Below are 57,671 nucleotides of genomic sequence, written 5' to 3' on the forward strand. Positions count from 1 at the left end.
GATTAACAAGGAAGTGACGGATAAATCCAAAAGGAAAAGAATAATGGGTATTTTACATCCACAGGAATGTTACTTTTTAGAAAAATTCATCTCAGCAGAACATTATGCCGAAACCCGTGATGCCATCATTGCCTATATCGATGCCCATGAAGAAGCCCTGGCAAGATATAAACGTGAACTGCCGCTTAATACCCGCAAGATCCCCCAATGGCAGCAGGCTGATATAGTATGGGAATCGCGCGTAATGCCTAATATCAGACCGATGAAAGAACGTTACATGAAAGCTTATATTCTACGAACACATAACGACATCAAAGCATTCGATATAGGTCATGCTATGAGCAATATTAGCAAAGGTATTGTTGAGTTTTGGAATGGATGGATGACTGAAGAAGAAATCCTAGTTATTTCCCAGTTAGAAACTATTGCATCAAAATCAGAAAGTAGACTTTCTGATTCGCTGAGAGGTGCATGGGATGAGGGGGATTTGACGTATATAAATACAATGTACGATAAATCTGAGTTGCCTAAAAAAACTCCTCGTTATGAATTAGATCAATCTGTACGTATTGAGTCCGGTGACGTTCCAACCCAAACAGGATTCTATTTGCCGGATATTAATTTTGCACCGGCAAGATTTATTCCTGAAGACTATGGTCAAACGGCCTCTGCAAGGCAAGGTACCAAACGCAGTAACTGGGTGGATTCAGAAACAGGTGAAAAGGAGTATTGCTGGCTCGAGTCTCAGTGGGCAAAAACCGGCTGGACCCTTATCCGCTGGGTTGAAGGCGAATTTATCGATGTGCCGCCGGAAGGTTTTTTCCCAAAAGGATTACCGGAAGAATTGTATAACTGGCCGGCGAAAGAGAAGTTATTACGCCAGGCGGAACCCACCCGAATCACCGCATACAGTGGCGAAACCAGCCCGCACTCCGGCCGTTGGGGCACCTTTATCGACGGCAGTTTGCGTTATGCTCATGTCAAACAAGGCCAAGCCCTGCCGGAATATGAAGATAAAGAAAGCAAGCTTCATCGTACGCTTTGGTCACTGCTGGAGCGGGATGATAAGGGCAGCGTTTTTATAAACAGCTGAATGACTTTTGGGCGAGTAACCGGTTTTTATTTAAACCGGTTACTGTTTTTCATTAGGAAGTGACGGATTAATTCAAAGGGAAAGAATAATGGGTATTTTACATCCGCAGGAATGTTACTTTTTAGAAAAATTTATCTCAGCAGATCATTATGCCGAAACCCGTGATGCCATCATTGCCTATATTGATGCCCACGAAGACGCACTGGCAAGATATAAACGCGAAATACCGCTTAATGTCAGAAAGCCTCCTCAATGGCAACAAGCCTATGTAGTATGGGAAACTCGTGTAATGCCAAATATTCGTGATTTAAGGGAGCACTTCACCAAACGGTATATCCAACGCAGTCATAATAACCCAGAGGCATTTAAAATGGGCAATGCAATGGGATATATTCAAAAAGGTATTGTGGACTTTTGGAATGGATGGATGGCCGAAGATGAAATAGAAAAAATTTCTGCTCTTGAATCTGTGGCTAAAAAACTTGACAGGCGATTATCAATGACGCTGAGAGGGGCATGGGATGACGGGGATTTGACCTATACAGGCTGCGGAATATTATATTCAAACATTGAACTCCCAGCAAAAATACCTTGTTATAAACTTGATCCTTCCGTAAGAATAGAAATAGGACAGAATCCCGAACAAACAGGCTTCTATCTTCCGGATATTAAATTTGCAGCAGCCCGGTTTATTTCCGAGGGCTTTGGGCAACCAGTCCCTGCATCTCAGGGCATCAGACGCAGTAACTGGTCAGACCCAGACACAGGTGAAAAAGATTACAACTGGGAAGATATTGAATGGACCGAAACCGGCTGGACCCTTATCCGCCGGGTTGAAGGCGAATTTATCGATGTGCCGCCGGAAGGTTTTTTCCCAAAAGGATTACCGGAAGAATTATACAACTGGCCGGAGAAAGAGACTTTATTCACCTAAAAGCTTTCATCGATTTACTTTCTACGTTGAAAAGAAACCACAGGTATGGACTATTGCTCATCCTAAAAAACAATAGCCATTGTTGAAATAGGAGTTTTTAACTCCGAAGTAGAGTTTGAAAAGGTTTCAATTTTTAATCCAGAAATTTGTATTTCCCAGCCACGCCACATTAAAAATGCCATAACGAAAAGGAATGTCCCATGGCCACATTACACACCCTGTTAGCGCTATGCCCACAGGAAAACCCGGATATATTGATGCAAAAGGCCAAAGTGCAAACGGCGCTGTGGGAAAAATGGCTAAACCCGGTTAGCAGCGATAACGCAACTGGTGAAGATCCCGGTTATGACGATGACTTTCAACGTATGCGTGAAGAAGTTAATAAGCTTTCAGGCGCAGATACAGATCTGGTGTGCCAACTGGCGGAGAAATTACTGACCACTGTATGCAAAGACGTAAGGGTAGCCACTTATTATCTCTGGGCACGATTGCATCGCGACGGCGAATCGGGTCTGGCCGAAGGGCTGGAACTGTTGAGCGGACTGGTCTCTCGCTATGGTAACCAGTTGTTGCCATCACGAAAAAATAGCCGGCGGGCTGCCATGGAGTGGCTGGCAGGCAGTAAAGTCCTCGACAGCCTTTCGCTGTATCCCGAAGTCGATAAGCCAAAGTTTGAACGCATTTTGGCTGCACTCACCCTGTTTGAAGACGTTATTACATCATGGGAGGACGCAAACCGACCACAGTTGGGCGGTCTTTATGATGCCCTTGAATCCCGACTGGCTCAGTCCGGTGGCTTCGATGCCGTTGTTCCGCAAAATAGCGGCGGTCAGGCAACGTCTGATTCACGCTCCATATCGCCGGACATGCCGTCCTTAAAGGTAATACAGTCTGGTCGTGAGTTACTTGATCAGGCTAAGGCGTTGGCTCAGTACCTGCGAGACCAGCCACAAGGCTGGCTATCAGGACACCGGTTGATGACTACAATACGCTGGGACACCGTCGACCAACTCCCTCCGTTGGACGCTAAAGGTTGTACTCGCCTGGTACCACCCCGTACTGACTACCGTGCCCAACTCAAACGCCTGTATCTGCAACAAAGCTGGAGCGAATTACTGGAAAATGCCGATAGGATGTTTACTGAAGGCGTGAACCATTTCTGGCTGGATATTCAATGGTACTTGCACCAGGCACTCAGCAAGTCGGGGGCGCCTTATGATAGCTGGGCAGAATTTATCGAGCAGGATCTGCGGTTATTGTTGCTTCGTTTACCGGGAATCGAAACGCTCGCCTACAGTGACGGTACACCCTTTGCCGACGAAGTGACCGCTGGCTGGATCGCTCGTGATATTCAGGACAATGACGGTCGATGGCAATCTGAACCCAATGCAGTCTCTGCAAGTGGCGATGAAGATATTCTTCAGCTTGAAACCGAAGCACTGGCGCAGGCAGACAGTGAAGGTATTGAAGCTGCACTCAACTGGTTGCAGATTCGCCCGGGGATCACTACACCCCGCCAGCGTTGGCTAATACGGCTGCTCATGGCTCGTGTTGCTGAACAATATGGAAAAAATGAAATGGCACTCCACTTACTTGGAGAACTGGACAGCACAGGAAATAGCCTCACGCTGAAGCAATGGGAGCCCGCCCTGCTGTTTGAAGTAAAAGCACGACGACTCAAACTGCTGAGAATGCAATTCCAGCGTGGTGATACTGATAAAGCAAAAATCATCCTCGAAATGGATACGCTACTCGCCGGATTGGTTTCAATTGATCCTGCGCGCGCAGCAGTGCTTTGTGCTTAAGAAAGGACTTTAACCGCGAATGAACTCAAAATCCCCCTCTCTTTATGAAATCCTCACTGGCAACTTTGCCGGCGGCCTCGACCTGCACAACGTCAGCGAAGAGAATCAGGTGATCCTCTCCGTGCTCGATAATATGCAGCGCATTCTTAACTGTCGCGCCGGCACCCTCAGCCATCTGCCGGATTACGGCCTGCCGGACATGAGTAAGATCCTGCAAGGGATGCCGGGTACGGCGCATTCCTTGCTGAACGTCCTGTCAGAGACGCTGCTTAAGTACGAGCCACGCATCAAAAAACTGCACGTTATTTTACTGCCGCAATCCACACCAGGACATCTGGAATACGCCATCGACGCCGAGCTGAAAGAGCTCGGCTTAGTGCGTTTCGGCACAGAATTTATGCCGGAAGGCCGGGTGCTTATGCGCCACATGAAACAGCAGAATTACGTCAGTTAAGGAAAACAACCATGTCTATTGAACGCCAGCTGCGCACCGGGGGCGACCCGCGTGCGCTGCCTGATTACGCCGTTTTACGCGAAGAGCTCAGCAAATTAACCCATCCGGCGCGCCCTGATGTGAACTGGAAGAGAGTCGAACAGCTCTGTCTGAACCTGTTCCAGCAAAACGGTATCGAGCTGCAAACCGCTTCATGGTATACGCAGGCCAGAACGCAGCTTGTCGGGCTGTCCGGGCTGAATGAAGGACTGGCGATCCTCGAGGCACTGATCTCCCGTCAGTGGCCCGGACTCTGGCCGCAGCCGGTTCACGCGCGTATGGAAATCCTCACCGGTCTGAGCCAGCGCCTGCAGCAGATTATGCGCAGCATGACGCTGGAATATGGCGATCTGCCGCAGATCTATCATGCAGAAAAACTGATCACTTCATTATGTGACGCCCTGCAACGCCTTGAACTGAAACATGCCAGCCAGCTTGCTTCGCTGATTACGATTATGCACGGCGCGGCGGTGCGGCTGGAGAACATGCATGCCACCACCGATGCACCGGTGGTCCTTCCTGCAACGGCGAGCCAGACACCTGATGACCAGTCCCACAAGGCATCCGAGCCCTGGGTGTATGTCGCGCAGGCTGAACCCGTTACGCCGCAGGTGGTGATCTCCCCGCCACCGGCACCTCAGCGCCCAATCCAATGGAAAGGATTTATCGCCGGCGTGGTGATCACCGTGCTGGCGGGCAGTGGCGTGAAGGCGGGCATCAACGCCTTTTATTCGCCTTCCACCAGCGAGCAACTGATGGCGACCTTAAAGGGGATGCCGAAACCGTTGAACGCGCCGTCACTCAATGCGCTTAAACACCGCGAGGCAGAGATGCTGCGCCGCGAAGCCCCGCAGATTATTGCCGCAACGCAGCAGCAAACCCGCCAACTGGCTGCACTGTCGCCGGTCTGGGCGCAGGATACCGGTGCGCAGCTGGTACATCAGACACAGGTGCTGTTGCCGGACAATCCGGCGGCAAAACGCCTGGCGCAGGAATGGACGGATAACCTTAACGCCCGTGCCATCCCGCTGGAAAATCTGACAGGCTGGCACGCGGCCAACACCCAGTTGCAGCAACTGGCAGACAAACTCAACGGCCTCGATGAACAACGCGGCAAATACATGACCGTCTCACAGCTTAAATCCTCCGTGTTTGCTATCCAGCAGGCGCTGAACAGCTCACCGCCAGTCGAAGAATCGCTGCGCAAACTTGCCGAGACAAAACAGCAAAACAAGGACGCGTCTGCGCAGTTGGTCATGCAACTGGATAACCAGTTCACGCAGTTGCTGAACCGCTATGCGTTGCTGACGCAAACCCCGCCAGCAGCCGATAAAAAGGATAACGGGGCTCACTGAAGCACGGGCGCTGTCGCAGTAGCAAAACATGTGATGACGATGGGCCATTTTAAATTACAGAGGATGTATGTCAGCAAAAGAGCGGTTTTTAAAAAAGTTGCAAGACAGTCAGCCGCGCAGCGGCTCATTTGCCAATAAAGGTCAGGCAGATATTGCCGAGTTCCGGCAACGGATGAACCTGCTTCAGGAAAACATGGAAGAGTGGCTGACGGGCACCGGCATCCGCGTTGAACGCACCGATGTCTCACTGGTAGAACTTCTGATGGGAGGCAAAACCTTCAGCGTTCCGGGGATCCGGCTGCAATACGAAGATAAACTGGTGAAATTCACGCCTGTCTTTTTGTACGGGCAAGGCGTGACAGGCTGTGTGGAAACCAGCCTCAGCGATCAGGGCCACATCTCTGTTTTATGCCGGTTGTTTATGCGGGCGGGCGAAGTCAGTCACTGGACCTGGCGCCCGGCAAACGCCTCCACCGGGCCGGGTGGTACATTCGATGAAGATGCCTTTTTCGAAATGATTGCGGGTTTACTACCATGACGCCTTCGGGCGTCATTTTTTTTAGCAGCACTCACTGAATCAGCCACACAAATGTAAAAAAATGCTACAACCGTTACCCCTTTTGATGCCAATATCATTAAAATCGATGACATAAATTTACATTGCATTAAAATCAGAATGCGCTGAGGCCCCTGCCGATTTAACTTTCTTGTTACCAATTTTGCACACAACAAGCCATTACAGGATGCAGGGAAATTACATTTGAAAAACATCAAAACTTTTTGATCCAGATCAATGCAACAACATGACCTCTTACTTTTTGTGGATAATTCCCCTGCTGCCCGTTTCCCTCTCATTTAGTTTTTCTGCCCCGGCGTTTTAACCGCCGCTAAAGTGTTTCAGCGACTACTTTCCCTGCGAAACCGTCCCTGTTAATGCTTTTGTTCATTGTGGTTAAATCGCTCTCTCGCAAAACCCCGTTGTACTTTTCTTTCATTCAAGACTTCACCTGCGAATGTCAGACATCGCCGGTTCCCGTGCCGGTGCCTGTGTTTGAAAGGAATACCTGACGCACAAAAAGAGGTTGTTATGTTTGGTCTTGATGCGCTTGAACTGGCCCGGATCCAGTTTGCCTTCACCGTCTCTTTTCACATCATTTTTCCCGCAATCACTATCGGGCTGGCCAGTTTTTTGGCGGTTCTCGAAGGGATGTGGCTAAAAACCAAAAAAGAGGCTTATCGCGATCTGTACCATTTCTGGTCGAAGATTTTTGCCGTTAACTTCGGTATGGGCGTGGTGTCCGGCCTGGTGATGGCCTACCAGTTTGGTACCAACTGGAGCATGTTCTCCTCGTTTGCCGGCAGCATTACCGGCCCGCTGCTGACCTACGAAGTGTTAACCGCGTTCTTCCTGGAAGCGGGTTTTCTCGGCGTGATGCTCTTCGGCTGGAACCGCGTCGGCCCCGGCCTGCACTTCTTCTCCACCTGCATGGTGGCGCTCGGCACGCTGATGTCGACGTTCTGGATCCTCGCCTCTAACAGCTGGATGCAGACCCCGCAGGGCTATGAGATTGTTAACAATCTGGTCGTTCCGGTCAGCTGGATGAAGATCATCTTCAACCCGTCGTTCCCGTTCCGCTTAATGCACATGACCACGGCGGCGTTCCTCGCTTCCGCCTTTTTCGTCGGTTCTGCGGCGGCCTGGCATTTACTGCGCGGTCGCGATACACCGGCAATCCGCACCATGTTGTCGATGGCGATGTGGATGGCGCTGATCGTCTCGCCCATTCAGGCATTTTTGGGCGACGCGCATGGCCTGAATACGCTGAAATATCAGCCGGCTAAAATCGCCGCCATTGAAGGCCACTGGGAAAATAAAGACAACAAACCGACGCCGCTGGTGCTGATTGGTTATCCGGACATGAACCGTGAAGAAACCCGCTACGCGGTTGAAATCCCGTATCTGGGCAGCCTGATCCTGACGCACAGTCTGACGCATCAGATCCCGGCGCTGAAATCTTTCCCGAAAGAAGACCGCCCGAACTCGTCCGTCATCTTCTACACCTTCCGCATCATGGCTGGCCTCGGCATGCTGATGATTTTGCTGGGTGTGCTGAGCCTTATCCTGCGTCGCGGCGGAAAAATGTATACCTCTAAAGCCTTCCTGCGCTTTGCTTTTCTGATGGGGCCTTCCGGTCTGCTGGCGTTACTGGCGGGGTGGATCACCACGGAAATGGGGCGTCAGCCGTGGGTGGTGTATGGCCTGCTGCGCACCAAAGACGCGGTATCCAACCATAACGTGCTGCAAATGAGCGTCAGCCTGATCCTGTTCATCGTTATTTACTGCTCGGTGTTTGGTGTCGGTTACGGCTACATGATGCGTCTGATCCGCAAAGGGCCACAGGCGCATGAAGGCGAAAGCGTTGACCACGGCGGTCCGGGACAGCACCGCACGCCTGCGCGTCCGCTGTCTGCCATCAAAGAATCACTGACCGACGACACTAAGGGAGCTTGATAATGGGTATCGACTTACCGCTGATCTGGTTTTTGATCATCATCTTCGGCGTGATGATGTATGTGGTGATGGACGGCTTCGACCTGGGTATCGGTCTGCTGTTCCCGCTGGTGAAAAAAGAGCACGACCGTGACGTGATGATGAACACCGTTGCACCGGTCTGGGACGGCAACGAAACCTGGCTGGTGCTCGGCGGCGCGGCGCTGTACGGCGCATTCCCGCTGGCCTACTCGGTGATTCTGGATGCGCTGACCATCCCGCTGACCCTGATGCTGTTCGGCCTGATCTTCCGTGGCGTGGCCTTTGAATTTCGCTTCAAAGCCAGCCCGGCCAAACGCCACGTGTGGGATAAATCCTTTATCGGCGGTTCCGTGCTGGCGACGTTCTGTCAGGGCGTGGTGCTGGGCGCGGTGATCAACGGTATCCCGGTGGTAAACCGCACTTATGCCGGTGGCGCGCTGGACTGGCTGACGCCGTTCACGCTGTTCTGTGGTGTTGCGCTGGTGGTGGCTTACGCCCTGCTTGGCTGCACCTGGCTGATTATGAAAACCGAAGGCGAATTGCAGGAAGCGATGCACAAGATCGCCAAACCGCTGCTGGTAGTATTCCTGCTGGTGACGGCGGCGGTCAGCCTGTGGACACCGCTCTCTCACGGCGACATCGCCACCCGCTGGTTCTCGCGTCCTAATCTTTACTGGTTCCTGCCGGTCCCGGTGCTGGTGGTGCTGGTTTCTGCGTGGATGTTCCGCGCCATCAGCAAAAATGCGCACCACGCGCCGTTCCTGCTGACGCTGGCACTGGTGTTCCTGGGCTATACCGGTCTGGGTATCAGCATCTGGCCGAACATCATTCCGCCGTCCATTTCCATCTGGGAAGCGGCTTCACCTCCGCAAAGTCAGGGCTTTATTCTGGTGGGCGCCCTGTTCATCATCCCTATTATTCTGGTGTACACCTTCTGGAGCTACTACGTGTTCCGCGGGAAAGTCACACCGGATCAGGGTTATCACTGAGGAGTAACCTGATGAATCTGATTCAAAAGATGGATGACAACGTCATCACCAAAGCTCCGTTCTGGAAACGCGTCGGCTGGATGGCCATCATCTGGGGCGGCAGCGTGCTGGCGCTATTTGTTGTGGCAACGGCGTTTCATCTGCTGATGTTTGCGGCGGGAATGAGAAGTCATTGAGTGAAAAGAGTCCGGCACTGTGCCGGACTCTTTTTTTTAGCATGGCGTTCTGCCGCCCGTTAAGACGCTGAACAATACCTAATCACCGGTTCACACAGTACCGGGAAGTTCAGCGAATTCGCGATAAAACACAGTTCATGTGCGCGGTGATGCAGTTCCTTCGCGAGCTGAATATCATCCCCGGCACGGATCGTAATGTCGGGTTTGAGTGTGATACTCGTGAAACACCCTTTCTCACCTTCTGTCATGACCCCTTCAGCCTTATCGGTATAAGAATCAACACTGATACCCGCCTCGGCGCATAAATGCAGATACCAGAGCTGATGGCAGGCTGAAGCCGAAGCCACCAGCAGGTCTTCAGGGTTCCAGCGCGTGGCATCACCCAGAAATGCCGGGTCTGATGAACCGGCAATGCTTTGTTTCTTCCCTTCTGAAATTTCATAATCGCGGCTGTAAGCCTTATAGGATTCGGTGCCGCGACCCTTGTTGCCTGTCCATTCAATGTTGACCTGATAATGATGCTCGCGATGTGCCATAGCGGGTGCTCCTGTCGTTTCTAAGTGGGGATACTAAGGGGTGGAGAGGGATAGTTCTCCCTTTGATGCCAAAAATGGTATACCATTATCCCATAATGTACAGGAGAAAATGATGACGCTGAAACCCCAGTCCACCGCCGGAATGCTTGCCGGATCACTCAGGAAGATGATTAACAATGGCTCGCTGCCTGATGGCTCGCGGCTGGTAGAAAGGGATCTGGCCAGCCAGTTTGCTGTCAGCCGTGTTCCGATGCGGGAAGCTATCCGGCTGCTGGAGCAGGAAGGCATGGTGGATATTTTCAGAAACCGCGGGGCGGTGGTCAGAGCACTGTCTGTTGAGGATATCGCTGAGATTTATGAACTGCGGGCTTTACTTGAGGGGGAAGCGATTTTTAACAGCGTGCAGAATATGGATGCCGAAACGCTGGCCAGAGCGGAACTCACGCACACACTGCTCGGCAATGCCGAAGACGCCGACAGGCAAGGAGAGCACAACCGTGAGTTTCACGGCCTGCTGTACCGCGGATGTCAAAATAAGCGCCTGCTGGCGATGATCGACGAGTTACGTAATCAGATAGAAAGGTATGAACATTTTCAGCGCAGACTGCTTTCAGACACTCAGGCATTTCAGCACGAACATGAATTGATTCTTAATGCGTGCCGGGAAGGCAATGCAGAGGCGGCACGGCAGGAAACCTTCCGGCATATTGAATCTGCCGGAAGAGTGCTGAAAGAGTTCATCAGGAAGGGGATTTCAGCTCAGAAATGAGTGACTGCCCGAAGCCGATGTTCCGGGCCACTACGCCAGAAGAAACAGCCTGGGAATGGGGTTATTTCTCCAGCACCAGCGCCACAAAATCCAGAATATCGTCCATCGCTTCCTGTCGGGCTTCGGCAGACGGCATGACGATCAGCTGATCGGAATAGCCATTCATGATCGCGGAAAGCTGGCGGGTGACCCGATCTGCGTTGGCCGACCGGAAAACCCCTGCCTCGATCCCCGCGCGGATAATTTCCGCCAGCAGTTCCAGCCATTTATGCACCATCAGCCGCGCCAGTTCGGCATAAGCCTCGTTATGCGCCGCCAGTTGCCACAGCGAGCCGTAAAGCTGCCAGATGTCACCCTGCGTATCCGGCAGATAATTACGCACCAGCGTATGCAGTTTTTCCTGCGGATGCAGCGTCGCAATTTCTGCGGTGAACTCTTTCAGTTCCGCCAGCATCACCACTGATAACGCTTCAATGCACAGCGTCTGCCAGTCACGAAAATAGTGATAAATATGGCTGCGCGAAATGCCGACGTACTCGGTCAGTTCGCGCGTCGTCACTTTCTCAATCCCCTTTTCGATAAAGAGACTGATGGCACCGTCAAGAATTTTAGCCCTTAACGCCTCCTGATTTTCTTTCATCATCAATCCTGTGCTGGCCCTGAGCAACCGCTCTTGCCCGCATTTTATCAGGAAGGCAGACGTGCGCCCAATGACTTACGTAATACGATTTTCACCACAATCACGGTGGCGATCACCAGCAGGGCAGCCGACACCAGCACGGCCATAAAGGCCTGGTCGAACGCAGCACGGGCGAGGCTGCTGATTAAGGACGCGTGTTCCGGGCTGAGATGGCTGGCCAGCGCCAACGCTTCGTCGAGGCTGTCATACGCGGCATCACCGCTCACCAGCCCTGCCGGCAGTTCCAGGCTGCGGCTGTAAACCGCGGTCATCAGGCCGCCCAGCAAGGTCACGCCCAGCACGCCGCCCATTTCCCACGACACATCTTCGATAGCGGCGACCATGCCGGCTTTGTCTTCCGGTGCGTTAAGCATGATGGACGTCGAGGCTGCCGTTACCGCACCGCCCAGACCAAAACCGAGAATGAACAGGCTGATGAGTTGCAGTAAGGTTCCGGCATCAAACACCAGCGCATGCATCACAATCCCCAGCGCCGACAGCGCAAAACCGCCAACCATTATCCTGCGCACACCTACTCGCGGGATCAGCATACCCGCCAGCGGTGAGGCCAGCGCAGAGGCCACCGGGATCGGCAGAATAAACATGGCGGCCATAAACGGCGACAGCCCGAGTACCAGCTGCAACCGCTGGCTGAGCACCAGTTCGATGCCGATCAGCGCAATCATTGACGTGATGGCAACCCCCACACCACAGGCAAATGCCCGGTTACGGAACAGCGAGAAGTCGATCATTGGCTGCAAGGCCCGCTGCTGCCTTCTGGCAAAGAAGCCGAGGAATATCACCCCTGCGGCCGCGGCGCAGACGATCACCAGCCATGAAGAGTTGATATGGCTCAGCTCTTTGAGCGCGTAAATCACCCCGACCAGCCCCGCCATTACCAGCGCGGAGCCGATAAAATCACAAGGCCGTTGTTTATTGCCTTTACCACGCGGGATCAGCGCCAGCGCGAACGGGAAAACAGCCAGCACAACCGGCACGTTTATCAGGAATACCGAACCCCACCAGTAATACTCCAACAATACGCCGCCGATCACCGGGCCGAGCGCAGCGGCACCGGAGGCAACGGCGGACCAGATGCCGATCGCCAGCGCCCTTTCGCGCTCATCGGTAAACACATGGCGCACGATCGCCAGCGTTGCAGGCATCATCATTGCCGCCCCCACCGCCAGGAAAACGCGCGAAGCGATCAGCATGTCAGCGGACGTGGAAAACGCCGCGCACAGCGACGCCACCGCAAACACCGGCAGCCCGCACATAAACAGATTTTTGTGGCCCAGCCGGTCGCTGAGCATTCCCGCGCCGGGTAACAGCCCCGCGACGACCAGCGGATAGGCATTCACTATCCATAATTTTTCCGAGGACGATGCACCCAAAGCCAGCGTGAGGCGCGGCAGTGCGGTGTATAAGACCGTCATATCAATGATGATCAGGAAAAGTGTACTGGTGACAATGGCAAGGATCAGCCAGCGGTTGTGGGAAAACATAAAAGCCTCTGAAGTTTTTGAGCACTTGCTCAAGCGCGAAAGGTACTTGAGCGCCCGCTCAAAAGCAAGCAGTGTCAGCCGGTCCGTTGATGAATGATTTACCCTGCGCAGGGTGCGCAAAGGCAGATACCTGACACGAAAAAGCCCACTCGAAAGTGGGCTAAGGGGGGTACAGACTGACTTTTTTAAGTGCTACTTATTTTCCCTGGTGTGGCGAAAATTACTCTTTCACCGTTTCCTCTAACGTGAAACGGCCTAACGGATTCTGATGGAAGTCTTTGATATTTTTACGGGTCACATTACGGTACGGGCTGTAATAGAGATCAATCCAGTTCACGTCGGCTTTCGCCATTTTCTGCAAATCGATATACATCTGTTCACGCTTCTTCGGATCCATTTCTACGCGCGCAGCCGCAACCAGCGCTTTCACTTTTTCGTTGTGGTAGTGCGTCATGTAGTTGTTGTTGGAATCATGCCCCAGCGTAAAGGTGGTTTTCTGATCCGGATCGAGAATGTCGTTGGTCCAGTACATCACCGAAATGTCGTAATCCCCCGCCACCAGCATGTCCCAGCTCTGGCTCGGATCCACCTTTTGCAGACTGGCGGTGATGCCCGCTTTTGCCAGCTGTTGTTGCAGCAGAACCGCGATCTGCTCGTCCACTTCATCACCGGCGTTGACCAGATATTTCAGGGTCAGATTTTTGACACCGGCCGCCGCCAGCAGCTGTCTGGCTTTTTCCGGGTCGTACGGGCGTTGCAGGTTAGCGGCGTAGTGATAGAGCGCGCCGTCAGGAATGTAGGAGTTAGCGATTTTGCCGTAGCCGAAGGTCACGGTATCGATGATGGATTTCTTATCGATGGCGAAATCCAGCGCCTGACGCACTTCCACTTTTGCCAGATCGCCGTGGGCATGGTTGATCAGCAGATGATCTTCGCGGGTTGAGGTATCCAGCTCCACGCTCAGTTTCGGGTCTTTTTGCAGCGAGGCGATGCGCGAGAACGGAATCGACAGTGCCGCATCCAGCTCTCCGGCCTGCACCTTGAGCATACGGGTATTATCATCCGGCAACGTCAGCCACTCGACGCCGTCCAGTTTTACCTTGGCGGCGTCCCAGTAATACGGGTTTTTCACCAGCTCGACTTTTTCGCCGCGTGTCCACTCTTTCACACTGAAAGCGCCGGAACCCACCGGATGCTCGGCAAAATCATCCGCGCCCTGTTTGGTGAAGGCCTGCTGAGAAATTACCGAGGCATTCGGCAGCGCCAGTTGCGATAAAAAGGCCGCCGACGGGGTTTTCAGGGTGATCACCAGCGTACGGGCGTCGGGCGCGCTGAGGCTTTCAATAATGCTGTAGGAATCTTTCCACATAGAACCGGCATCATCGCGGATACGCGTCAGGCTGAACACCGCATCGGAAGCGGTGACCGGCGTGCCGTCAGAGAACTTCGCGTCGCGCAATTTCAGCGTATAGGTTTTGCCGTCCGGCGAAATCGTCCAGCTCTCCGCCAGCCCCGGCAGCAGTTTGGTGCCGGTGTTATCGACCCGCACCAGCGGATCGAACACGTTGGAGAACACCCAGTTATCCGCGTTTTGCGCGGACTTGATCGGGTCAAATGTGGTGCTGTCTTCACGACGACCGATGGTTAAAACTCCCGCCGCCTGCGCCACTTCGCTGACCAGGCTCAACGCCAGCAGCACCCCGGCGGCCACAACGTTAAAATGCTTTTGCTTCATGTCACATTCCTTCAGTCATCGGATAGACGCCTTCGCGTTTGTGGCCGTCAAGCACACAGGCGAAAGCATGATCGGCAATATGCCGGGTTTCTGGTGCCGCGCCTTGCCTGCACGCGGCAAGCGCAAAGGCACAGCGAGGATGAAAAGCGCAGCCCGCAGGAAGAGAAACCGGGCCAGGCGGCTCCCCCTGTAACGGATGCTCCGGCAGCGGCCGGTCGGGGTCGATTTCAGGGATCGCCGCCACCAGCGCAGCGGTATAAGGATGGCGCGGCGCAGTAAACACCGTGTGCGTCGGCCCGCTTTCGACAATGCGCCCGAGGTACATCACCGCCACGCGGTCACACAGGCGGCGCACAATCGCCAGATCGTGCGCGATAAACAAGATAGCCAGCCCCATGCTTTCGCGCAGATCCATCAGTAAGTTGATGATTTGCGCCTGGATCGACACATCCAGCGCAGCCACGCATTCATCCGCCACGATCAGACGCGGTTCGATCGCCAGTGCGCGGGCAATACCGGCACGCTGACACTGTCCGCCACTCAGCGCCTGTGGCCGTTTCGCGGCGTGTTCCGGGCTGAGGCCCACGCGCATCAGCAGTTCACTCACCCGCCCCGCGATGTGCGCTTTAGCGACTTTCTGGTGCACCCGCAACACTTCGCTGATGCTTTCACCCAGCGTCTGGCGCGGGTTCAGCGAGGCGTAAGGATCCTGAAAAATCATCGCGGTTTGCTGGCGCAGACGGGCGATATCCGGCCTGACGCCGTCGGTGATCAGCTGCCCGCGAAAGCGCACCCGTCCGGCACTGGCCGTTTCCAGATGCAACATCGCCCGGCCCAGCGTGCTTTTGCCGCTGCCTGATTCGCCCACCAGCCCCAGCGTTTCACCCGCATGAATGTGCAAAGACACGCCGTTCACCGCCTGAACGTGACGCTTTTTCAGGCCAAATCCGGAAACCGGAAACGTCACGGACAGATCCTCAACTTCCAGCAGCGGATACGGCTGCGAACTCAGTTCAGATGGCAAATTCATTTTCCCTCCCGTGGGTCAGCGGATGGTGGCAGGCCGTCGCGTGACTGCCCGCAACCATGGCGGGCTGGGCGGCACGACACTGTGCGGATGCCCTTGCGCAGCGCGGATGAAACCGGCAGCCCGCGGGGAAACGAGCCGCCACCGGCGGCTGGCCGGGCAGCGTGATCATTCGTCCGCTGCCGCCGTCGCTGGCGGGCTGGCAATCAATCAGCCCGCGCGTGTACGGATGCTGCGCCTGTGCCAGCACCTGACGTTTTTCGCCGGTTTCACACAGGCGACCGCCATACATCACCGCAATGCGGTCACAGGTTTGTGCGACCACGCCGAGATCGTGGGTGATCAGAATAATGGCGATGCCCAGCCTGTCGCGCAGATCGCGCAGCAGCCGCAAAATCTGCATCTGCACAGTGACGTCCAGCGCGGTGGTCGGTTCGTCGGCAATCAGCATTTTGGGTTCGCAGGCCAGCGCCACGGCGATCATGGCGCGCTGGCGCATACCGCCGGAAAACTCATGCGGATAGTTATCTGCGCGGCGCTGCGGATCAGGAATACCGACCTGACGCAGCAGTTCCACCGCCTGCAAATGCGCGTCGCGGCGGCTGGCCCCGAAATGCAGCCGGCGGCTTTCGGCAATTTGCTGACCGATGCTCATCACCGGATTCAGATGGCTGGCCGGGTTCTGGAAAATCATGCCGATTTCACGCCCGCGAACGGCGGTCATGCGTTTGTCGCTCAACGTCAGCAGATCCGTGCCATTCAGGCGAATTTCTCCCGCGCGGATGTTCAGCCCTTCGCCAGGCAGCAACCGCATCATGGCGCGGCAGCTCAGGGTTTTTCCGGAGCCACTTTCGCCCACCAGCCCGAGAATGTCCCCCGCGTTCAGGGTCAGCGAGAGCCTGTCCACCAGCGCCACGCCCTGCCGGTCTTCAATGGTTAAACCGGACACCTGCAATAACGTCATGGCCGCTCTCCCAGTTTGTCACCCAGCCCGTCGGCCAGCAGGCTGAAACTCATCGCCAGCACCACAATGGCCAGACCGGGAAAGGTGGTTATCCACCACGCCGTGGTAATAAAACTCTGGCCTTCGGCAACCATTACGCCCCATTCGGCAACGGGCGGCTGAACGCCAAGGCCGAGATAACTCACCGACGCGCCGCTGAGTAACACCAGCACGCAGTCGGACATCGAGAACACCAGCGAACTGGTCAGTGCGTTGGGCAGCAGGTGTAAAAGTAAAATGCGCGGGTGGCTGTAACCGAGGCTGCGCGCCGCCAGGATGAAATCCCGGTGTTTCAGCGTCAGCACCTGCGACCGTACCAGACGGGCATACGACACCCAGCCGACCATTGCCATCGCGATATAAAAACTGCCCAGCCCCGGCCCGAGAATGGCGATGATCGACAGCATCAGCACCAGAAACGGAAACGCAAGCACCACGTCGATCACCCGCATAAAGATTGTGTCCACCGCGCCGCCGAGATACCCGGCAAACGCCCCCGCCAGCGTGCCGAAGGTGAACGGGAAAATGACGCCAATCAGACAAATTTGCAGATCCACCCGCGCGCCCCACATCACGCGGGAAAGGATGTCGCGGCCAAAGTTATCCGTGCCAAACGGATGGGCGAATGAAGGCGGTGACAACGTCACGGATGCATCCTGCGCAACCGGGTCAAATGGCGCGATCCACGGGCTGAGCAGCGCCACTAATATCCACACCAGCAACATCAGAATGCCCAGCCGCAGCGCCTGCTGGCGCGGCAGCCAGCGCAGAGGAAAGTACACCCGCCGCTGCGTGATTAACTTTTCTGTCATGCTCATAACGTCACCCTCGGATCCAGCGCCACGGTCACCAGATCGGCGATCAGATTCACGGCGACCGTCGCCAGCGCAAACACCAGCACCACGCCCTGCACCACCATGTAGTCACGGCTGATAATCGCTTTCACCAGTAACTGCCCCATGCCGGGAATGGCAAATACGCTTTCGATCACCACCGTACTGCCGATCAGCCAGCCGATGTTCACCGCCAGCAGGTTGACCGTGGGCACCAGTGAATTGGGCATCACGTGACGCCAGAAAATGCGGTTTTCGTTCTGACCACGCGCCCTGGCGGCAGTCACGTAATCATTCTGTAATTCCATCAGCAGGCTGGCGCGCAGGTTGCGGGTCAGCACCGCCGACAGCGCCAGCGCGACGGTCAGGCAGGGCAAAAACAGATGACGGAGGCGTTCACCCGCGTCACTGCCGTACCCCGATACCGGAAACCAGCCGAGCGACAGGCTGAACAGCAAAATCATCATGATCGCCAGCCAGAACGCGGGCAGGCCGAGGCCGACGGTGGAAAGCAAACGGATCACCTGATCGGCCAGTTTTCCGCGCTGTCTCGCCGCCGCCGCGGCCAGTGGCACCGCGATCAGCAGCGCCAGCAACACGCTGCCGAGCACCAGATACAGCGTCGGTTCGATACGGGTGGTGACCAGCTTGAGCGTATCGACACGGTAAATCAGCGATTTACCCATTTCACCGTTAAGCAGATTGCGCAGGAAATAGAGGTATTGCTGCCAAATTGGCAAATCCAGCCCGAACTGGGTGCGGATACGGGCGATGGCTTCCGGCGAACTGTGCACCCCAAGCAGGATCCTCGCCGGATCGCCGGGGATGGCGCGGACCATAATAAAGGTCAGAATGCTGATCCCCAGCAGCACCGGCAGCAGTTGCAGCGGTCGCCAGAGCAGAAAACGATAACGGTGCATGGCAGTCCCCTTCATGGCGTGTAACGGTGCAAAAACGGACGTGGCGGGCGACATTTGCACCAGCCCGGTGCAGTGTGGCTGCGCCGACCCCGGCGTTTCTCCCCTTTTTTCGGCACGCCTGCGATGGCCTTTTGCCCTGTCGCACTACGTTAGCCGCAGTGGTGCCGCACCGGTAGTTAGCAAAAATACTAGTTTTGCTATCACCGTGATCTGGCACCGCGATTGCATGTTTTTCAGGCACAGGTTGGGCAACGCAGGAACCGTGCCGGAGGGGCAAATGCCGTTTTTACGTTGAAGCATGGCGGAGATGAATTCATGAAACTCGCAGTGACAGAAAGTGCGCAGGGGATGCGGGAAAGTACCGTGGAAGGCGCGTTTGCCCACCTTTTCGCCCAGACATCGCGCCTGGGATTTGATGCCCTGATTTACGATTTCACGCCGGTTCCCCGTTCGCTGGAAGGGGATCTGATCACGCCTTCCTTGTTGCAGATGTGCAATGTACCGGGAGATATGCAGCGGCTGTGGCTGGAGAGCGGATATTATCAGGTGGACCCGGTGCAGCATTATGCGCTGGAGAGCTGTGCGCCGTTCGTCTGGTCTTATCAGCGGCCAGACAACACCTCGCTGCAAAACCGTCTGAGTGACCTCAATAAACCGGTCACCCATTACATGTGCGATAACAATATGCCCAGTGGCGCGACCGTGCCGCTGCATCTGCCCAACGGCGGATTTGTTACGGTGACGGGGATCCACACCGGCGCCGGGCACGAGCTGGATATTCATGACGTGCTGGGCGATTTCAGCCTGCTGGCGCTGACCTTTCAGGAGTGCGTATTTCCGCTGTTCGACAGCAGCGTGCTGACCTGTCAGCACGTCAGGTTGAGCAAACGCGAACGTGAATGTCTGGCGTGGGCGGCGGAGGGATTAACCGCCAAAGAGATCGCCCGTAAGCTGAACCGGTCAATCGCCACCGTCACGCTGCATCTCAACACCGCCGGCCGCAAACTGGGGGCCAGCAACCGCGTGCAGGCGGTGGTTCGCGCCATGCATTACCGCCTGCTCGACAGCTGAGCTTTCACGTTTTCTATCTTTTTTACTAGCTGTTCAGCGCCGCCGCGATGTTTACCCTGTGAGGATTATTCACCGACAGGGGAAACAACATGGTCAAGCTCACTGAAGGCTTTGCGCCGTTTCAGGAATACCAGACCTGGTACCGCGTTTGCGGCGATTTGAACAACGGCGTCACGCCGCTGGTGATCGCGCACGGCGGGCCGGGCTGCACCCACGATTACGTGGATGCCTTCCGCGATATTGCCCAAACCGGCCGGGCGGTGATCCATTACGATCAGATCGGTAATGGCCGCTCCACCCACCTTCCTGATAAACCGGCAGATTTCTGGCAACCGTCGCTGTTTCTGGCGGAACTGGACAATCTGCTGCGCCATCTGTGCATCGAAAAAGATTACGCGCTGCTCGGCCAGTCGTGGGGCGGTATGCTCGGTGCCGAACATGCGGTCACCCAACCTGCCGGCCTGAAAGCGCTGATCATCGCCAATTCGCCAGCGTCGATGGCACTCTGGTTGCAGGCCGCCGCAAGGTTGCGCAGCGAACTGCCGCCGGACGTTCAGCAGACCTTACTCACCCATGAACAGGCCGGAACGATCGACAGCCCCGAATACAAAGCCGCGTCGCAGGTGTTTTATGCCCGTCACGTCTGCCGCCTCGATCCGTGGCCGGAAGAGGTGAAACGCACGTTCGCCGCCATGGATGCCGATCCGACGGTGTATCTCGCCATGAACGGACCGACCGAGTTTCACGTGATTGGCAGCATGAAAGCGTGGACGGTGATCGACCGTCTCGCGGCCATTAATGTGCCGGTTCTGCTGATATCAGGCCGTTACGACGAAGCCGCACCGGAAGTTGTGCAGCCCTTCGCCGACCACATTAAAGGGGCAAAATGGGTGATTTTCGAACACTCCAGCCATATGCCGCACGTGGAAGAACGTGAGGCGTGCATGGCGTGCGTGGGGAAATTTTTAGCGTCGGTTACGTGATTCACGTCAACAGCACAGAGAACCACGTCACACGTTGCCGTCAGGTGGATGAATAAACGCAAATCTCAGTGCATTTATTCATTCACTTTACTTAGCTCATCACGCCACATTTCTTATTTCCACAGAGTCTTTACATTCCCGCGCTGTTATTTTCATGATGATAACATTTCCGCCAGTCACACCCCGCCGTTGTGGTTTTGTTTAATTTTCACTGAACCTCCGTATTTATTATCGTGCCCTGAGTCAGCAGAACCTCATTCAACGATCCGGTTTCAGAGAAAATAATGAACGCTACGTGTATCCGAAATTATTTCATTCCCTTCCTGATATTTATTTGCCCTGTTATCAGCCATGCCTCACTGATGCTGGATGAAACGCGGGTCATCTATCCGGAGTCAACCCCGCAGCAGTCGGTGAAAGTCAGTAACCCTTCCGGCCTCGATTTTCTTGCGCAGGCGTGGATTGAAAATGAATCTGGCGAGGAGGAAGGACGCTTCACGGTTTACCCGCCGCTGTCGAAAGTTACCGCCAATAACGTCACCACCTTGCGCATTGAGAAAATCGACAACACCGGGCTTCCTGCGGATCGGGAAACCATGATGTGGTTGAATCTCAAGGAAATCCCCCAGCGTCAGGTGGCCGACGGTGCGCAGTTGGTGGTGGCGTTTAAAACCCGGATCAAGATCTTCTATCGTCCGAAAGGGATTGACCCCGAGCTGCACGAAAGTTTTACCACCATGAAATGGCATGCCGAACCCGGAAAACTGATTGTCACTAATCCTTCGCCTTACCATATTACGTTTAATAAAGTCTGGCGGGATGCAGCCAATAATTCAAAGAATGAACTTCCAGCCAATATGCTGGCGCCCTTCTCCTCATTGACGATTTCTGTCCCGGCCGGTTCGACGGTTCACACCGTCTATTACAACATCATTAATGATTTCGGCGGGCTGTCAGAAATACAACACGTCTCTTTGCAATAACGGTTATTTAACGCCTGTCACGTTGCTCTGAGTAAAACTTCCCGTCAACGGGAAGTCGTTATCCATGATGTAAAGAAATAAAGGCAATAAAATGATTTTGAATAAACGTATTTACGCGGGATTACTGGCCGCCGGTCTTTTGCCGGTGATGCATTGTGCTATGGCGGGGGATGCGGCACCCACTGACATCACGATTGAGTTTACGGGTTCCGTGAAAGCGCCGACCTGCACCATCGACAGCAAGACGGTCCACTCGGTTCCTTTAGATGAAATTAACCTGAATAAAATCAGCACTCTGCCCGTCGGCGCAGCCACTGATGAAGGCGAAAAACGCTTTTCTATTTATCTGAACTGCCCGGATCAGATTAACCAGAACAACGTCAGCCTGAAAATTGAAGGGGGAACAGACTCTTCGTCTCCGACTCTGCTCACCAATACTGACACCGATACCGACGGGGCGAAGGGCCTGGGCTTTGAGCTTTTCAGCGCCATGAATGGTTCAGCAACAGCGCTGAAGGTGGATAACAGCGAAGTTCCGTCTGCTGACTACGCGTCACGCCTGAATAATGGCAATGATAACCTTGATTTCATCGTCAAATACGCCAAAGAGGCCAGCACCGTGACAGCAGGCGACGTGGCCTCTAAAGCCACGTTTACCTTCACCTATAAATAAACTGTGCGGAAATAATGCCTGACGCACTTCACCTCATCTCCGCCAGGCATTACCGGACCGCAAGGTCCGGGTTCCGGCTTGCCCCATGACGCGCCCCCGGCCTTTTATCACCCGCTTCCTGCTTTTTTTCTGCTGTTCATGTGCCGCCCACAGCGAGGAGTTCGATATGAATCTGATGGAGAAAATGGGCAATCTGCAGGGCATCGATGCGTCCGTGCTTGAAAAAGGCAGCCAGGTGATAGCCGGTGATTATCCGGTCGATCTGCTGATCAATGCGCAAGACGCCGGTCAGATCACGCAGCCGTTTCGTTTAACCGACGGGACAGTTCAGCCGGTGTTTACGTTGGCGTTGCTGCGCATGTGGGGCATACGCGCAGACCGAACCCCTACGGGTCTGCACCCTCTCAGCGCATTTGTCGATAACGCCAAAGCCAGTTATGACGCGGGCAGCGAAACGCTCACGCTGACTGTACCGCAGGCCAGATTCAGTGCGCCTTCCGACGATATTGCCCCCGAGCAGAACTGGACCCGCGGCCTCAATGCTGCCCGCATCAACTACAACATGAACATGCAACGCAATACCGGCAGCCAAAGTCGTCATGACAGCAGCCTCAGTTCGACCCTGAACAACGGGTTGAACCTGGGCGACTGGCGGCTGCGCAATGACGGGTACTTCAGCGACAACAGCCGCGAACGCAGCCATTACCAAAGCAGCGCCAGTTACCTCACCCGTGATATCCGCTGGCTGAAAAGCACGTTTCGCGGCGGCGATTTTTTTACCGACGGCAAGATTTTTTCGTCGGTGTCGCTGCGCGGCATGACGCTGTATTCCAGCGAGGAGATGCGCCCGGACAATCAGCGTTTTTACATGCCCGCCATCAGCGGAACGGCACGCACGAATGCCACCGTGGTGATCCGTCAGAACGGATTTGTCATCGACCAGCGGCGGGTGACGCCCGGCCCGTTTCTGATCACGGACATCCACAGCGCCAGCAGTTCCGGCGATCTGGACATCAGCGTCGTTGAAACCGACGGCAACGTGCAGCATTTCACGCAGGCGTTTAATACCATCGCCGCCCTGCTGCCGCCCGGCGTTTTCAACTATGAAATGTCGGGCGGCCGCTTACGCAACGGCGGCGCGCCTGACACCGCCCTGCAGCCCACCCTTTATCAGGCCAGCGCGTTTTACGGGCTGGATAACACTTTTACCCTGCTGGCCGGTCAGCAGATGGCGCAGCAAAACACCTTCCGCTACCAGAACAGCGCGGGCGGTGTGGTGGCGAATATGCCGGTGCTCGGCGGGTTGTCTTTACTGCTCAAACGCAGTCAGTCCAGCGCGGCTTCACGCCCTGGTGTGGAACAGGGTAAACAACTGGAAACGCTGTTCGTGCGTTCGCTGAATCAGACCCGCAGCACCCTGAACCTGAGCTGGAAACACAGCTACAACCCGCACTATCAGGAAGCCGGAGACGCGGTCAATGCAGTGAAAAACAGCCCGGCGAATGCCCGCTATCGTGACCGGTACAACCTTCAGCTGGATCAGAGCTTCGACGCCCTGACCCTGATGCTGCGCTATACCGAAGACCACACCTGGCGGGGCAACAAACAGCACAGCATCCGCTTTGGCCTGAGCATGAATTACTGGCAATCCCAGTTTCAGGTGTTCTTCGCGCATCAGCATGACCTGCAAGGCGTGGCCGATAACAGCATCACGTTCAGCCTCGATATCCCGCTGGGCCGCGATCAAAAGCACCGTGCGGGATACAACTTCAACAGCGATTCACGCGGGGGGCATCAGCAAACGGCATCGGTAAACGGGGCATTTATGGATGATGACCAGCTCACTTACGACGTGAACATGTCCGGGCAGGACAGCCCGCAAACCAGCAATATGTCAGGCACCTACAGCGCCTCGGGCGGGCTTATCAGCGCCGGGTTGTCTCAGGGAAGTGGCTATCAGCAAACCAGTTTCGGCCTGCAGGGCGGCGTGATTATGCATCACCACGGCGTGACCCTGAGCCAGCCGCTGGGGGATACCGTGGTGCTGGTGCATACGCCGCAGACCCGCGGGCTGAAAATCGAGAACAGTCAGAACGTCTATACCGACAGGCAGGGTAACGCCGTCATCAGCTATGCGGTGCCTTACCATGTGAACGATGTCGAGCTGGATCCCAACTCGCTCGACCGGCAAATCGATCTGCCGTCCACCATCAAACGCGTGGTGCCGACCAGCGGCGCAGTGGTGGAAGCGGAGTTTAATGCCATCCGCCACGATCGCCGGTTCGCCCGTATTGTCGATAAACACCAGCACACTTTGCCGTTTGGCGTGACGGTGCAGGACGCCAGCCAAAAACCGGTGGGCACCGGCGGCGCCGCAGGCGTGCTGCTGGCGGATTTCACCGCGGTGCGCTGGCCGCTGACTGCCCTGCTCAACGGCCATGTGCTGTGCCATATCCCGCAACCGGCGACAGCCTCCGACCCTTCAAACCTGTGGAAACTCTCATGCATGTAAGCCTTCGCGCCCGGCCTTTGCGGCTGACGGCCCTTCTGCTGTTACTGTTTTTCGTCGCGGCCAGCGCATCGGCGACCCGTACCCTGATGCTCAAAGCCGGTACGCTGCCGGTCAGACAAATTCAGGCCAACGGTTCGCTGCTTGCCACCTTCCCCGCCGCCCCGCTCAGCCGCGTAAATCTGCCTGCGCAGGCCCTTCAGGTTGCGATGAGCTATCCGGTGTGGAATGAAAACCGGGGCATTTATCACACCGGCATACCGGGCATCGGCTTCAGCTTCTGTACGCAGGAAGGCAGCGGGTGTCTGCATAACGGCAGCGCTTACCGCCTGGATCCTGCGGGCGAGGGGATCAAAAACTTCGCCATCCGGCTGTATAAAACCGGTGATGTGCAGGCGGGAGATTACGACCTGCCCGCGCTGTTTACGCTGAGCCTGAACGGAGCCCCGCTGCTGGCACCGGGTCTGAGTGCGCTGCGCCTGAACGTCAGCCAGTGCAGCGTGACCCGTGAAAACCTGCGGGTCACGTTTCCGGACGCGGTCATCAGCGCTGCGCCGGTGCTGTCCAGGGTGAGTTTTCACCTGCCGGTGAGCTGTAAAAATGCAGCCGATTACGACAACCTCGCCATCCATTTCAGTTTTAACGGCACACGCCCGGATGCGCAGCACATCGCCACCAGTTTGCCGGGGATCAGTTTGCGGGTGAAAAATGAGGAAGGGAGATACGTCGATTTCAGCGCGCCCGCCACCGGGCAGAACGCCCGGTTTCATGATACGGACTATGTCGCCGAACTGACACGCAACCCCGGCGAGCAGCCCGCCGCCGGAACGTTTGTGGTGAGCATTACCGCAGAAGTCGAATTGCGTTGAAAAACCTGTGGCGGGGGTCAGCCCGCCTGAGCGCAGGCCAGTTCACCCAGCCGCGCCAGCCCCTGCACATGGCTGTCATCAAGTTCCACACACACCGCGAGACGCAGGCAATGGCTGTAGGCCTTGCTGCCGGAACAGAGCAAACCGGGCATACAGAGTATTTTTTCATCCAGCGCGGCGTGGAACAGCAGCAACGTATCGAAATTTTCCGGCAGCTCAAGCCAGAGGATAAAGCCACATTCCGGGCGGCTGACGCGGGTGCCCTGCGGAAAATGACGGGCGATGATGCCGCGCACGGTGTCAATCTGCCGGGTGTACAGCCGTTTCAGGTGGCGCAGGTGAAGTTCATAGCTGCCGTTTTCCAGAAACATGCCCAGGGTTTCAGACAGCAGCGCGGGTTCCGCCACGGTCGAGGTGAATTTGAGCTGACGGACGACATCGCGGAAGCGCCCGGCCTCCAGCCAGCCGATCCTGAAATCCGGCGCGACGGTCTTGGTGTAACTGGCACAAACCAGCACCCAGCCCTCTTCATCGAAAGCTTTGATGTTGGGCACTGCGCGTTCGCCGTATTGCAGTTCGGCATACATAGCGTCTTCGATGACCGGGATGTGATAGGTGTTGGCCATTTTCGCCAGACGCTGCCGGTGCTCCTCGGGCATGGTGAAACCCAGCGGGTTCTGCCCGCTGGGCACGGTGATCACCGCAGCGACCTCGCCCTCGTCAATGCGCTTTTGCAGGGTATCAAGGCACATGCCGGTGTGAGGATGGGTGGGGATTTCAATGACGCGTCGCCCGAGATCTTCGAGCATCGGGTACAGATTATAAAACGTCGGGGTTTCCAGCGCGACGCCGTCTCCGGGGCGGGTCGAGGCCCGCACGGCAAGGCTGAGTGCTTCCATGGTGCCGTGAGTGATCAGAATATCCCCGGCGGACAGCACCATCCCCAGATGCACGCCACGGCGGGCAATTTGCGATCTCAGGCGAACGGATCCCGGAGGAAGTGCGTAAGACGTCAGGCTGTGATTGTTGGCGCGCAGCAGCTGCGAGGTGAGCTTGCGCAGCCGCGTGGCCGGGTAAAAGGCTTCACCGACCGGGCAGGCCAGCGCCAGATCGAGGAAATCCTCTTTGGCATGGTTATCGAGGATCACCGAAAGCAGCCGTTTGATTCCGCTCAGTGACAGCTTTTCAGGTGCGTGGGTCAGCGCCGCTGGCGCTGAAAGCACGGGGATGTTGTTACTCACAAAATAGCCCGCCTGCGGGCGCGCGACGATAAGCCCGCGATCTTCCAGCAACCGGTAGGCGGTTTTCACCGTATTGACGCTGACGTTGTGGCTGTTGGCGTACTCCCGGATGGAACGGATACGGGAACCGGGCGGTAACTGACCGTTGGTGATCGCCGTGGCGACCTCTTTGGCTAAAATTTCATAGGTAAACATGCTTAATCTCCACAACGTAATGGTCACAGTTTACCGCGTTTTTACAGGCTTTAATACCGGACCTCCTCACGGAATGGCCCGGCTGAACGCGGTTATTGTGTCCTTTAATTCAGACTTATACTGTATCTGTACCCCTTATTCTGAAGGGTGTAGCATCTTTCTTTATACAGCTGACTTTTATTTATGGTCCGGGAGACTGTGATGGAACTGAAAAATCATTCGCCACTTCAGGTTGGGATCCTCGTTTGTCCGGGGGTTGCCATCATGGATCTGCTCGGCGCTCATGCCGTATTCGGTATGACGCCGGAGGTTGAGTTGCATATCCTCTGGAAGAATAAAGATCTGATCGAGGCCTCGCCCCGCCTGCCTATGGCCGCGACCACCACGTTTGACGAGTGCCCGCCGCTGGATGTGCTGGTCATGGGCGCGGTGCCCGCAGACATGAACCGCAACCCTGACATTCTGGCGTTCATTGCCCGTCAGTCGCAACACGACCCGTACCTGATGGCAATCTGCGGCGGCGCGCTGCTGTTAGGCGCCGTGGGCCTGCTCAAAGGGCGCAAAGCCACCACCAATTTTCATCTGCTGGAAAGCCTGCCGCTGTTTGGGGCTGAAGCGGTGCCGGGCGGCGCGGTGGTTCAGGATGGCAAATTGCTGACTGCGGGCCCGGCCACCGGCGGGTTTGAAGCTGCGCTCAGGGTACTGGCAGCGTTGCGTGGCGAACATCAGGCAAAACTGGTTGAGCTGACGATTGAATATCATCCTCAGCCGGTATTTGGCGTTGGCACGCCGGAACGTGCAGGCGAGGAATTAACCCGTCAGTCGAAAGCCTTATATAAAGATCATTTCGGTGCCTGCCGTGATGCCGCGTTGTCGTATTACCGCGCGCGTTAAACGCCTGATGGCGCACATACGCTGTTCTTTTCATTCCGGCACACAGATGCCGGATAGTGTTTTTTATTAATCCATACTTTTTTAAACCCCAGGAAATAAATCAATGAAGATGTTAATGATTATCGTCACCCTGTTTGCACTGACCGGTTGCGTGGAATATAAATGGGTCAAAGCCGACAGCACAGACCAGCAGGAAATGCTGGCCGAAACAGAGTGTCAGGCTAACGCATTACGGGATCTGCCACCGGATAATATCGTGACCGATAAATACACCTCCAAAGATAAGAAAACCAAAAAAAGCGACACCAGCTATACCATCGAAGATATCAATCAGGATAAACGCGAAATTCTGGTGAAAAGCTGCATGCTGAATAAAGGCTGGAACCAGATTGAAATTCAGCACTGATATTCTTCCGGCAGGTTATTCCGTTACATCATCATGAGATAAGATTATGCAGCAGATTAATTTCAAACAGGTTGATGTCTTTACCACCGCGCCTTATAAGGGCAACCCGGTGGCCGTTATTATGGATGCCCGCGGGCTGAGCGACAGCCAGATGCAATCCATTGCCAGCTGGACAAATCTTTCTGAGACGACGTTTGTTCTTCCGGCTGAGGATCACAGGGCCGATTATCGGGTACGCATATTTACTCCCGCCAGCGAATTGCCTTTTGCCGGGCATCCGACGCTCGGCACGGCGTATGCCTTGGTGGAATCCGGCAGCATTACGCCACGCGACGGGGTTCTCATTCAGGAGTGCGCCGCCGGGCTGATTGAACTGAACGTTACCGCACCAGACGCCGCGCCGATGTCCATTTCATTCCGGTTACCTGAGCCGGTGATCACACCCCTGACTCCGGCACAAACGCAGGAACTGGAAGAGATCCTCGGCTGCCCCATTGACCGCAGCCTCGCGCCGGCACGGGTCGATGTCGGTGCGCGCTGGGTGGTGGCAAAAACCACCGACGCCGCGCAGGTGCTGGCCACCACGCCGGACTTTGCCCGGCTGGCGCAGCATGACGCGGCCATGAACATCACCGGCATCTGCCTGTACGGTTTACACGCGGGCGCGACAGATATGCACATTGAAGCCCGGTCATTCGCTCCCTCCTGCGGAGTCAATGAGGATCCGGTGTGCGGCAGCGGTAATGGCAGCATCGCGGCGTTTATGCGCCATCATCAGGTCGCATTGCCGGATGACGGCATCGTCAGATCCTCACAAGGTCAGAAAACAGGGCGCGACGGAAAACTGGTCCTGCGCATCACCAGGGACCATATCTATGTCGGGGGCCATGCAGTGACGTGCATCAGCGGGAAAATCTGCGCATAACGGGTCGCTGCCGGACGCCGGTAACGACAGGGAAAGACGTTTTGCCCTCCTTCCGCCGCGCTGACGCCTGACCCCGACGTGCCGGTCTGTAAAAAACCCTTTATTGTTCGCCGCTGAATGGCTGAACAATAAAGGGTTTTTTTATGGCTTGCGATGGCAGCCCTTCAAAGAAGATGCCCTTTATCGAGCGACAGGACGCCATCATCCTGAAGTTTTTTCAGCACGCGGCTGATCGAACTTTTGGATAAATGCGTGGTTTGCCCAATCAGTGCAAGGGCAGAAAATCTCTTTTTAATATGATCGGGCAAATTTTGCAGACGCGTAATCGCATTGCATACCTCTTTGGTGGCATCGCCATTATTATCTGAAATAAAATAGATCATATTGGTAAACCGCTGGGATAAAATATAGAGCACATCTCCCATCATCTGATGAGAGAAAATAATTCGCATACAGTTTTTTAACGTGATGTAACTTATCTTGCCATAATCGATCCGCTCGAGATAAATCGGATAATCTTCACGTAATGCGGGTAAGAATCCGATCACCGAAGGCGAGGTAATAAGTTCAATGACTTTGTCGTCTTGTCGTCGCTTGACAAAATAATCACCCTCTTCGATAACAAAAACTAGCTGTTCTCCTTCTTTATTAAAATTGTACCGTCGCTTACCTTTATAAACTTCATCAGGAGTGGCTGTTTGACAAAAAGGCATTATTTCTTTGATGACCCGGGCGTAACACCGGTTGATATCAATACTTTGGTATTTCATGGCGTGTCTTGTATTCAATGATCAGGGTTAATGGCTATTAACCCCGTGGATTGACTCTATTTCTTTTTGACAATAATGGAATTAAGCAATGTCATTCGTAATTAAAATAAAGCATGGCGGTGGCGACGACCGTGCCTGCCGAAGCAGTCTGGGTATCAAATATTTTGTAAAAGGCGTTAATGTCTATCACGACATTACTGCTGTCTCCCCCTCTGACAATGTTTAAAATGGACGTCGCGGTGTTTTGTGTGGTGGCAGCCGATAATGAAATATCACTGCCCGCACTGTTTTTCAGCGCGATGCCAATCCCACTGGAGGTCGATGAACCGTTTCTCATCACCAGATTGTTGCTGTCCACGATATCTGCGCTGTACAACCAGGCGGAAATTCCCCGGGTGGACGCATTGACCAGCGTGTTGGAACAGGTCACCGGCAGCTGAACCGGCGTTGAACCGGTATCCATTCCCAGTTTTAAGTCGCTTAATGAGACTTTCGGTAAATGGACATTTTGATCTGGCATGTCACAGGTGGTTTCCGGCGGATTAAAGGTCACCGTCAACTCGTTGTAGGCCAGATATTTTGACGTCCAGGCTTTCGATGCCACAATCGCGGCGACCTGATCGACCGTCGGGATCTGGGCAAAAATCCCCCAGTTGGTGTTCTCCAGTACCAACGGGGTCAGGGTCGCGACCCCCGTGGTGGTGCTCTGACTGAAATTAGCGTTCACTGCGCCGGGTGCGCGGGGCAATAAGGTGGCCGTCAGCGTATAGCTGACGGCTGTTGAGGTTTGATTGCCTGGGCCGTATTCCTGCCTGCTGATGAAATCGGACACCTTAAAGTTTACCCAACGCGAAATTCCGGCGGGGCTGATGTATTCCACCCAGTAACCATTTGCCATCGGGCTGATGTAGTTAACGCTGGAACTCCCAACAACGAGGGTCGAACAGTTCAGACTTATATTGGCAAAGGTACTGCGCGATTCCGTTGCCGTGTCTGTGGTGGTAAATAACGATGAAAGATCCAAACTTTCTGAAAATAATGTCGGAGTGCTACCGCCATTTACCCTCACGCAATCCGCCCACGCGGCAGGTGCCATTAACGACAAAAGAATAATGATTATTTTTTTCATGTTAATCCTGTTTACAGTACGCAGATATTTCTTTGCGACTTCGACGGGTTGGTAACTTTACATTTCTGCTGTTTTTCATCTTGCGTATATTTCACAAAAATAAACTTCGGCAAAACGTCAGCTTTGATATACATCTGGCTGCCCTGGGAAACATATCCCAGCGCCGCATTTTTTTTATCGAGCAGTTCAGCGCCAAAAGGTAAAGGTTGCCCGTCGCTCTTGTACGCCTCAATAACAAAAACCTTTCGGGTATCGGTATTGTATTTCACATAACTGATACTTCCTGCCCAGGGAGCCACGTGGCGAATATTGCCTTTCACTTCCGCATCGGCATCATTATTTTCCAGCCGGAAATTATTCATACGATAAGGCGCCGCATACGGATAAAGTACCTTGCCGCTTTTATTGGTTTTCATTGCCGGATTACCATTGACCACCGCGTTAGCCACGCCGGGCGAATCCAGAATAACAAACGTCGTTCCGCTGGATCCGGAGGTCAGTAAACCGCCGCTCCATAACACCGCGCTGCCGCTGGCACCAAAGCCTGCCTGACGGTAGTTGTTTGATTCACTGTAATTCCCGGTCAGTTTCACCGCCGAGGTGCGCATCGCCCCCCAGGCGTTAAGGGTGGAGGTGCGGTTGGTGTTATCGTCGGCCATACTCAGGTTGTAATCGACGTTGTCCGTCGAGCCGTTGAGCCCGATGTCGCTGTTCGCATATTTGCCGTCTTTCATACCGCTGCGGGTCACCAGGCTGGCATTGGTATCAAATATTTTCAGCGGGATAGTAATCGACAGATCAATGCGATTTTCATCCTGGCTTCTGCTCCTGCCATAATGACTTTCGTCATACTGGTTGCTGGAATCGTCCGCATCATATTCATAATGTGTCCGCCGCGCGGAAATACTCCAGCTGATATCACGCCAGAGATTACTGTAGGTCAGGCTGTACTGCCGCGTGGACTGATTGCTATTCCAGTAATCACGCCAGTAAGCATCAAGCGCAATACGACCCCAGCCATCATCAAGGGTTTGATCCAGGCTGATGCTGTAGGTCTTTTTACTTCTTTTATAACCTGACGTGCTGTTATCTTGTTGAATGAGCCGGTTGATATAAACGAAGTCATTGAAAGATAAATATTCCGCAGAATTATAATAATAACTGGCAATACTGATGTTGGTTTTGGTCGGCAAATAGCGGCTCCACGAAAACTTAATTCGCTGACCGTCTGACGACTGACCATTTTTCAACGTTGCCGAGGCCCGCTCAATATTGGATGACACAGAACCTAAATACGGCACGCTGACGGCTGCGCCCGCCAATAATGACTGGTAATCATTATTCAGCGTGGCCCCGCCGTACACAGACAGATAGTTATTCACCCCATAGGAATAACTCCCCTGCACAAATTCGGGGTGAAAATCGACATTGCTGATTTGCACCTTACCCGCATTCAGCATCCACTCCGAGGAGCCGGGGCGCAGCATGTCGCTGACCGTCGAAAACGGCACGATAAAACTTTCTGTCGAGCCACCGGCGTTGACAACATCGACCTGAAAATCGCTTCGCGAACCGGTAGGCATCAGATCTTCAATGGAAAACGGGCCGGCCGGCACGTTGACCTGATGAATGATCTGTCCATTCTGATAAATTTTGACCACAGCATTACTGTTCGCCATACCCCGGATAACCGGCATATAGGTGCGGTAACTGTCCGGGTACATGCGCAAATCTTGCCTGAGGCTCACGCCGCGAAAACGCATGTTGTCGAACCACGGCGATTCGGTATAGCTGTCCCCTACCCTCAGCAACGCGTTCATCCCCGGCAAAGGGCGCTCGAGGTAACGGGTGCTGTTCGTCCAGTAGCCACTTTTATTGCTGCGGTTACGCTGAAAGGTCGAGTTATCCAGCAACGACCAGCCCGCCAGATTCAGACCGCTTCTCATTGAGAGATAAATATTATCGGCATCGCTCACATCGTCTTTGCGGTGTGAGTTGTAATAACTGAAGTTGTAGCTGGTGTAAGCCCCGTTAATGCCCGGATCCCACATTTCTGGCGCCACCCAGCGCTGATCTTTGCTGATCACAAAAGCCTGAGGAATAACCAGGTTCAGTTCCATTTTACCGGTATTTAATGTCGTGCTGCCGCCGTGTAAAAAGGTGCTGGCGGGCAACCATTCTTCTGTTGTGTCCTTCATTTCCGCCGGTTTCTTGACCAGCAAAGAGCCGAAAACGTCCGGCTTCATAAAAATGTTGTTCTTTTCATCCACCTTGACGGGGAATTTCCCTCGCCATGCGCCGTTAACCGACACATCCAGATCGTAAATACCGGCGGAGATGACCTTGCTGCCGCTGCTCCAGTCGGCGCTGCCGATATCGCCCATTAAAAAGCTGCTGTTAAAAGCAGCGGTGTGCCCCTGTTGGGAATATAGCGCGGCTAAAAGTGCGTAAACGAGTTTTGACTTATTGAATACTCCAGAAATGGTGACTGACTTCCCGTTCATAATCCAATCCTAACAAATCATTTATACTCAACAACAAAGGGAACCCGGCTGCCGTAATCGTCCACATGCACCATCTGATATTTTCCTGGTGTCGCTGGCATCTTATTAATGGGCTGGCAACTGAAAGGAGAAAGCGTCATTGCGCCGTCAAGCAGATTCCCTTTTATATTGTTCTGTACGGTCCGGCTTTTCCCATCCCATTTCATGACCTGCGAAACAGTGACGTAATAAGGCGTCGGATTATCAGCACACAACTTGCCATTTTCTGAACGCTTAAGGCTGACAAGATCAGAGATTTTATCAGCTGATATTTTTAATGATGCCGGGCGCCAGAAAAGCTTAATTCGGTTTCTGATAGCAACCTGGAGATAGTTTCCATTATCTGCGGCATTCTCAGGTTCAGGCGGAACGTCAATAACGTTCAGCCAGAACAGACTTTCACGATCTTTAGGTAATGCTTCTGACAACGTATTTTTACTGATGCGTAATGTCTGTCCGTCATTGGCATTAATTTTCACAACCGGCGGGCTGATCATGAAAGGCGTATTTAATTCTTCAGGTTTAGCCTCCGCCCTGCCGTCATCGATCCAGGATTGTACAAGATGTGTATTCTTGCTTTTATTCACCAACTGGACAGAGACACTTTTCGATTCAGAAGGAAATATAACGCGCGTGGAATTAAGCACGACGCTGGCTGTAGAAGAGAAACAAATAAAAGACAAAACAGCAAAAAGAGAGATATTCCTCACAACTAACCCCGGTGAAAACTGGCATTAAAAAAAAGGAGGGTGCATGACACCCTCCGTATTCATTACTCGTAGGTGAACATATAAGTTGCTGTGGTCACTACGGTACCGACAGAAGCGCTTGCGCCGCCATAGTTGTAGTAGTTTGCATAAAGAGTGATATCACCCTCTGCGCCATTGTCGAATACTGTGCCAGTAGTGCCATCAGTAGTAGTGGCAGAGGTTGATAAACCCGTAGAGATGTAGTTAGCCAAATCTACGGCAGTGCTGCCATCAGTGGTCAGGGTAATACCCACACCTGACGCTGTACCTGTTTCATTTTTCAGGTAAGTAGAATCATCAGAAACATTAGCGCCTGACACTTTCATTTTTAATTGCTGAGCCACTGTGCTTGTTGCATCAAAACCAGTACAGCCGCTTACAGCCATAGTGAAAGGTGTGGAACCTGCAGTCACGACACCGGCGGTATTGCTTAAATCAGTCAGCGCGATAGGCGCCAGGTTCACTGTGAAATCTGAACCGTTATTCGTGGTAACATTACAGGTCGCATCACTGACTGCGCCGCTGAAAGTAATTTTACCCCCTCCTACTGATTCAGTAGTAGCAGCGAATGCAGAACCCATTGTCAGTGCACCAGCAAATGCAGCAGAAACAACCAAACTCAGTTTTTTAATATTCATAAGAATCTCTCGAAAAATAACATCCATTTAAAGTAAATCCCGGCAATGCAGAAGAAATCAATTAAGCGATATAAGAAGTTCTCCCTGCCGAGCCATTACATTCTTGTTTTATTCCCTTGCTAAGGAAAGGGTTAAAAACAATCCGTCATTTAGAGAAATACCCCACCAATTGTTATTTAATCGGATTTATATACTGCCTGATTGTTAATTTATGGTGATTAACTTCAGGATAAGATGATTTTTCGGTGTAAATGAAAATGCTAATTATGTTGTGTTATTTGCATCATCTGACCGCCAATGTTTAATTATTGTTAATTTTCGTGACTTATTTTGTTTTCATGACAACTGAAAGCGCATTATTTTTGTGATTATCTTCATTGTCCGGAATTAAACGTTTAGCCCGCTGCAAAATCCGCTTATAAGAATAATCTCACCGAAGTCAGCTTATCACCTAACATGAGGCACTTGTTAAACGAACCAAATACAAGAGGCCATAAGAATAGTGCTTTTCGGTATTTGTTAATGGAGGTGTTTTCAGAACGAAGGGTAATTCACTGTGACCATGGAAATGGCGTGCAACTGGGGCTGTACGAAGAGAATGTTATTTAATAAAATGATGACTTTGTCCGGACGAGATATATTGGCAGGAAATAAAAAAAACGTCATTCATAATGAAAGACGTAAAGGTAGTGATTATATGTGTAAACCGGGATAGATAAGGCAGTCTGATTTTCTGGTGAGGTTGAATCTCAGCAAGACATACAGTTCCTGATCGCTTTTGATGTTAAAGTTTCTCATTATCTTGAGTTTGTGCGAATACACCGTTTTGGTATCACACCCTAAATCTCCGGCCATTTTTTTGACCGAGCAGCCGGAAAGGTACAAATGACTGAAATAGGATTGCTGGGGTGTGAGCGTCAGCTGTTTACAATGAAAGCAGTTCTTATTCTGAAACGTGAATTCATGTTGATCTTCATTGCTGATGGTGTCGAACATCTGACTGACTTGTGCAACAGAGTTTTTAAGGGACAGGGTCTGCATCCCGGCATGACAATACAAAGAAGTCGTTGTAACCGGATCATCAGAGTCACGTTCAAGTCCGATAACGATACTGTCTGGTTTTCGTATTTTATGCAGGGTATTACAGATGGAATTTCTGCCACATGAAATATTCATCACGATCACATCCGCTTTGCTGGCTTCATTCAGCTCGCCATCCTCAATATGAACTACTGAGGTTTCCCGTAATGTCAGACGGCTCAGGATTTCTGCCAGTCCGGTTGAAAAGTAGATATTATTATAGTTTATGACAGCAATAGATAATGGGGCAACTTCCGACATTCTGACCACCTTCATGTATAAAAGACTGACAGTAAAAACATAAGGCTACACTGTGGGCGAATTGCTTCTCATTTAAATAACACCCGGACAGTAACATGAATATAACAGCCTATATCCGCCCGACAACGTGAATAGCCTTCGCTGTGCCAGATAACAGGATTCATTTACACCTTCATGTTAATAAGTGATTAAATAAAAACCATTTATTGATGAATAAATAACATCTACTCCTGAATGGTGAGCCATATTATCCGGTTGTTATGCGTTAACTGTGGAATATCAAAACACCGGCAATGCCTTCGCGTTAATATAGCTGGCAAGAGCTTCCACGATACCGGCGTCCAGACAGCCGGAATTTGCGCTTTCCTGCATGATCCTCATACTTTGTTCATGCGACAAAGCAGAGCGGTAACAACGGTTTTCACGCAGCGCGGCGTAATTGTCCGCCACGGCAATAATGCGCGGACCTAAATCAAGCTGCGGTGAACGCAGATGAAACGGATAGCCGGAACCGTTTGGCCGCTCATGGTGGAAGCTGGCTATCTGCATGATGTCGTGCATACCGTCGATACGGGAAAGGATTTTACAGGTGAACTGAGGGTGTACTTTTATCTGCCTCATTTCGAATTCTGTCAGCGGCTGCTTTTTGCCAAGCAACCCGGCAGGCAGCGCCAGTTTGCCTAAATCATGCAACATCGCTGCAATGCGGACACGGGTTATGCCTTTTTTCGAAAATCCGTACAACTCAGCCAAGGTGGCGCTGTAACCGGCTACGGAGAAAGAATGCGCACAACCCGGATGACAGTGGCTGTCAATGACCTGCGCCAGCAGCGAAGACAGCGTTAATAACTCGTCATCATTGAGGTGATGGTCTGGCAGCGGCGACAGCGTTTGCAGGGTTTCGGGCAGTTTTACAGAAACATGGATTTTCCAGAACTCACTGTCCAGGCTCAGTTCACGCAGAGCAATCGCATCATCGAGGGAGTAGCGTAAGCCGATAGCATCACACAAGGTTTCGATAGCCTGCGCCGGGTAATAGCCGCGCGGATACTGGTTTAAGGTGAGTAAATCCAGCGAGTCGGCCAGATCCAGCAAACGGTTTTCCGGGTGATGGGGATTATCTCCGGTGATCAGATCTGCGCAGTCAGCCAGCAAGGCCGTATTTTTAATCAGTGCGTGGCAGTCAACCGGGGAATGCCGCCCTCTTCCCATTTCGCGCAACAGTGCGGCGACAAACACGCGTCGTTGTGACAGTGGGCTAAGATGACGATGAAGGGCAATACTGAGCGCAATCCAGGCGCGGCGCGCACCGCGATTGCCCTTTTCCGGATCCAGAAGGTCAAGTGCAGCAGAAAAGCCAAGCAGAAACTGAGTGAAGGTGGTGTACAAGAAAAACTCCCCTGCAGGGAGCGGTCAGGGTTTCAACCTCGTAAGCCTGCGGATAAATGAACGATACCTACAGGGAAACGTAATTTATCATGACAGACAATTTAATTATAAAAGCATCGTATATATAGGTTTTTATCTCGCTAAAAATCAAATTTACAGCGAATAAAATCAGATGTGTTATACCAAAATGATTCGCCGTCAAAACATCCGCAGGGATGACCGGAGGAAGATCTGGCTTTTTCAACCCGGATCTCAGACGGGGTTGTTTTTACACGTTTTACCAGGGCTTTACTGATATCAAACAGGGTCAGATGAAATATCTTATTGATAATACGATAGAATTTAATACCGATGACGGCACGCTGTTCTACCCCGCCAGCCAGGATGTGATCAGGTTAACCTTACCTGCCGCCCGTTTGCTGGAAGAGTTCCTCTCCTCCGGCGGGCATGAGCTGACGCGTGAGTATCTGCTGGAAAACGTCTGGGATAAGTATGGATTGCAGGCTTCGGGCAGCAATCTGAACCAGTACGTCAGCATTCTGCGGCGCAGCCTGGCAACCTTTGAATGCAATGAACTCATTATTACGCTGCCAAAAGTCGGCTTTAAACTGAATACTGCGGTGAGCGTCACAGCGCTTCCTTCTGCGCCAGCAGAGAAGTTCACCGTGATGACAAAGCCTGAAATCACGGCGAGTCGGCAACCACCGCCCGCGAGATCTCTGTGGCGAAAAGCGTTGCCGGGCCTGATATTTCTGCTGGCAGCCAGCGCGGGCGCTGCGCTGGTGTGGGAATACATTGATGCCACCAACGGCGTGACTGAAATCAGACGGCCTGAGATCGGGTGTGAAATCCTCTATCTGAAAGATATCCCCGCAGACGAAGAGACGCAGGTGGTTGCACAGGTGAGTCACGTGATGAAAGAGAATCATCTGACCTGTAACAACGAAAACATCATTATTTACAGCAGTGAGCTTTCCTCTTCTTCGAAAAATAATGCCAGAACCTTACTTTCCCTCTGTTCGACAGGTAAGAAGAAAGAAATTCTTTCCTGCGACAACTTCTATCATTACTCGTGGATCAGACCATGATCGTCATTAAGAAATCGAAATTCTATCTCGCCACTTTCGTCATTCTCGCGTCAGTCGCCGCCTTCCTGTTCTTTCCCGCCCGGGAGGCAATCGAGCCACTGAAATGCAAAGCGTTTGCCAGGGTTAAAATGGATATCGGCCAGGATCAGCTGATCTTCTCGGTGATAGAAAGCGTGCAGTTTTACGATAAAAATAAAGGCATTATTCAGTACGAAGGGGACGTCACATCCGCAGGGAAATCGACCTACCTCGCCCGCACGGTTTACCTCAGTCACGGCGTAAAAACCGACAAAAACACTTATCTTTTTATCGTTGACAAAGTGACAGCGTCACCTCTTAGCAATACCCCGGATTCCGACTTTAACCAGATGTGGCTGGAAAACAGCGGCGATAATGCCTCGATTGATATTGGCGTGAAAAAGATTCGCGACCAGGCATACGTGATCAGCAGCACCTATTCTCCGCAATTTGTCTGCGCGGCGTACTGATGCGGACGCGCCGACACAGCATAAAATATGCATGGCAAATAATTATCCCTATAAAAACCTATATATGCGGCCATTTCAGATATAAATTGATGGGCAAGGTCGTCTGACGTTTCATACCCCCTGACAAAATGTCTTTCGACCTGCAAGCAGTTTCGGCGTTAGCCGCAGCTTGCTCATTACATAATTAGGTAAACAAATGCGTAGCAACAAAATTAAATCAGCCATCGCGGCAAGTGCTTTAGTGGTGATGATGGCGGCAGCCGGTCAGGCTCAGGCCCTTGAGCTGGGTGCCAAAGCAGGCAGTGATTTCACCGAACTGGATGTCGGCATGGGCCGTCAGACCTCCGGTTTATACCTCAGCGGAAACTGGGCTAAAGACACCAAAAATGGCCGTCAGGTTGGCGGTATTGGTGCAGGCTTTAATATTCCTGTTGGCCCGGCGATGATTAATCTGGGTGCAAAAAGCGTTTATTTGCAGGGCACCACATCTGATAACGAAGGCGTTGCGTTCCCGGTTGGCGGCGGCATCACGATCCCGTTCACTGACAGCCTGGCATTTTATGGCGAAGGCTATGTCGCACCGGACGCGTTAAATAACAGTGTCAAAAGTTACATTGAAGCCGATGGCGGCCTGAGCTGGGTTCCGTTCCGCCCGCTGAAACTCAAAGCCGGTTATCGTTATGTCGGTATTGACGGCACGGCGGGTAACCCTAACGAACGCATTATCGATGGTGCATATTTAGGTGCCCAGCTGGATTTCTGATTGAAGGGCGTAATACGTAAAACGTCCACGCGATGATCAGACGAGCAGTCATTTTTTACTTCAAAGAATGACTGCTCTTGCTGTGAATACCGTTAACCCCGGCTTCCCCCTTTCTGAATCATGTCAGCCGCCATTCCGGTAGCCTCAATTCTTACTTTCAGGGTTCACCAGCACAGGCTGCTCGCGGTAATTCGCCGGGAACACCTGTTGCAGATCTTTAATTTTCGGCAGATCGTTCACCACAATGTACGGATAGTCCGGGTTATCGTTTAAGAAATTCTGGTGATAGGCTTCCGCCGGATAAAAGTGGGCGTTGTTTTCAACTTTTGTCACCATCGGTTCGCTGAAGCTTTTGCTGGCATTGAGTTGTGCGATGTACGCTTTTGCTACTGCGGCCTGCGCGGCATTTAACGGAAACACCGCCGAACGGTACTGACTGCCGGTGTCCGGCCCCTGACGGTTCAGCTGAGTCGGGTTATGTCCGACCGAAAAGAAGATATGCAGCAACTCACCGTAGCTCACCTGTGTCGGATCAAACGTCACTTTCACCGATTCGGCATGGCCGGTTTCACCGGTGCTGACTTCCTCATAATTTGCCGTTCCTGCTGCCCCGCCGGCATATCCGGATACCGCGCTGGTGACGCCTTTCACATGCTGGAACACCCCCTGGATCCCCCAGAAACACCCGCCGGCAAACAACGCGGTTTCGCTGTGCGACGTGGCTGCCGGTTCATCTTTTGCCGGGGCGGCGATCACCACGGCGGGCTCGGCTCCGCCCCATGACCAGGCGTTATTCTGAAACACAAACGCAGAGGCCAGCACCAGACCGGCGATCAGGCTGTAATTGCGTAACGACTTCACTCTTTTGTCGGTAATTTTCTTCATGGTGAACTTCCTGCCTGATTAAACGTTGGGGGTGAACGTCATTGCCAGCCCGTTCATGCAATAGCGCAGGCCGGTCGGCTGCGGGCCGTCGTCGAAAACATGACCAAGATGCCCGCCGCAGCGGCGGCAATGGACTTCATCACGCACCATGCCGAAGGAGGTATCCCGGCTGGTGAGCGCCGAATCGGGCAAGGGTTTCCAGAAGCTCGGCCAGCCGGTGTGGCTGTCAAATTTGGTCGCTGAGGAGAAAAGAGGAAGATTGCAGCCCGCACAGGCAAATTCCCCCGCCCGGTGCTCGTTGTTCAGCGGGCTGGAATAAGGCCGCTCGGTGCCGGCTTCGCGCAAAATGCGGTACTGATCGTCGTTCAGGCGCTGATGCCATTGAGCATCCGTCAGCATGATGTCGAATTTAGCGGATTTCGCCTGCGCGTCGGCACTGCGGGAAAACAGTGACGGGATCAGTCCCATCACCGCAGCAGCCGATACCGCGCCACTGCCCAGCAAGAAATTACGTCTGTTGATCATTGTTGCCACCGTTGCGGTTGCTGTCGATGGCATCAGAGTACAGGGCGAGGGATTACGGAATCCTCGCGGAGAGTTAACAGTTTTGTGATAAGTCGGGGCAGGAGGCCGCGGCATGGCGCGGCTTTCAGTTACAGATAGTGGAAGGTTTCGGTTTCTTCTCTGCGGTGATCCTCTGGCGTTACACGCTGAGCGACCACCGCATTTGAGAAACCGGAACGGTTACAGTCCGGTTTACAGGATAGCCAGTGCAGTCGGGTCAGCCCCTTCCCGCACAAATACCGGGATCTCACGCATCGGTGCGGCGACACTCACCGCCCTTCCTCCTTCATAACGTTCGCCATTAAGTGCCACCCAGGTTTCTCCCGCCGGTAACCACACCTCGCGTTCGCGCTGGCCTGCATGCAAAATCGGCGCGACCAGTATGTCTGCACCGAGCAGATACTGATCTTCCACCTGCCAGCTTTCCGGCTGAGCGGGATACTGATAGAACATCGTGCGCATTGCCGGATCGCCGTTTTCGTGGGCTTGTTGCATGACGCGGCTGATGTACGGACGCAGCTTTTCACGCAGGAATAGCCCGCTTTTCATCAGGGCATAATTCTCTTCGCCATAGCTCCAGACTTCATTCGGCGCGCCGCTGTTGCACTGCGCTATGCCTTCACGCCAGGGTTCTGACGGCTGAATTTGCGGTTCGCGGTAGCCGTGCAGGCGCATCACCGGACAGAACACGCCCCACTGGAACCAGCGGATCAGCAACTCCTGAAACGCCGGATCGTTGACGTTGCCGCCCTGAAAACCACCGATGTCGGTCGTCCACCACGGAATACCCGCCAGCCCCATGTTCAGGCCAGCAGCAATCTGATTGCGCAGCGCGTGGAAGGAAGAGTGGATGTCGCCGGACCACGCCAGCACGCCGTAACGCTGGCTACCCGCCCAGGCGCAGCGCACCAGATTGACGATCTCGTTTTCGCCTTCCTGCTGCAATCCGTCGTAAAAACCCTGGGCGAATTTCTGCGGATAGATATTCCCCACTTCCAGCACCGGACCAAGGTGATAGCGATAGTTATCAAAATCATACGCACGGTATTCCGGCTCGGCTTCATCCAGCCAGAAAGTGCGGATGCCCAGATCGAAATAGTTTTGTTTCACTTTGTCCCAGACAAACTGACGTGCGCCGGGATGCGTGGCATCGAAGAACGTACAGTTGCCGAGGAAATCCAGATTCACTGACACACCGCGATCGGTATTCACCAGATAACCTTTGGATTTCATCTCTTTATAGTTATCGGTGCGGCTGTCCACCGTCGGCCACACCGACACCATGGTTTCGATGCCGAGGGATTTAAGCTCGGCCACCATCGCTTTCGGATCCGGCCAGTCCACCGGATCAAAACACCAGGTGCCCTGATTCGGCCAGTGGAAGAAATCAATGACAATCACCGAAATCGGCAGATTGCGCCGCTTGTATTCACGCGCCACCTCCAGCACTTCCTGCTGGGTGCGGTAACGCAGTTTGCACTGCCAGAAACCGGTGGCGTATTCCGGCATCTGCGGCGCGGTACCGGTCGCGCGGCCATACTGGTGCATGATGTCAGCGGGCGTATCACCGGCGGTTATCCAGTAATCCATCTGCTCGGTGACCTGCGCTTCCCAGCGGGTAATGTTCTTGCCGAACGTCGCCTCGCCAATCGCCGGGTTATTCCACAGCAAACCATAACCGAGGCTTGAAAGCATAAACGGCACGCTGGCCTGCGAGTTGCGCTGCGCCAGTTCCAGCGTGCAACCTTTCAGATCCAGACAACTCTGCTGATACTGCCCCATGCCGTAGATTTTCTCATCCGGACGCGATTCAAAACGCACGGTGAGCTGATGTTTGCCACCGGGAATGGCTTTGAATTCGCGGGCATCCATCTTCAGCGCGCTGATGTATTTATCCTGACTCTTCTCTGTCGCGCCGATCCCCACGGTCGAACGCTGGCGCCAGAACTCTTCGAGGATAAGCTCGCCCCGCTGGTTATAAAACGCCAGTTGCCCTTTGATGTTCACCGTTGCCGTGATGTTGCCGTTGCGCAGCGTGAGGGTTTCGGTGCCGTGGCGGATGTCAGCCTGTGGCTGTGTGGAGGGCGGCAACAGCGCCCACAGATGATCATTCAGCGCCGGACGGCAGGTGGCGCGCACGCGCAGACTGTTTTCGCCCCAGGGTTCAATCACCAGCGTTTGCTGATCGAAATGCCAGAGGATGCGGTTTTTTTCGGCGATTAATTCGCTCATGCGGACTCCTGTGTATGCAAGATGGCCTGACGTTCAGGCTCGCGTTCCTGAGAAATTTTGGACTGGTTGATCTGTTTCATGGTGGCGTCATTGAGCTTGTACCAGCGCATCGACAGCGCGCTGAACATCGACAACACGCCCGGCACCAGCGAGAACAGCGCAATAATCGACAGCATCGCGGCGGTATTTTGCTGGGCGGCATGCGGCACGTAACCGCTCATGCCCAGCGTCCAGCCGACCACCGCCCCGCTCACCGCCATCCCCATTTTGAGGATCGCCAGCAAGGTCGAGAACACGGTGCCGTCCATGCGTTTGCCCTGTTTGTATTCACCGTAATCCACCACGTCAGACATCATTACCCACATCAGCGTGGTCGTAACCTGATAGAAAGTGGACACCAGCAGCGTCATGCCCACCAGCAGGGAGATCCACGCCGGAACGAAGAAGATCGCCGCGCTCAGGATGCCGGTCACAATGGCGCAAAGCGTGAATGCCGTCAGCTTGCTGCGATTGCGGGTCAGCGGTTTGACCAGCAGGCTGCCGAGGCTTTTACCAATAATGTGCGCGGCCAGCAGCCACATAAAGTAGCTGGCGTTGCCGAGATAATAGGTGACGTAATACATCATCGCGCCGAGACGCACGACGCCGAAGGAGATGTTAAAGAAGATCAGCGCCGCGACCACGCGCCACTGGTCGTTACGCACTAAATCGCGCAGATCAGAGAGGAAATTTTCATGCGTCGGCGGTGCGCTGATACGTTCTTTGGTGTTGAGAAAACACAGCAGGAACATCACCACGGCCACCGAGGCCATGATCGCCATCGCGCCGAAATAACCGTCAAGCTTATTGCCGCCGCCCAGCATTTCCGCCAGCGGCATCATCAGGAAGGTGGACATCGCGCCGCCCAGGGTGGCGAGGAAAAAGCGATAGGATTGCAGGGAGATTCGCTGGGTATTATCCGGCGTAATGATCGCGCCCATCGAGCAATAAGGAATATTGATGGCGGTGTACATCAGCATCATCACGCAGTAGGTCACGCTGGCATACACCATTTTGCCGCCCAGCGTCAGGGATTCCGGCACGGCATACACCAGCAGGCAACTGGCACCAAAAGGCAGCGCCAGCCAGAGAATATACGGGCGGAACTTACCAAATCGGGTCTGCGTGCGGTCGGCAATCAGCCCCATCGCGGGGTCAACAATCGCATCCGCGACGCGCGCCACCAGGAACATGGTGCCGACAAACACCGCCGGTAAACCCACCACATCGGTGTAGTAAAAGGTTAAAAATATAATGACATTATCCAGGCCAATATGGCTCGCCATATCCCCCAGACCGTAACTCACTTTCTCTTTGACGGATAATTTTCCACTCATAACTCGTTCTGCCTTTTGTCCGGTTAAACAAAAAAGTCAGTCCGTCCGCTGGGCTGAAGAACTGTTATAGAGAGGTTAAATGCCGGTCACAATTGCGAGATGTTGTAAATTTCTTACGATATTTAGCTTCTGTGATACCGGTAACATCGTGGAGAGAGGCTGTTGCAGCGCGGGGGGATGGACAGTTGGCCGGGCAGGTTTCGGTTTCTCAGGTGCGGTGATCGCTTAACATTTTGCGCCGAAACCGACCAAAAGAGGCCAGGACGGGCCTCTCTTGGATCTCTCGCGTCTTTAAACTGCGCGCTGTCGCTCGCGGGCTATGTTTCAGGTGCTTTCGCTATTGCCGCAAAATCCCGCCGCTGCGCGGTGCCCTCCGGACGGGTTACAACCCGCGCACACTGACGCGCGGTTTTCCACCGCGCCTCCGTCGTGATTTTTGAGCGCGGCCAGTGGCAGTATTTCGTTCTCATTCGTGTGGCAGCGCAGTGAGTGAAGTTGTCACCGCATTTAAGAAACCGAGACTCACTCAGTCTCGTCGTGAAAAACACTACTCACCTGATCATTACAAAATGAACTAACTCAATCTGTGAATGTATCGATCGTTAATTACACAGGACTATTCGTGCTGTTTTTGATTGCTAGCAACCGGTTATTAAGATATTTCTCACCCAAAACTGTACAAATCTGCAATCTTTGTATAACTTCTTTACACCCCTGCTTTATCATTAGTCCGTCATTTACGGGCATATTCAGCCTGGTTTTTGGAGGAGAATGTGGATTTCCCCTCCTCCAAAAACTTTTTTTTAATGCTGGCCTTTTTCTTTTGCAAAAAAGGCATGGGATGAAACAGGGAAACGAATTGTGAAGCATTGCTAAACAATACTATGTTTTCTCACTCGCAACAGACACTTCTCATGTCATGATTTACCATGCGAAGTATTAAGGAGGTCTATATGCAACTCGAAGAAGAACAAACAGTTACTGAAATCAGCGAATACTTCAAACCGCAGGAATCCCAGACCTTAAGTGAAGTGGAAATTTTGGGCAGAGTGGTGTCCAGCCTGTTGTGCAGCCGCTTCCCGGTAAGCAATAAAGCCATCATCGAAGGTCTGATCCGCCAGATCGAAATCGATTCCAACATCAGTAATCAGCAGGCCTGCCGCAATCTGCTTGAGCTGGTCTTGTTGTCCACGCAGGATGATGTGATTTAAATAAAAATACGGCCTGTTAAGCGATGCTAACAGGCCGTAAACTTTATGGTAACAAACCGCGGTCGCGCCTCAGAGAGACTTCAGCGTCGCAGCAATCACCTCTTTCGCAGGGGTTGTCGGGCGACCAATCAGTTTGCTCAATGTATGTGAATCATCAAACAGCCCGCCCTGCGCCGCGCCTGCATCAGAATCTGCCAGCATCTCCGCCAGCCAGTCCGGCAAACCCGCACCGGTCAGTGCTTTTGCGAAATCCGCCTGCGTCATGTTGATGTAATCCACTTTTTTACCTGACAGTTGTGCGATCTGCGCGGTAAATTCTGCCAGCGTGTAAGCCTCATCTCCCGCCAATTCGTAAACGTTGCCCGCCTGATTATCCAGGCTCAGCACCGTTGCAGCCGCTTCGGCGTAATCTTCACGCGCTGCAGAGGAGATACGGCCTTCACCCACCGCACCAATAAAGGCATTGTGCGCCAGCGCCGGGGCGATGCTCGCCGCGTAGTTTTCCGTGTACCAGCCATTACGCAACAGCACGAAGGGAACGCCTGATTCACTTAAGGCTTTTTCGGTCGCGCGGTGTTCAACGCCAAGCCCCAGCGGGCTTTTGTCCGCGTGCAGCAGGCTGGTGTAGGCCAGCAGTTTTACGCCTGCGCGTTTTGCCGCATCAATCACTGCGCCGTGCTGCGCTTCACGCTGACCGACTTCACTCGAAGAAATCAGCAGCACTTTTTCAACACCTTTGAACGCGCTGTCGAGCGTCGCTGGCTGGCTGTAATCGGCCTGACGTAACTCCACGCCCAGCTCCGCCAGATCTTTGGCTTTTTCCGGGCTGCGCACGGCGGCAATAATCTGATTCGCCGGAACTTTCTTCAACAATGCAGCGATAACGAGGCGGCCTAACTGGCCGGTGGCACCGGTAATTGCGATCATGTTGTTTCTCCAAAAGTGTAAGACACGAGATTTATGTTCTGAAGGGCGCGAAATGCGTCGCCGTTGAAACATCCTATGCGATATACTTTCTTTTGGTAAGTACGCACTAAAAGGTAAGTATGAAAATAATATCGTCCGATAAGTCGGCTGACGCATTACCGCTCACGGAGCAAATCCGGCGTGGCGAGGTGCTCGATCCTAATTGCCCGTCACGGGAGATCTTGCGTCATATCACCAGCCGCTGGGGATTACTGGTGCTGATCGCCCTGAGCGAGGAGACGCTGCGCTTTAGCGAGCTGCGCCGCAAAGTGGGGGGCGTCAGTGAAAAGATGCTGGCCCAGACCTTACAGGCATTTGAAGAAGATGGCTTTATTGACCGCCGCTCTTATCCGGTGGTGCCGCCGCATGTGGAGTACCGGCTGACGCCGCTGGGTATCGAAGTTAAAGACCAGATTGCCGGGCTGGCTAACTGGCTGGAATCAAATCTGCATCGCGTAATGAAGCAGCGCAATCTGCGCGTGGTGGGCGGGGAATGATTCACAAAATATTTTGATAAGAACCCCAAAATTCTCGCCTATCATTGCTCCGTTCCGGCAACTAACATCATTTCATTGATTCGTTAAATTCTTTAATTCAATGAGGTGATGTATGCCGCAGTCCCATCAGCAACATGTAACACTCGTCATTACTCACAGGATCGCACCCGCCAGCGAAGCACTCTATGAAGCCTGGTTGAATAAAATTATGCCGCAGGCCGGCAGCTTTACCGGGCATCTGGGCGTGAATGTGATCCGCCCGAGCCGCAGCGGCGATCCTTACACCATTCTGGTGCGCTTCGATACGCTGGAAAATCTCAACGCCTGGCATAATTCTGAGCTGCGTAAAGAGCTGGTAAAAGAAGTCAGCCCGCTGTTACTGCAAAACGACAATACCGAAGTGCGCCCCGGTGCCGAATTCTGGTTCACACCGCCCGCCGCCAACGTCCGCCCCCCTGCCCGCTGGAAACAATATCTGCTGACCCTGCTGGTCATTTACCCGTCGACCCACATTGTGCCCTGGTTCTGGGGGCAGATTTTACCGCACCTCAAAGGCACCGAAGGCGGCCATATCCTGAATGACGCTTCCGTTGTCGGGCTGGTGGTTTTCCTGTGGATGCCCGTTATCACCCGAGTTTTTCATTCATGGCTGACGCGCACTTCCGCGCAATGACAGGAGCTTTCCCAATGAACAGTTTCGCATCCCTGATCCTGATAAATGGACAATTCCACACCGTCGATCGTGAAAAACCACGGGCGAACGCGGTGGCGATAAAAGACGGTAAATTTCTGGCCGTCGGTACTGAAAATGAAGTGATGCAGTTTGCCGATGCGCAGACGGAGGTTGTGGACTTACAGGGTCACACGGCGGTCCCCGGCCTTAATGACTCGCACCTGCACCTGATCCGCGGAGGGCTGAATTACAATCTGGAGCTGCGCTGGGAAGGTGTTCCGTCGCTGGCGGATGCGCTGCGAATGCTGAAAGATCAGGCAATGCGCACGCCCAGCCCGCAGTGGGTTCGCGTGGTCGGTGGCTGGACGGAATTTCAGTTTGCCGAACGGCGGATGCCGACGCTGGATGAAATCAATCAGGCCGCGCCCGACACGCCGGTCTTTATTCTGCATTTATATGACCGTGCCCTGCTCAACCGCGCGGCGCTAAAGGTGGTGGGTTACACCAAAGACACGCCTAATCCGCCGGGCGGTGAAATTCAGCGCGACAGCAATGGCAATCCGACCGGGATGCTCATCGCCAAACCGAATGCCATGATTTTGTATTCCACGCTGGCAAAAGGGCCAAAACTGCCGCTGGAGCAACAGGTGAATTCCACCCGACAGTTTATGCGCGAGCTAAACCGCCTCGGGCTGACCAGTGCCATTGATGCGGGCGGCGGCTTCCAGAATTATCCCGAGGATTATCAGATCATTGATGAGCTTCATCAGAAAAAACAGCTGACGATCCGCATCGCCTACAACCTGTTCACCCAGCGCCCGCAGCATGAGCTGGAAGATTTCGAACTGTGGACCGACATGCTGAAACCCGGCCAGGGCACCGACTTTTATCGCCATAACGGCGCGGGGGAAATGTTGGTGTTTTCCGCCGCAGACTTTGAAGATTTCCTGCAACCGCGCCCGGATTTACCGCCCGGTACTGAAATTGAACTTGAGCGCGTGGTGCGCCATCTGGTGGAACACCGCTGGCCCTTCCGGCTGCACGCCACCTATGACGAGTCGATCAGCCGGATGCTGGACGTATTTGAAAAAGTGAACCACGACATTCCGTTCAACGGTTTGCACTGGTTCTTCGACCATGCGGAAACCATTACTGAACGCAATATCGAACGCGTTAAAGCGCTGGGCGGCGGCATTGCGGTGCAGCATCGCATGGCGTTTCAGGGTGAATATTTTGCAGAGCGCTATGGCGCTGAAGCCACAAAACACACGCCGCCGGTGGCGAAAATGCTCTCGGCCGGATTACCTGTCGGGCTGGGGACGGACGCCACCCGCGTTGCCAGTTACAATCCGTGGACCGCGCTGTACTGGCTGGTGTCCGGCCGCACCGTCGGCGGCATGGCAATGTATGACGACGATGCGCGAATCGACCGCGAAACAGCGCTGATGCTGTGGACGCAGGGCAGCGCCTGGTTCTCCAGCGAACAGGGCAAAAAGGGGCAGATTAAAGCCGGGCAACTGGCCGATCTGGCCGTTTTATCGGAAGATTTCTTCAGTGTCGCGGAAGAGCGCATCAAAGGCATTGAATCGGTACTGACCATGGTCGATGGAAAAGTGGTTTACGCGGCAGGCAGTTTCTCGCCGCTCTCACCACCGGCGATCCCGGTATTGCCGGACTGGTCGCCGGTCACCCGTGTGCCGGGGCATTACCGTTCTGCTCCGCCAGAAGGGGCGGCACGGGTCGGGCAGATCCGACAGATGCATCAGTGCGTCGGGCCATGCGGTGTGCATAAACACAGTCATGACCTCGCCCGCGGGGCCGATGTTCCGGTATCCGATGACAACGCCTTCTGGGGCGCACTCGGCTGCTCCTGTTTCTCGTTCTGATCGTGTCTCCGTGATGTGAAAAAGCCCGCAGTTCATTTGAATTGCGGGCTTTGCGGTTCCCCTTTTCCCGGCCTGTCGTTTCTCACGTCGCAACAAAAAAGCATACCGGTGCGGGCGCAGGATGTTTTCAGCGTGCACTCTCATTCAGCCTGTCTGGCTTATCTGAGTGTATATTCCGTACATCACCGGAATAAGCGTGAACAGTGATATTTTTAAGCCGGGCATTGTAATTCCTTAATCCATAATTCAAGTTGCTCACGATAGACAAAACACGGTTTTCCTTTTTCATGAATATTTTCATTTTCAAACACAAACACCATGCATGGGTAGTCAACAGGCATCATTTCTATTTGTTCTAGCTCCAGTTCATTAGGGAACAGATAAAGGAAATCAGAATTAGAGAGTTTCCTGAAGTCTTTAATAAACCAGCATCTGAAGTCGTATTCATTTCTTAAGATTTTCATTCTGTCGTGTCCTTCATGTGCAAACCGGTATCGTGCAGTCACGCCACATTGAAACGGTGGCATACCGCTCTCACCTATCTGTCACTTTTCGTTTTTAATAAATTGATGAATGAATGAAGTTGCTGGTCCGTTTGTAAACCATATTTCTTCATCAGTGCGTATTTCTTAGAATAAACCGTTTTTAAATTAAGATTAACGCTGCCTGCGACTGCAATAGTGTCCTGCCCCTGAAGCCAGAGCGACGCAAATTTTCGCTGGGGTAACGTTAAAGATACCCTGTTACAAAGAATGCAATCCGGTTCAAGCTGGCAGTTCTCTGTATTACGTTGATTATCAAAAGCCCGTAATAGTTTGGACCTGAGATCTTTCAGTGAATCATTCCGGTAGAGGTACACCACATCATTAAGGCAGTGTGGCAACAACGCCTCGGGCAGGGAGTGCTGGTTTTTATCCTCCAGAATTCCGATTAAGACTCCTGGTTTTCGCCATTTAAGTTCCGGAATACAAAAGGATGCCTCGCCACAGACCAAATCAATCACGATCACATCAGCCTGGTTAACATTCTTTTTGGTGAATCCGGAATGGTATTCGACGAATTCACGCTGGCTTTCATAGATCAGTTCTGCGAGAAAGATTTTGAACGACTCGCCATAGAATGTGCATTGGCTCCCGATGAGTATATTAGTCATATTTATCCGATGTATTTGTCAACACACATTTTTATCAAAATCTCTTTGGCAGAGAATTTATGTTAATGAGCAGACCATTTTTAATAGTGATATACCCGCCCGCTTTCAGCGTGGATAATGTCTTAAGTATGCCGCTGCGGGAAAGCATGCAGCGCCCTTGTATATAATCGAGGGCTGTCGTCGTTGCACGCACTTCAAAACTTTCATGACACAGGGATTTAAGAAAGTTACATATCATCTCATAATTACTTATCCCCACGGTTTCTCTTTGATATTCACTGAACCGGGTGGTGGACAACATCATAAAATAACACAGGCTTTTCCACAGATGCTTGTTTTCAGCATACAAAAAGAGATCATCAACACTGATATAACGGTATTCAATATCCGTACTGGCCACAATCTGCACATCGGATTTTGAGTGGAACACGTCCTGTAACCCGACAATATTCGGTGCCACGATGGTGGAAAGAACCAGAGAGTCATTTGTTCTCTTCAGAATGCAGCTTCCACTGTATAAAATAAGGCACATCCGTTTTTCATCCTGATCCAGACTGAACCGCTGCCTGGCGACGCCTTTTTTTAAAGGAAACTCAGTTTCAATAGATGAAAAAATATCGTCTATTTCAGAAATTGCGCCTTTAGATTCTACGACTTTATTGAGGTCATACATAAATTATCTCGACTGGTAAATAGTTTCCTGATCTTTAGTGAAAGCCTGATAAATATGTTACGTTCATGCTGACGCTTTACTTTATTAACGTCAGCAGGACGTTTTATATTTAACTGATTTTTCTCAATCTCACTGGCACATCACCCTTCTCTGGTTACTGATTATCCAAGACTAGAATTAATGCATCAAAGTATTTTTGATTTGTTTTTACACCTTAAGTCTTTTATTACACTCTGAGTATAATAATACTCACAGAAAAATGGCGCCCCCTTTATCACAAAGATCAGCGTGGTTATCCGGGCATCTGCATCATGCTGCACTACATATTTTGTTGCTTTGCTTAATCAACAAGGCTATAAATTTATAATATGTACCTGCATAGATGTGGAGGCTATAATAATGGAAATGATCATCAAGGAAATTACAACGCGGATTACCCCACTGAAAGTATCACCCGGTGTCACTCTGGAGGGAAAAATGGGTGAAGAGTATATTTGTTACTTTTTCACCGGAGGGCTTGGCGTGGTGTATGTTGACAGAACAGCGGAGCCTTTATATACCATACGTGAACCCGTTCTGGTGGGATTAAGTCAGTTACTGAGCCACGAGGGTGAGATTAATGTCAAAGTCATGCATTCTTCAAATGTGTATAAGGTTCCGGAAGGAATATTACTGGAAATAATTAACAGGAATAGCGACTGGGAAAAGCTTGCCATTCATCTCTCAAAAATATTCACGCTAATTAACAGGCAAAGGGAAAAAAAACGGAAGGAAAAAACGCGGAATCTGATCATCAGTACACTTGAGATGTTAAACAATGAAAGTGATGAAGTCAGACTTGCTCATACTGTTAGCTGTTATCTGCGAAATTTGACCGGCCTCTCAAAAAGCACCATCGCCAGAGAATTAGAGTCCTTGAAAAAACAGGGATGCATAGATATCCGCAACGGCGTTCTGTTACGTTTTACTCATTGACAGGTCAACAACGTCGGGGAAAAAGATCTGGCCCTCTCATTCACCCTCTGATCCACTATACTTGCAGTCTATACATTTTTTGCTAAGTAGAAATGATGCCCAATAACTCATCAATATATATCACCAAACCAGTGGTTAACGTTCAGTTTTTAATTAACTCACTGCTTGAATCTTTCCCCATGTCCAGGGCGCGGACAGGACAGCGTTTTCAGTTGATGAAAGATAATCAGAAAATGTGTTTTTTCCTGGCACAGGGGTTTTGCAATGCAAAACGCAACCGGGACGCGTTAATTGTTGCCAGGATCCGCGCACCTGGCGCGGTGGGGCTCAACCTTTTTGCACCTGACATATCAATACTGTTTATCCAGGCAGGAAACGATGTGGAGTACCTTTACCTTCCTCTTGATACCGTTTTGCAGCACATTGAGGAACATAATCTTTGGAAGGATGTTTCCTATCTTCTGATGTATTACGCCGCTGAGTTCCAGGTGTATTTACAGACAAACACGTCGGTCCCCACTTATGAGCTGGTCTGTAATCATCTGTGGGTTTTAAGCCAGGAGACTTTCGAAGTCAGGGCAACAACCCCCGCTGCGCAGTTTATTCTTGACCGCACCACGCTTTCGCGCAGCAGTGTGATGAAAATATTATCCGAACTGGTACGAGGCGGGCACATTGTGATCAACAGAGGATTGTTAATAGAAATCAAAAACTTACCACAGAGTTATTAATTTGCTGCTTTATTCAGCCATGTCGCCATTTTTCAGTCTTCTTCTTGCGAAGATAACGCACAATCTGGCGACATATTTTCTTTTAAAGGCTGACCCCGTCACTGATAAGTGAAGCTCATCAGCACCTGCGAGGTGAAGGTCCCCGGAACGGTGTCTCCCGTGACCGTATGCAGCCGCGCCGCCAGATAATAGACGGCGTTGTGTTGGGCATCCACCGTCACCGCCATGCTGCTGCCATTGCTGAGTATCACCGATCTCTCCGCATCGCGCGCAAGTTGCACATCGATGTTCTTCGCCGTGCCGCTGTTGGCGAATAACGTGGCGTCATCGGCTGCGGCTGTGCCGCTAAAATTCACTGTCGCGACGTTGGTGGTGGCCGGGCAACGGTTAAGTTTCACGCTGAAAGGTTTCCAGGCGGTGGAAGACCCGGCCTGTTTTAAATCCGTGCTGCGTAACTGTTCAAAGTCGATTTCCTGACTGACTGACCCGCTGTCTACCGTACAGGCACTGGCGACCACGTTACCGCTAATTTTCAGATCAGTCGCCTGAACGGCACTGCTCACGATCCCCGCTATAGTCAGCAGGAAAATTTTTGTTATCAGCCCGCGCATTCAGGCATCTCCTCAGGTCGGGTTAGGATCAGTTGTAGGTGAAATTCGCCTGCACCACGGCGTTGATGCTGCCCGGCGTTACGCTGCCGGTTGACGTCACGGCGCGCGCGCTCAGGGCGTAGGTCACGGTTTTATCGGTCTGCACGGTCTGCGTCAGGGTGCCGTTATTGCCTAAAATGGTGGAACCGCTGGAAAGTTCCACCGCCAGCGGCGTGGCGGTACCGGTATTTTTATACATTGTGGTTTGGGTGGTATCTGCTGTGCCGGTGAAAGTCACTTTCACGTTAGCCGTTCCCGCCGGGCAGGAGGTCAGTGCCAGATTAAACGGCACCGGCGTGGTGCCGCTGCCTGCAACCTCCAGGCTGGCGGCCTGAATGGTTTTGCCCAGATCCACATTCAGATCGCTGACGCTGTTATTGACCACGCAAGGCGAGGCGATGACGTTGCCGGTAATATTAATGTTTACCGGATCGGCATAAACCGATGTGATGCCCGATGCAATGACTAAGGCAGACAGAACAGTTTTTTTTAATAATGTTTTCATAAGATCAATCCTTTTATCCGTTAACCTGAGTTAACTCTTCGCCGTTCAAATTATTAATTTGATTCAGACGCATTACTGATAGGTAATATCCAGTGTGGCCGTAGCATTTGCTGAGCCGCCCGAAACAGCTGCTTTAGTTTGGTAATATTGTGCCCCGAACGTAAACGTTTCCAGCCCACCCGCAGAAGTCTTGAGTAATACATTCTGATTAACCGTCATCGGTTTATTATCATAAAGCATTTGAATACCAACACCTTTTGCCACCCCTGCACTTCCTGCGTTGGTTAATTTCAATACGCCGGCTGCTGTAGTATCCGGATTTTGAGTTCCTGTTAGCTTGACATTGACCCGCGCGTTCGCTTCGCAATCAAGACCTATATCAAAATTCTTAAGTTTCGCGGTAGTCCCGACCGAAACAAGTTCAGCATCAGAAATATCATCTAATTTAATATTAATGCTTTGCGTTTTAAGAGAGCAACCCGTTGATGTTGCAGCCACGTCCGATCCTAAAGTCAATGTGGCAGACTTCACACTCGGCGTCCCATCAAAAGATACGTAACCAATTTCACCTTTTTTTATCACACCGGGGCTTACTGGCCCAGTCACCACTAAATCAACAGTAAAATAATTCATAGTCCACGGACCGCCACTTATCAACGCATAAGTATTATACTTACCTGCAGGATTATTAAAATAGGTCATCTCTTGAGCTCTAATCCCAATACCAGTAACATTTGTTTTATATACATTACTTATTCCTGTGGTAACGCCTCCTAGATAAGTCATGTTGTAATATACATAACCACCAGATCTGGGACAAAAACCTACGTACCCAGAGTTTCTTGCATCGACAGATGTTGTGGCTACAACGGATCCTACCGGGGTGTTTTTTTGCACATTAATAGCAGGTAATGTTACAGTTTTCGAAATTGGATTAATATCATAACCCGGCTGGCCAATTGGCAGATAACTTGTACAAGCGGCTTGTGTTGGAGATATGCTACCAAGTATCAATAAAATATTTGTGAACATTAAAAATAAAAATTTCATTTTCTAAAATATTCCTTATTGGCATTGTCCAATCGCAGTCTGAATACCGACATTATTCTTTTCCTGTTTAAAAAGAGAATAAATAACCTGACATTGTTGCGAAGCATCATTACCCCATTTCGCGGTTAATGCCCCTTCGTCATTCAGACCGGTTAAATAAACCTGCCCGTCGTCGCCGACAATAAAGGCCTGATTATCTTTCTGTGATATATCGGTTACAGTGGCACCAAAGGGCACCGGCGCGCCGTCATTGCGTTTCAGGGTCATTAATACCCGCTGCCCGACGTTGGCTTTAAAGTTTGCCCGCACCACTGCGCCGCGCGTTGGCACCACGTTCTGGCTGGTGAGCGTTAAATCCACGTCTTCCGGTAAGGTTTCAGTATTCAGCTGGATCTGATTCTTACGGTACGGCGAGGTGTAAGGCACGATGGCATAACCCCGCCAGTCGGTTTTCACCCCGGTCTGGCTGCTGATGCCAACGTTACCGGCACCCGGCGCTTTCACCAGCGCAACGGTTTCACCCAATGGCTGACCTAATGTGACGCCGTTTTCATGCACCACCAGCCCGCCCTGCAGGCCGTAATTCAGACGTTCGTTGTCGTGATCGTAAGAATAACCGCCGTTCACTTCACCGTAGGTCCCGCGGTAATCGGCATTGACGTTACCGCTGTTACCCTGCCCCTGGCTGCCGTAGCCTTCCTGCACGCCCCAGCTCAGATTGTTATCTGCCAGTAAGGTGCCGTTTAACCCTGCCGTTTGGGTGGTATTGCCTTTCTTGCTGGTACTCATATTGTAACTGGCATAAGTATTACTGTGCGGCATCCAGATAGAGAGCGGAACGCTGACGCTCAGCCCGAGGATCTGATCGCGGTCGTAGATTCTGCCGACATTACCGTTATGGCCTTCACCCTGCTGCGCGGTGGAATTCTCGTTATAGCTGTAGTTCAGGCTGTAACTGATGCCTGCCCAGGAGTTGTTATAGCCGAGTGTAATGGAACGCATATTACGATCGGTGTTCCAGTAGTCCTGATTGATCAGGCTGACGGAAAGCGACCCGGCCCCTTCCCACAAGTTCTGGTTTACCGAAAGCTCGGTGCGGTTTTTCTGCCGCTCAAACAACGGCGTCGTCTGCCCGCTGCGGTAGGTGTCCATCACATCCTGCAGGCTGAAATAGCCTGCGGTGGAATAACGGTAACCGGCAATGGAGAAGTTAGTGCCGGTTGTCAGCACGTCCTTACTGTAACGCGCACGCCATGACTGGCCGCTGGTCTGTGCCTGATCCTGCATGGTTGACCATGCCTGGGTGGCATCAACAGACACCGCGCCCAAATCGCCAAGGTTTTTACCCATCCCCAGCGCCAGTGATTTATACGCGCTGGCCGCCTGGCCGCCGCCGTAAATCGTGAAGCCATGCGGCAGGCCGTAAATGGCGGTGCCCTGGCCGAAAGTGGTTTTATCCACGTTCGAGTCATATGAACGGTATTGCCCGCCGGTCAGGGAAAATTTCACCCGCCCTTCGCGCTGCAAAACCGGAAGGGAAGCAAAAGGCACGACCAGTTGCTGTTCACTGCCGTCGGCTTCTTTGATGGTGACGTATAAGTCACCGCTGCCG

Annotated in this window: 56 protein-coding genes (1 of these 56 only partly in view); 28 read left to right on the plus strand and 28 right to left on the minus strand. The window is 52.7% G+C overall.

Features of this window, described 5'->3' with window-relative positions:
• Positions 1-43 precede the first annotated feature (43 nt).
• The 9 genes from ED901_RS17900 (at position 44) to ED901_RS17940 (ending at position 9,378) form a co-directional block, all read left to right on the plus strand.
• Positions 44-1,093, plus strand: coding sequence for a type VI secretion protein ImpA (locus tag ED901_RS17900; RefSeq protein WP_122096734.1), 1,050 nt, complete (start codon positions 44-46; stop codon positions 1,091-1,093).
• 88 nt (positions 1,094-1,181) lie between these two features.
• Positions 1,182-2,027 (plus strand): type VI secretion protein ImpA, encoded by an 846-nt coding sequence (locus ED901_RS17905; protein WP_122096735.1) that lies wholly within the window; start codon positions 1,182-1,184, stop codon positions 2,025-2,027.
• 200 nt (positions 2,028-2,227) lie between these two features.
• Complete coding sequence (gene tssA, locus ED901_RS17910) at positions 2,228-3,832, plus strand: type VI secretion system protein TssA (RefSeq protein ID WP_122096736.1); 1,605 nt, start codon at positions 2,228-2,230, stop codon at positions 3,830-3,832.
• Positions 3,833-3,851: 19 nt separating this feature from the next.
• Entirely contained in the window at positions 3,852-4,286 is a 435-nt protein-coding gene (tssE, locus tag ED901_RS17915; protein ID WP_056780103.1) for a type VI secretion system baseplate subunit TssE, read from the plus strand.
• Between the two features lie 11 nt (positions 4,287-4,297).
• Positions 4,298-5,680, plus strand: coding sequence for a VasL domain-containing protein (locus tag ED901_RS17920; RefSeq protein ID WP_122096737.1), 1,383 nt, complete (start codon positions 4,298-4,300; stop codon positions 5,678-5,680).
• Between the two features lie 67 nt (positions 5,681-5,747).
• Positions 5,748-6,218 carry a hypothetical protein gene (locus ED901_RS17925; RefSeq protein WP_122096738.1) on the plus strand — a complete coding sequence of 157 codons (471 nt, stop codon included), beginning with the start codon at positions 5,748-5,750 and terminating at the stop codon, positions 6,216-6,218.
• A gap of 549 nt (positions 6,219-6,767) precedes the next feature.
• Positions 6,768-8,192 (plus strand): cytochrome ubiquinol oxidase subunit I, encoded by a 1,425-nt coding sequence (locus ED901_RS17930; protein ID WP_056780090.1) that lies wholly within the window; start codon positions 6,768-6,770, stop codon positions 8,190-8,192.
• A gap of 2 nt (positions 8,193-8,194) precedes the next feature.
• On the plus strand, positions 8,195-9,202 hold the full coding sequence (cydB, locus tag ED901_RS17935) for a cytochrome d ubiquinol oxidase subunit II (RefSeq protein WP_122096739.1): 1,008 nt from the start codon (positions 8,195-8,197) through the stop codon (positions 9,200-9,202).
• An 11-nt stretch (positions 9,203-9,213) separates the two neighbouring features.
• The gene (locus tag ED901_RS17940) at positions 9,214-9,378 is read left to right on the plus strand and encodes a DUF2474 domain-containing protein (protein WP_122096740.1); all 165 of its coding nucleotides are present in this window, start codon (positions 9,214-9,216) and stop codon (positions 9,376-9,378) included.
• Positions 9,379-9,437: 59 nt separating this feature from the next.
• Here ED901_RS17940 and ED901_RS17945 read toward each other — a convergent pair whose 3' ends face one another.
• The gene (locus ED901_RS17945; RefSeq protein ID WP_122096741.1) at positions 9,438-9,914 is read right to left on the minus strand and encodes an OsmC family protein; all 477 of its coding nucleotides are present in this window, start codon (positions 9,912-9,914) and stop codon (positions 9,438-9,440) included.
• 109 nt (positions 9,915-10,023) lie between these two features.
• Here ED901_RS17945 and ED901_RS17950 point away from each other — a divergent pair, with 109 nt between their 5' ends.
• Entirely contained in the window at positions 10,024-10,683 is a 660-nt protein-coding gene (locus tag ED901_RS17950; RefSeq protein WP_240993967.1) for a GntR family transcriptional regulator, read from the plus strand.
• 61 nt (positions 10,684-10,744) lie between these two features.
• On the opposite strand, the gene ED901_RS17955 is transcribed toward ED901_RS17950, so the two are convergent.
• The 7 genes from ED901_RS17955 to ED901_RS17985 form a co-directional block, all read right to left on the minus strand.
• The gene (locus ED901_RS17955) at positions 10,745-11,323 is read right to left on the minus strand and encodes a TetR/AcrR family transcriptional regulator (RefSeq protein ID WP_122096743.1); all 579 of its coding nucleotides are present in this window, start codon (positions 11,321-11,323) and stop codon (positions 10,745-10,747) included.
• Between the two features lie 47 nt (positions 11,324-11,370).
• On the minus strand, positions 11,371-12,867 hold the full coding sequence (locus ED901_RS17960; protein WP_056780081.1) for an MFS transporter: 1,497 nt from the start codon (positions 12,865-12,867) through the stop codon (positions 11,371-11,373).
• Positions 12,868-13,087: 220 nt separating this feature from the next.
• A complete protein-coding gene (locus tag ED901_RS17965; protein ID WP_122096744.1) occupies positions 13,088-14,602 on the minus strand; it encodes an ABC transporter substrate-binding protein in 1,515 nt (504 codons plus the stop codon).
• 1 nt (position 14,603) lies between these two features.
• Complete coding sequence (locus tag ED901_RS17970; protein ID WP_122096745.1) at positions 14,604-15,632, minus strand: ABC transporter ATP-binding protein; 1,029 nt, start codon at positions 15,630-15,632, stop codon at positions 14,604-14,606.
• On the minus strand, positions 15,616-16,593 hold the full coding sequence (locus ED901_RS17975; RefSeq protein ID WP_122096746.1) for an ABC transporter ATP-binding protein: 978 nt from the start codon (positions 16,591-16,593) through the stop codon (positions 15,616-15,618). The genes ED901_RS17970 and ED901_RS17975 overlap by 17 nt, the downstream gene beginning before the upstream one ends.
• Positions 16,590-17,450: an ABC transporter permease gene (locus ED901_RS17980; RefSeq protein WP_122096747.1), complete on the minus strand. Its 861-nt coding sequence runs from the start codon at positions 17,448-17,450 to the stop codon at positions 16,590-16,592. Before ED901_RS17980 ends, ED901_RS17975 begins: the two co-directional genes overlap by 4 nt.
• The gene (locus tag ED901_RS17985) at positions 17,447-18,385 is read right to left on the minus strand and encodes an ABC transporter permease (protein WP_122096748.1); all 939 of its coding nucleotides are present in this window, start codon (positions 18,383-18,385) and stop codon (positions 17,447-17,449) included. The genes ED901_RS17980 and ED901_RS17985 overlap by 4 nt, the downstream gene beginning before the upstream one ends.
• A 315-nt stretch (positions 18,386-18,700) precedes the next feature.
• Between ED901_RS17985 and ED901_RS17990 the strand changes: the two genes are divergently transcribed.
• From ED901_RS17990 to ED901_RS18015, 6 genes are all read left to right on the plus strand, one after another.
• Complete coding sequence (locus ED901_RS17990) at positions 18,701-19,456, plus strand: LuxR family transcriptional regulator (RefSeq protein ID WP_056780067.1); 756 nt, start codon at positions 18,701-18,703, stop codon at positions 19,454-19,456.
• 89 nt (positions 19,457-19,545) lie between these two features.
• Complete coding sequence (locus tag ED901_RS17995) at positions 19,546-20,439, plus strand: proline iminopeptidase-family hydrolase (protein ID WP_122096749.1); 894 nt, start codon at positions 19,546-19,548, stop codon at positions 20,437-20,439.
• 284 nt (positions 20,440-20,723) lie between these two features.
• The gene (locus ED901_RS18000) at positions 20,724-21,422 is read left to right on the plus strand and encodes a molecular chaperone (protein ID WP_122096750.1); all 699 of its coding nucleotides are present in this window, start codon (positions 20,724-20,726) and stop codon (positions 21,420-21,422) included.
• A 91-nt stretch (positions 21,423-21,513) separates the two neighbouring features.
• Complete coding sequence (locus ED901_RS18005; RefSeq protein ID WP_122096751.1) at positions 21,514-22,095, plus strand: fimbrial protein; 582 nt, start codon at positions 21,514-21,516, stop codon at positions 22,093-22,095.
• 166 nt (positions 22,096-22,261) lie between these two features.
• Positions 22,262-24,607, plus strand: a complete 2,346-nt coding sequence (locus ED901_RS18010) for a fimbria/pilus outer membrane usher protein (protein ID WP_162997896.1) — start codon at positions 22,262-22,264, stop codon at positions 24,605-24,607.
• Complete coding sequence (locus ED901_RS18015; RefSeq protein WP_122096753.1) at positions 24,598-25,473, plus strand: hypothetical protein; 876 nt, start codon at positions 24,598-24,600, stop codon at positions 25,471-25,473. The genes ED901_RS18010 and ED901_RS18015 overlap by 10 nt, the downstream gene beginning before the upstream one ends.
• Before the next feature lie 17 nt (positions 25,474-25,490).
• Here the strand turns inward: ED901_RS18015 and ED901_RS18020 are convergent, their stop codons facing one another.
• Entirely contained in the window at positions 25,491-26,909 is a 1,419-nt protein-coding gene (locus ED901_RS18020; RefSeq protein WP_122096754.1) for a PLP-dependent aminotransferase family protein, read from the minus strand.
• A 201-nt stretch (positions 26,910-27,110) separates the two neighbouring features.
• On the opposite strand from ED901_RS18020, the gene ED901_RS18025 reads away from it, so the two are divergent.
• The 3 genes from ED901_RS18025 to ED901_RS18035 all read left to right on the plus strand — a co-directional run bounded on the left by ED901_RS18025 (position 27,111) and on the right by ED901_RS18035 (position 29,134).
• On the plus strand, positions 27,111-27,803 hold the full coding sequence (locus tag ED901_RS18025) for a DJ-1/PfpI family protein (protein ID WP_122096755.1): 693 nt from the start codon (positions 27,111-27,113) through the stop codon (positions 27,801-27,803).
• A gap of 103 nt (positions 27,804-27,906) precedes the next feature.
• The gene (locus ED901_RS18030) at positions 27,907-28,209 is read left to right on the plus strand and encodes a hypothetical protein (RefSeq protein WP_056780048.1); all 303 of its coding nucleotides are present in this window, start codon (positions 27,907-27,909) and stop codon (positions 28,207-28,209) included.
• 46 nt (positions 28,210-28,255) lie between these two features.
• Complete coding sequence (locus tag ED901_RS18035) at positions 28,256-29,134, plus strand: PhzF family phenazine biosynthesis protein (RefSeq protein WP_122096756.1); 879 nt, start codon at positions 28,256-28,258, stop codon at positions 29,132-29,134.
• A 164-nt stretch (positions 29,135-29,298) separates the two neighbouring features.
• On the opposite strand, the gene ED901_RS18040 is transcribed toward ED901_RS18035, so the two are convergent.
• From ED901_RS18040 to ED901_RS18070, 7 genes are all read right to left on the minus strand, one after another.
• The gene (locus ED901_RS18040; RefSeq protein WP_056780042.1) at positions 29,299-29,904 is read right to left on the minus strand and encodes a helix-turn-helix domain-containing protein; all 606 of its coding nucleotides are present in this window, start codon (positions 29,902-29,904) and stop codon (positions 29,299-29,301) included.
• 91 nt (positions 29,905-29,995) lie between these two features.
• The gene (locus tag ED901_RS18045; protein WP_162997897.1) at positions 29,996-30,928 is read right to left on the minus strand and encodes a fimbrial protein; all 933 of its coding nucleotides are present in this window, start codon (positions 30,926-30,928) and stop codon (positions 29,996-29,998) included.
• 116 nt (positions 30,929-31,044) lie between these two features.
• Positions 31,045-33,537, minus strand: a complete 2,493-nt coding sequence (locus ED901_RS18050) for a fimbria/pilus outer membrane usher protein (RefSeq protein WP_122096758.1) — start codon at positions 33,535-33,537, stop codon at positions 31,045-31,047.
• A 17-nt stretch (positions 33,538-33,554) separates the two neighbouring features.
• Positions 33,555-34,286 carry a molecular chaperone gene (locus ED901_RS18055; RefSeq protein ID WP_122096759.1) on the minus strand — a complete coding sequence of 244 codons (732 nt, stop codon included), beginning with the start codon at positions 34,284-34,286 and terminating at the stop codon, positions 33,555-33,557.
• A gap of 62 nt (positions 34,287-34,348) precedes the next feature.
• On the minus strand, positions 34,349-34,990 hold the full coding sequence (locus ED901_RS18060) for a fimbrial protein (protein ID WP_240993968.1): 642 nt from the start codon (positions 34,988-34,990) through the stop codon (positions 34,349-34,351).
• 666 nt (positions 34,991-35,656) lie between these two features.
• Positions 35,657-36,304 (minus strand): LuxR C-terminal-related transcriptional regulator, encoded by a 648-nt coding sequence (locus ED901_RS18065; protein WP_162997898.1) that lies wholly within the window; start codon positions 36,302-36,304, stop codon positions 35,657-35,659.
• A 279-nt stretch (positions 36,305-36,583) separates the two neighbouring features.
• Positions 36,584-37,693, minus strand: coding sequence for an HD-GYP domain-containing protein (locus ED901_RS18070; RefSeq protein WP_122096762.1), 1,110 nt, complete (start codon positions 37,691-37,693; stop codon positions 36,584-36,586).
• Between the two features lie 311 nt (positions 37,694-38,004).
• On the opposite strand from ED901_RS18070, the gene ED901_RS18075 reads away from it, so the two are divergent.
• The 3 genes from ED901_RS18075 to ED901_RS18085 all read left to right on the plus strand — a co-directional run bounded on the left by ED901_RS18075 (position 38,005) and on the right by ED901_RS18085 (position 40,032).
• Positions 38,005-38,781 (plus strand): helix-turn-helix domain-containing protein, encoded by a 777-nt coding sequence (locus ED901_RS18075; RefSeq protein WP_122096763.1) that lies wholly within the window; start codon positions 38,005-38,007, stop codon positions 38,779-38,781.
• Positions 38,778-39,269: a FidL-like protein gene (locus tag ED901_RS18080; protein ID WP_122096764.1), complete on the plus strand. Its 492-nt coding sequence runs from the start codon at positions 38,778-38,780 to the stop codon at positions 39,267-39,269. Before ED901_RS18075 ends, ED901_RS18080 begins: the two co-directional genes overlap by 4 nt.
• A 196-nt stretch (positions 39,270-39,465) precedes the next feature.
• Entirely contained in the window at positions 39,466-40,032 is a 567-nt protein-coding gene (locus ED901_RS18085) for a YfaZ family outer membrane protein (protein WP_122096765.1), read from the plus strand.
• Between the two features lie 144 nt (positions 40,033-40,176).
• Here the strand turns inward: ED901_RS18085 and msrA are convergent, their stop codons facing one another.
• From msrA to ED901_RS18105, 4 genes are all read right to left on the minus strand, one after another.
• A complete protein-coding gene (msrA, locus tag ED901_RS18090) occupies positions 40,177-40,917 on the minus strand; it encodes a peptide-methionine (S)-S-oxide reductase MsrA (RefSeq protein WP_122096766.1) in 741 nt (246 codons plus the stop codon).
• A gap of 18 nt (positions 40,918-40,935) precedes the next feature.
• Positions 40,936-41,442: a peptide-methionine (R)-S-oxide reductase MsrB gene (gene msrB, locus ED901_RS18095; protein ID WP_056780016.1), complete on the minus strand. Its 507-nt coding sequence runs from the start codon at positions 41,440-41,442 to the stop codon at positions 40,936-40,938.
• A 231-nt stretch (positions 41,443-41,673) separates the two neighbouring features.
• Complete coding sequence (locus tag ED901_RS18100; protein WP_122096767.1) at positions 41,674-43,713, minus strand: TIM-barrel domain-containing protein; 2,040 nt, start codon at positions 43,711-43,713, stop codon at positions 41,674-41,676.
• Positions 43,710-45,089 carry a glycoside-pentoside-hexuronide (GPH):cation symporter gene (locus ED901_RS18105; RefSeq protein WP_056780012.1) on the minus strand — a complete coding sequence of 460 codons (1,380 nt, stop codon included), beginning with the start codon at positions 45,087-45,089 and terminating at the stop codon, positions 43,710-43,712. Before ED901_RS18105 ends, ED901_RS18100 begins: the two co-directional genes overlap by 4 nt.
• A gap of 953 nt (positions 45,090-46,042) precedes the next feature.
• Between ED901_RS18105 and ED901_RS18110 the strand changes: the two genes are divergently transcribed.
• Complete coding sequence (locus ED901_RS18110) at positions 46,043-46,300, plus strand: biofilm development regulator YmgB/AriR family protein (protein WP_056780009.1); 258 nt, start codon at positions 46,043-46,045, stop codon at positions 46,298-46,300.
• A gap of 69 nt (positions 46,301-46,369) precedes the next feature.
• Here the strand turns inward: ED901_RS18110 and ED901_RS18115 are convergent, their stop codons facing one another.
• The gene (locus tag ED901_RS18115; protein WP_122096768.1) at positions 46,370-47,227 is read right to left on the minus strand and encodes an SDR family oxidoreductase; all 858 of its coding nucleotides are present in this window, start codon (positions 47,225-47,227) and stop codon (positions 46,370-46,372) included.
• A gap of 119 nt (positions 47,228-47,346) precedes the next feature.
• Here ED901_RS18115 and ED901_RS18120 point away from each other — a divergent pair, with 119 nt between their 5' ends.
• From ED901_RS18120 to ED901_RS18130, 3 genes are all read left to right on the plus strand, one after another.
• Positions 47,347-47,763 (plus strand): helix-turn-helix domain-containing protein, encoded by a 417-nt coding sequence (locus tag ED901_RS18120; protein WP_122096769.1) that lies wholly within the window; start codon positions 47,347-47,349, stop codon positions 47,761-47,763.
• Positions 47,764-47,875: 112 nt separating this feature from the next.
• The gene (locus ED901_RS18125) at positions 47,876-48,436 is read left to right on the plus strand and encodes an antibiotic biosynthesis monooxygenase (RefSeq protein ID WP_122096770.1); all 561 of its coding nucleotides are present in this window, start codon (positions 47,876-47,878) and stop codon (positions 48,434-48,436) included.
• A 14-nt stretch (positions 48,437-48,450) separates the two neighbouring features.
• Complete coding sequence (locus ED901_RS18130; RefSeq protein ID WP_056779998.1) at positions 48,451-50,322, plus strand: amidohydrolase; 1,872 nt, start codon at positions 48,451-48,453, stop codon at positions 50,320-50,322.
• 212 nt (positions 50,323-50,534) lie between these two features.
• Here ED901_RS18130 and ED901_RS18135 read toward each other — a convergent pair whose 3' ends face one another.
• From ED901_RS18135 to ED901_RS18145, 3 genes are all read right to left on the minus strand, one after another.
• Complete coding sequence (locus ED901_RS18135; RefSeq protein WP_122096771.1) at positions 50,535-50,786, minus strand: hypothetical protein; 252 nt, start codon at positions 50,784-50,786, stop codon at positions 50,535-50,537.
• A 74-nt stretch (positions 50,787-50,860) separates the two neighbouring features.
• Positions 50,861-51,475 (minus strand): hypothetical protein, encoded by a 615-nt coding sequence (locus tag ED901_RS18140; RefSeq protein WP_122096772.1) that lies wholly within the window; start codon positions 51,473-51,475, stop codon positions 50,861-50,863.
• 34 nt (positions 51,476-51,509) lie between these two features.
• A complete protein-coding gene (locus ED901_RS18145; protein ID WP_122096773.1) occupies positions 51,510-52,148 on the minus strand; it encodes a helix-turn-helix domain-containing protein in 639 nt (212 codons plus the stop codon).
• A 399-nt stretch (positions 52,149-52,547) separates the two neighbouring features.
• Here ED901_RS18145 and ED901_RS18150 point away from each other — a divergent pair, with 399 nt between their 5' ends.
• Positions 52,548-53,123 (plus strand): helix-turn-helix domain-containing protein, encoded by a 576-nt coding sequence (locus ED901_RS18150; protein WP_122096774.1) that lies wholly within the window; start codon positions 52,548-52,550, stop codon positions 53,121-53,123.
• A 215-nt stretch (positions 53,124-53,338) separates the two neighbouring features.
• Positions 53,339-53,854 (plus strand): helix-turn-helix domain-containing protein, encoded by a 516-nt coding sequence (locus ED901_RS18155; protein ID WP_240993980.1) that lies wholly within the window; start codon positions 53,339-53,341, stop codon positions 53,852-53,854.
• 98 nt (positions 53,855-53,952) lie between these two features.
• Here the strand turns inward: ED901_RS18155 and ED901_RS18160 are convergent, their stop codons facing one another.
• From ED901_RS18160 to ED901_RS18175, 4 genes are all read right to left on the minus strand, one after another.
• Positions 53,953-54,465, minus strand: a complete 513-nt coding sequence (locus ED901_RS18160; RefSeq protein WP_122096776.1) for a fimbrial protein — start codon at positions 54,463-54,465, stop codon at positions 53,953-53,955.
• Between the two features lie 28 nt (positions 54,466-54,493).
• Entirely contained in the window at positions 54,494-55,009 is a 516-nt protein-coding gene (locus tag ED901_RS18165) for a fimbrial protein (protein ID WP_122096777.1), read from the minus strand.
• A gap of 72 nt (positions 55,010-55,081) precedes the next feature.
• A complete protein-coding gene (locus ED901_RS18170) occupies positions 55,082-56,059 on the minus strand; it encodes a fimbrial protein (RefSeq protein ID WP_122096778.1) in 978 nt (325 codons plus the stop codon).
• 15 nt (positions 56,060-56,074) lie between these two features.
• A protein-coding gene (locus ED901_RS18175) for a fimbria/pilus outer membrane usher protein (protein WP_122096779.1) crosses the window boundary here: on the minus strand, positions 56,075-57,671 show its 3' portion. The gene runs 983 nt beyond the window's last position; only the last 1,597 of its 2,580 coding nucleotides appear in the window; its start codon lies off the right edge, out of view; the stop codon is at positions 56,075-56,077.

It is taken from the genome of Rahnella sp. Larv3_ips, assembly GCF_003697865.1.
GTDB classification, from domain to species: domain Bacteria; phylum Pseudomonadota; class Gammaproteobacteria; order Enterobacterales; family Enterobacteriaceae; genus Rahnella; species Rahnella rivi.

Bases quoted from the DNA above. Each gene is read 5' to 3' on its own strand.
- ED901_RS17900 (WP_122096734.1), top strand. From the start codon at position 44: ATGGGTATTTTACATCCACAGGAATGTTACTTTTTAGAAAAATTCATC.
- ED901_RS17905 (WP_122096735.1), top strand. From the start codon at position 1,182: ATGGGTATTTTACATCCGCAGGAATGTTACTTTTTAGAAAAATTTATC.
- tssA (WP_122096736.1), top strand. From the start codon at position 2,228: ATGGCCACATTACACACCCTGTTAGCGCTATGCCCACAGGAAAACCCG.
- tssE (WP_056780103.1), top strand. From the start codon at position 3,852: ATGAACTCAAAATCCCCCTCTCTTTATGAAATCCTCACTGGCAACTTT.
- ED901_RS17920 (WP_122096737.1), top strand. From the start codon at position 4,298: ATGTCTATTGAACGCCAGCTGCGCACCGGGGGCGACCCGCGTGCGCTG.
- ED901_RS17925 (WP_122096738.1), top strand. From the start codon at position 5,748: ATGTCAGCAAAAGAGCGGTTTTTAAAAAAGTTGCAAGACAGTCAGCCG.
- ED901_RS17930 (WP_056780090.1), top strand. From the start codon at position 6,768: ATGTTTGGTCTTGATGCGCTTGAACTGGCCCGGATCCAGTTTGCCTTC.
- cydB (WP_122096739.1), top strand. From the start codon at position 8,195: ATGGGTATCGACTTACCGCTGATCTGGTTTTTGATCATCATCTTCGGC.
- ED901_RS17940 (WP_122096740.1), top strand. From the start codon at position 9,214: ATGAATCTGATTCAAAAGATGGATGACAACGTCATCACCAAAGCTCCG.
- ED901_RS17945 (WP_122096741.1), bottom strand. From the start codon at position 9,914: ATGGCACATCGCGAGCATCATTATCAGGTCAACATTGAATGGACAGGC.
- ED901_RS17950 (WP_240993967.1), top strand. From the start codon at position 10,024: ATGATGACGCTGAAACCCCAGTCCACCGCCGGAATGCTTGCCGGATCA.
- ED901_RS17955 (WP_122096743.1), bottom strand. From the start codon at position 11,323: ATGAAAGAAAATCAGGAGGCGTTAAGGGCTAAAATTCTTGACGGTGCC.
- ED901_RS17960 (WP_056780081.1), bottom strand. From the start codon at position 12,867: ATGTTTTCCCACAACCGCTGGCTGATCCTTGCCATTGTCACCAGTACA.
- ED901_RS17965 (WP_122096744.1), bottom strand. From the start codon at position 14,602: ATGAAGCAAAAGCATTTTAACGTTGTGGCCGCCGGGGTGCTGCTGGCG.
- ED901_RS17970 (WP_122096745.1), bottom strand. From the start codon at position 15,632: ATGAATTTGCCATCTGAACTGAGTTCGCAGCCGTATCCGCTGCTGGAA.
- ED901_RS17975 (WP_122096746.1), bottom strand. From the start codon at position 16,593: ATGACGTTATTGCAGGTGTCCGGTTTAACCATTGAAGACCGGCAGGGC.
- ED901_RS17980 (WP_122096747.1), bottom strand. From the start codon at position 17,450: ATGAGCATGACAGAAAAGTTAATCACGCAGCGGCGGGTGTACTTTCCT.
- ED901_RS17985 (WP_122096748.1), bottom strand. From the start codon at position 18,385: ATGCACCGTTATCGTTTTCTGCTCTGGCGACCGCTGCAACTGCTGCCG.
- ED901_RS17990 (WP_056780067.1), top strand. From the start codon at position 18,701: ATGAAACTCGCAGTGACAGAAAGTGCGCAGGGGATGCGGGAAAGTACC.
- ED901_RS17995 (WP_122096749.1), top strand. From the start codon at position 19,546: ATGGTCAAGCTCACTGAAGGCTTTGCGCCGTTTCAGGAATACCAGACC.
- ED901_RS18000 (WP_122096750.1), top strand. From the start codon at position 20,724: ATGAACGCTACGTGTATCCGAAATTATTTCATTCCCTTCCTGATATTT.
- ED901_RS18005 (WP_122096751.1), top strand. From the start codon at position 21,514: ATGATTTTGAATAAACGTATTTACGCGGGATTACTGGCCGCCGGTCTT.
- ED901_RS18010 (WP_162997896.1), top strand. From the start codon at position 22,262: ATGAATCTGATGGAGAAAATGGGCAATCTGCAGGGCATCGATGCGTCC.
- ED901_RS18015 (WP_122096753.1), top strand. From the start codon at position 24,598: ATGCATGTAAGCCTTCGCGCCCGGCCTTTGCGGCTGACGGCCCTTCTG.
- ED901_RS18020 (WP_122096754.1), bottom strand. From the start codon at position 26,909: ATGTTTACCTATGAAATTTTAGCCAAAGAGGTCGCCACGGCGATCACC.
- ED901_RS18025 (WP_122096755.1), top strand. From the start codon at position 27,111: ATGGAACTGAAAAATCATTCGCCACTTCAGGTTGGGATCCTCGTTTGT.
- ED901_RS18030 (WP_056780048.1), top strand. From the start codon at position 27,907: ATGAAGATGTTAATGATTATCGTCACCCTGTTTGCACTGACCGGTTGC.
- ED901_RS18035 (WP_122096756.1), top strand. From the start codon at position 28,256: ATGCAGCAGATTAATTTCAAACAGGTTGATGTCTTTACCACCGCGCCT.
- ED901_RS18040 (WP_056780042.1), bottom strand. From the start codon at position 29,904: ATGAAATACCAAAGTATTGATATCAACCGGTGTTACGCCCGGGTCATC.
- ED901_RS18050 (WP_122096758.1), bottom strand. From the start codon at position 33,537: ATGAACGGGAAGTCAGTCACCATTTCTGGAGTATTCAATAAGTCAAAA.
- ED901_RS18060 (WP_240993968.1), bottom strand. From the start codon at position 34,990: ATGGATGTTATTTTTCGAGAGATTCTTATGAATATTAAAAAACTGAGT.
- ED901_RS18065 (WP_162997898.1), bottom strand. From the start codon at position 36,304: ATGTCGGAAGTTGCCCCATTATCTATTGCTGTCATAAACTATAATAAT.
- ED901_RS18075 (WP_122096763.1), top strand. From the start codon at position 38,005: ATGAAATATCTTATTGATAATACGATAGAATTTAATACCGATGACGGC.
- ED901_RS18080 (WP_122096764.1), top strand. From the start codon at position 38,778: ATGATCGTCATTAAGAAATCGAAATTCTATCTCGCCACTTTCGTCATT.
- ED901_RS18085 (WP_122096765.1), top strand. From the start codon at position 39,466: ATGCGTAGCAACAAAATTAAATCAGCCATCGCGGCAAGTGCTTTAGTG.
- msrA (WP_122096766.1), bottom strand. From the start codon at position 40,917: ATGAAGAAAATTACCGACAAAAGAGTGAAGTCGTTACGCAATTACAGC.
- msrB (WP_056780016.1), bottom strand. From the start codon at position 41,442: ATGATCAACAGACGTAATTTCTTGCTGGGCAGTGGCGCGGTATCGGCT.
- ED901_RS18100 (WP_122096767.1), bottom strand. From the start codon at position 43,713: ATGAGCGAATTAATCGCCGAAAAAAACCGCATCCTCTGGCATTTCGAT.
- ED901_RS18105 (WP_056780012.1), bottom strand. From the start codon at position 45,089: ATGAGTGGAAAATTATCCGTCAAAGAGAAAGTGAGTTACGGTCTGGGG.
- ED901_RS18110 (WP_056780009.1), top strand. From the start codon at position 46,043: ATGCAACTCGAAGAAGAACAAACAGTTACTGAAATCAGCGAATACTTC.
- ED901_RS18115 (WP_122096768.1), bottom strand. From the start codon at position 47,227: ATGATCGCAATTACCGGTGCCACCGGCCAGTTAGGCCGCCTCGTTATC.
- ED901_RS18120 (WP_122096769.1), top strand. From the start codon at position 47,347: ATGAAAATAATATCGTCCGATAAGTCGGCTGACGCATTACCGCTCACG.
- ED901_RS18125 (WP_122096770.1), top strand. From the start codon at position 47,876: ATGCCGCAGTCCCATCAGCAACATGTAACACTCGTCATTACTCACAGG.
- ED901_RS18130 (WP_056779998.1), top strand. From the start codon at position 48,451: ATGAACAGTTTCGCATCCCTGATCCTGATAAATGGACAATTCCACACC.
- ED901_RS18135 (WP_122096771.1), bottom strand. From the start codon at position 50,786: ATGAAAATCTTAAGAAATGAATACGACTTCAGATGCTGGTTTATTAAA.
- ED901_RS18140 (WP_122096772.1), bottom strand. From the start codon at position 51,475: ATGACTAATATACTCATCGGGAGCCAATGCACATTCTATGGCGAGTCG.
- ED901_RS18145 (WP_122096773.1), bottom strand. From the start codon at position 52,148: ATGTATGACCTCAATAAAGTCGTAGAATCTAAAGGCGCAATTTCTGAA.
- ED901_RS18150 (WP_122096774.1), top strand. From the start codon at position 52,548: ATGGAAATGATCATCAAGGAAATTACAACGCGGATTACCCCACTGAAA.
- ED901_RS18155 (WP_240993980.1), top strand. From the start codon at position 53,339: ATGAAAGATAATCAGAAAATGTGTTTTTTCCTGGCACAGGGGTTTTGC.
- ED901_RS18160 (WP_122096776.1), bottom strand. From the start codon at position 54,465: ATGCGCGGGCTGATAACAAAAATTTTCCTGCTGACTATAGCGGGGATC.
- ED901_RS18165 (WP_122096777.1), bottom strand. From the start codon at position 55,009: ATGAAAACATTATTAAAAAAAACTGTTCTGTCTGCCTTAGTCATTGCA.
- ED901_RS18170 (WP_122096778.1), bottom strand. From the start codon at position 56,059: ATGAAATTTTTATTTTTAATGTTCACAAATATTTTATTGATACTTGGT.